The organism is Rhizobium esperanzae (assembly GCF_014197615.1).
GTDB lineage: Bacteria > Pseudomonadota > Alphaproteobacteria > Rhizobiales > Rhizobiaceae > Rhizobium > Rhizobium esperanzae_A.
This window is the reverse complement of record NZ_JACIFY010000017.1, coordinates 115,344-170,548: the sequence shown is the minus strand read 5'-3', so window position 1 is coordinate 170,548 and position 55,205 is coordinate 115,344. Positions and strand designations below refer to the sequence as shown.

Annotated in this window: 52 protein-coding genes and 1 pseudogene; 38 read left to right on the top strand and 15 right to left on the bottom strand. The window is 61.6% G+C overall.

Translation table 11 applies throughout. The annotated features are described in order from the left end of the window. From GGD57_RS21960 to GGD57_RS21945, 4 genes and pseudogenes are all read left to right on the top strand, one after another. A pseudogene (locus GGD57_RS21960) lies at positions 1–534 on the top strand (sugar ABC transporter substrate-binding protein); the annotation flags it as partial. Between the two features lie 96 nt (positions 535–630). After that, complete coding sequence (locus GGD57_RS21955) at positions 631–1,584, top strand: carbohydrate ABC transporter permease (RefSeq protein WP_184472373.1); 954 nt, start codon at positions 631–633, stop codon at positions 1,582–1,584. After that, positions 1,581–2,567, top strand: coding sequence for a carbohydrate ABC transporter permease (locus tag GGD57_RS21950; protein WP_184472372.1), 987 nt, complete (start codon positions 1,581–1,583; stop codon positions 2,565–2,567). The genes GGD57_RS21955 and GGD57_RS21950 overlap by 4 nt, the downstream gene beginning before the upstream one ends. Positions 2,568–2,570: 3 nt before the next feature. Next, a complete protein-coding gene (locus GGD57_RS21945; protein ID WP_184472371.1) occupies positions 2,571–3,686 on the top strand; it encodes an ABC transporter ATP-binding protein in 1,116 nt (371 codons plus the stop codon). 52 nt (positions 3,687–3,738) lie between these two features. Here GGD57_RS21945 and GGD57_RS21940 read toward each other — a convergent pair whose 3' ends face one another. From GGD57_RS21940 to GGD57_RS21925, 4 genes are all read right to left on the bottom strand, one after another. After that, the gene (locus GGD57_RS21940) at positions 3,739–5,991 is read right to left on the bottom strand and encodes a glycoside hydrolase family 2 protein (RefSeq protein ID WP_184472370.1); all 2,253 of its coding nucleotides are present in this window, start codon (positions 5,989–5,991) and stop codon (positions 3,739–3,741) included. Positions 5,992–6,271: 280 nt separating this feature from the next. After that, positions 6,272–7,183, bottom strand: a complete 912-nt coding sequence (locus tag GGD57_RS21935; RefSeq protein WP_184472369.1) for an SMP-30/gluconolactonase/LRE family protein — start codon at positions 7,181–7,183, stop codon at positions 6,272–6,274. Between the two features lie 152 nt (positions 7,184–7,335). Then, entirely contained in the window at positions 7,336–8,157 is an 822-nt protein-coding gene (locus GGD57_RS21930) for an SDR family oxidoreductase (RefSeq protein WP_184472368.1), read from the bottom strand. An 80-nt stretch (positions 8,158–8,237) separates the two neighbouring features. Further along, the gene (locus tag GGD57_RS21925; RefSeq protein WP_184472367.1) at positions 8,238–9,425 is read right to left on the bottom strand and encodes a phytanoyl-CoA dioxygenase family protein; all 1,188 of its coding nucleotides are present in this window, start codon (positions 9,423–9,425) and stop codon (positions 8,238–8,240) included. A 92-nt stretch (positions 9,426–9,517) separates the two neighbouring features. On the opposite strand from GGD57_RS21925, the gene GGD57_RS21920 reads away from it, so the two are divergent. Both GGD57_RS21920 and GGD57_RS21915 read left to right on the top strand, forming a co-directional pair. Beyond that, the gene (locus GGD57_RS21920) at positions 9,518–10,543 is read left to right on the top strand and encodes a LacI family DNA-binding transcriptional regulator (RefSeq protein ID WP_184472366.1); all 1,026 of its coding nucleotides are present in this window, start codon (positions 9,518–9,520) and stop codon (positions 10,541–10,543) included. A 64-nt stretch (positions 10,544–10,607) separates the two neighbouring features. Next, complete coding sequence (locus tag GGD57_RS21915; RefSeq protein ID WP_184472365.1) at positions 10,608–11,825, top strand: adenylate/guanylate cyclase domain-containing protein; 1,218 nt, start codon at positions 10,608–10,610, stop codon at positions 11,823–11,825. An 11-nt stretch (positions 11,826–11,836) separates the two neighbouring features. Here GGD57_RS21915 and GGD57_RS21910 read toward each other — a convergent pair whose 3' ends face one another. The 4 genes from GGD57_RS21910 to GGD57_RS21895 all read right to left on the bottom strand — a co-directional run bounded on the left by GGD57_RS21910 (position 11,837) and on the right by GGD57_RS21895 (position 15,159). Further along, positions 11,837–12,616, bottom strand: coding sequence for an SDR family oxidoreductase (locus tag GGD57_RS21910; protein WP_184472364.1), 780 nt, complete (start codon positions 12,614–12,616; stop codon positions 11,837–11,839). A 77-nt stretch (positions 12,617–12,693) separates the two neighbouring features. Further along, a complete protein-coding gene (locus tag GGD57_RS21905) occupies positions 12,694–13,089 on the bottom strand; it encodes a DoxX family protein (RefSeq protein WP_184472363.1) in 396 nt (131 codons plus the stop codon). Positions 13,090–13,184: 95 nt separating this feature from the next. Then, positions 13,185–14,333: a galactonate dehydratase gene (gene dgoD / locus GGD57_RS21900; RefSeq protein WP_184472362.1), complete on the bottom strand. Its 1,149-nt coding sequence runs from the start codon at positions 14,331–14,333 to the stop codon at positions 13,185–13,187. A gap of 64 nt (positions 14,334–14,397) precedes the next feature. Next, the gene (locus GGD57_RS21895) at positions 14,398–15,159 is read right to left on the bottom strand and encodes an FCD domain-containing protein (RefSeq protein WP_184472361.1); all 762 of its coding nucleotides are present in this window, start codon (positions 15,157–15,159) and stop codon (positions 14,398–14,400) included. A 202-nt stretch (positions 15,160–15,361) separates the two neighbouring features. Between GGD57_RS21895 and GGD57_RS21890 the strand changes: the two genes are divergently transcribed. From GGD57_RS21890 to GGD57_RS21845, 10 genes are all read left to right on the top strand, one after another. Beyond that, a complete protein-coding gene (locus GGD57_RS21890; RefSeq protein WP_184472360.1) occupies positions 15,362–16,345 on the top strand; it encodes an arabinose ABC transporter substrate-binding protein in 984 nt (327 codons plus the stop codon). A gap of 71 nt (positions 16,346–16,416) precedes the next feature. Next, on the top strand, positions 16,417–17,922 hold the full coding sequence (araG, locus tag GGD57_RS21885; protein ID WP_184472359.1) for an L-arabinose ABC transporter ATP-binding protein AraG: 1,506 nt from the start codon (positions 16,417–16,419) through the stop codon (positions 17,920–17,922). A 16-nt stretch (positions 17,923–17,938) separates the two neighbouring features. Further along, the gene (gene araH, locus GGD57_RS21880; RefSeq protein ID WP_184472358.1) at positions 17,939–18,889 is read left to right on the top strand and encodes an L-arabinose ABC transporter permease AraH; all 951 of its coding nucleotides are present in this window, start codon (positions 17,939–17,941) and stop codon (positions 18,887–18,889) included. Next, positions 18,886–19,773 (top strand): aldose 1-epimerase, encoded by an 888-nt coding sequence (locus tag GGD57_RS21875; protein ID WP_184472357.1) that lies wholly within the window; start codon positions 18,886–18,888, stop codon positions 19,771–19,773. Before araH ends, GGD57_RS21875 begins: the two co-directional genes overlap by 4 nt. A gap of 3 nt (positions 19,774–19,776) precedes the next feature. Next, positions 19,777–20,556, top strand: coding sequence for an SDR family oxidoreductase (locus GGD57_RS21870; RefSeq protein ID WP_184472356.1), 780 nt, complete (start codon positions 19,777–19,779; stop codon positions 20,554–20,556). Positions 20,557–20,704: 148 nt separating this feature from the next. Beyond that, positions 20,705–21,136: an OsmC family protein gene (locus GGD57_RS21865; RefSeq protein ID WP_126907627.1), complete on the top strand. Its 432-nt coding sequence runs from the start codon at positions 20,705–20,707 to the stop codon at positions 21,134–21,136. Positions 21,137–21,381: 245 nt separating this feature from the next. Then, entirely contained in the window at positions 21,382–21,990 is a 609-nt protein-coding gene (locus GGD57_RS21860) for a TetR family transcriptional regulator (protein ID WP_184472355.1), read from the top strand. Positions 21,991–22,040: 50 nt separating this feature from the next. Next, positions 22,041–23,180, top strand: a complete 1,140-nt coding sequence (locus GGD57_RS21855; protein WP_184472354.1) for an efflux RND transporter periplasmic adaptor subunit — start codon at positions 22,041–22,043, stop codon at positions 23,178–23,180. A gap of 86 nt (positions 23,181–23,266) precedes the next feature. Further along, entirely contained in the window at positions 23,267–26,413 is a 3,147-nt protein-coding gene (locus GGD57_RS21850) for an efflux RND transporter permease subunit (protein ID WP_184472353.1), read from the top strand. 269 nt (positions 26,414–26,682) lie between these two features. Then, positions 26,683–28,593, top strand: coding sequence for a beta-N-acetylhexosaminidase (locus GGD57_RS21845; protein WP_184472352.1), 1,911 nt, complete (start codon positions 26,683–26,685; stop codon positions 28,591–28,593). Here the strand turns inward: GGD57_RS21845 and GGD57_RS21840 are convergent. Continuing rightward, positions 28,590–29,507 (bottom strand): ROK family protein, encoded by a 918-nt coding sequence (locus GGD57_RS21840; protein WP_184472351.1) that lies wholly within the window; start codon positions 29,505–29,507, stop codon positions 28,590–28,592. The genes GGD57_RS21845 and GGD57_RS21840 overlap by 4 nt on opposite strands. Before the next feature lie 288 nt (positions 29,508–29,795). Between GGD57_RS21840 and GGD57_RS21835 the strand changes: the two genes are divergently transcribed. The 9 genes from GGD57_RS21835 (at position 29,796) to GGD57_RS21795 (ending at position 39,738) form a co-directional block, all read left to right on the top strand. Further along, complete coding sequence (locus tag GGD57_RS21835; protein ID WP_184472381.1) at positions 29,796–30,374, top strand: exopolysaccharide biosynthesis protein; 579 nt, start codon at positions 29,796–29,798, stop codon at positions 30,372–30,374. Positions 30,375–30,536: 162 nt separating this feature from the next. Further along, positions 30,537–31,490 (top strand): sugar-binding transcriptional regulator, encoded by a 954-nt coding sequence (locus GGD57_RS21830; protein WP_085738458.1) that lies wholly within the window; start codon positions 30,537–30,539, stop codon positions 31,488–31,490. A gap of 145 nt (positions 31,491–31,635) precedes the next feature. Then, positions 31,636–32,946 carry an ABC transporter substrate-binding protein gene (locus GGD57_RS21825; RefSeq protein ID WP_184472350.1) on the top strand — a complete coding sequence of 437 codons (1,311 nt, stop codon included), beginning with the start codon at positions 31,636–31,638 and terminating at the stop codon, positions 32,944–32,946. 137 nt (positions 32,947–33,083) lie between these two features. Beyond that, positions 33,084–33,956: a carbohydrate ABC transporter permease gene (locus GGD57_RS21820; protein ID WP_126907619.1), complete on the top strand. Its 873-nt coding sequence runs from the start codon at positions 33,084–33,086 to the stop codon at positions 33,954–33,956. Position 33,957: 1 nt separating this feature from the next. Beyond that, positions 33,958–34,788: a carbohydrate ABC transporter permease gene (locus GGD57_RS21815; RefSeq protein WP_184472349.1), complete on the top strand. Its 831-nt coding sequence runs from the start codon at positions 33,958–33,960 to the stop codon at positions 34,786–34,788. A gap of 17 nt (positions 34,789–34,805) precedes the next feature. After that, entirely contained in the window at positions 34,806–35,804 is a 999-nt protein-coding gene (locus GGD57_RS21810) for an ABC transporter ATP-binding protein (protein WP_184472348.1), read from the top strand. A gap of 82 nt (positions 35,805–35,886) precedes the next feature. After that, positions 35,887–37,368, top strand: coding sequence for a mannitol dehydrogenase family protein (locus tag GGD57_RS21805; RefSeq protein ID WP_184472347.1), 1,482 nt, complete (start codon positions 35,887–35,889; stop codon positions 37,366–37,368). A gap of 97 nt (positions 37,369–37,465) precedes the next feature. Beyond that, a complete protein-coding gene (locus GGD57_RS21800) occupies positions 37,466–38,155 on the top strand; it encodes an HAD family hydrolase (protein ID WP_184472346.1) in 690 nt (229 codons plus the stop codon). After that, entirely contained in the window at positions 38,155–39,738 is a 1,584-nt protein-coding gene (locus tag GGD57_RS21795) for an FGGY-family carbohydrate kinase (protein ID WP_184472345.1), read from the top strand. The genes GGD57_RS21800 and GGD57_RS21795 overlap by 1 nt, the downstream gene beginning before the upstream one ends. A 3-nt stretch (positions 39,739–39,741) precedes the next feature. Here the strand turns inward: GGD57_RS21795 and GGD57_RS21790 are convergent, their stop codons facing one another. Further along, positions 39,742–40,596 carry a MurR/RpiR family transcriptional regulator gene (locus tag GGD57_RS21790; RefSeq protein WP_085738453.1) on the bottom strand — a complete coding sequence of 285 codons (855 nt, stop codon included), beginning with the start codon at positions 40,594–40,596 and terminating at the stop codon, positions 39,742–39,744. A 234-nt stretch (positions 40,597–40,830) separates the two neighbouring features. On the opposite strand from GGD57_RS21790, the gene GGD57_RS21785 reads away from it, so the two are divergent. Continuing rightward, positions 40,831–41,544: a sulfate transporter family protein gene (locus tag GGD57_RS21785; protein ID WP_184472344.1), complete on the top strand. Its 714-nt coding sequence runs from the start codon at positions 40,831–40,833 to the stop codon at positions 41,542–41,544. A 3-nt stretch (positions 41,545–41,547) separates the two neighbouring features. Here the strand turns inward: GGD57_RS21785 and GGD57_RS21780 are convergent, their stop codons facing one another. After that, the gene (locus tag GGD57_RS21780; RefSeq protein WP_184472343.1) at positions 41,548–41,973 is read right to left on the bottom strand and encodes a VOC family protein; all 426 of its coding nucleotides are present in this window, start codon (positions 41,971–41,973) and stop codon (positions 41,548–41,550) included. Positions 41,974–42,056: 83 nt separating this feature from the next. Here GGD57_RS21780 and GGD57_RS21775 point away from each other — a divergent pair, with 83 nt between their 5' ends. Further along, a complete protein-coding gene (locus GGD57_RS21775) occupies positions 42,057–42,635 on the top strand; it encodes a TetR/AcrR family transcriptional regulator (RefSeq protein ID WP_184472342.1) in 579 nt (192 codons plus the stop codon). Here the strand turns inward: GGD57_RS21775 and nth are convergent. Further along, positions 42,600–43,385, bottom strand: a complete 786-nt coding sequence (gene nth / locus GGD57_RS21770; protein WP_184472341.1) for an endonuclease III — start codon at positions 43,383–43,385, stop codon at positions 42,600–42,602. The two genes, GGD57_RS21775 and nth, sit on opposite strands and share 36 nt — an antisense overlap. A gap of 22 nt (positions 43,386–43,407) precedes the next feature. On the opposite strand from nth, the gene GGD57_RS21765 reads away from it, so the two are divergent. Together GGD57_RS21765 and GGD57_RS21760 are read left to right on the top strand one after the other, a co-directional pair. After that, on the top strand, positions 43,408–43,905 hold the full coding sequence (locus GGD57_RS21765; protein ID WP_184472380.1) for a DUF2244 domain-containing protein: 498 nt from the start codon (positions 43,408–43,410) through the stop codon (positions 43,903–43,905). A 70-nt stretch (positions 43,906–43,975) separates the two neighbouring features. Beyond that, on the top strand, positions 43,976–44,848 hold the full coding sequence (locus GGD57_RS21760) for a methylated-DNA--[protein]-cysteine S-methyltransferase (protein ID WP_184472340.1): 873 nt from the start codon (positions 43,976–43,978) through the stop codon (positions 44,846–44,848). A gap of 17 nt (positions 44,849–44,865) precedes the next feature. Here the strand turns inward: GGD57_RS21760 and GGD57_RS21755 are convergent, their stop codons facing one another. After that, the gene (locus tag GGD57_RS21755; protein ID WP_184472339.1) at positions 44,866–45,891 is read right to left on the bottom strand and encodes a sugar-binding domain-containing protein; all 1,026 of its coding nucleotides are present in this window, start codon (positions 45,889–45,891) and stop codon (positions 44,866–44,868) included. 420 nt (positions 45,892–46,311) lie between these two features. On the opposite strand from GGD57_RS21755, the gene tal reads away from it, so the two are divergent. Together tal and GGD57_RS21745 are read left to right on the top strand one after the other, a co-directional pair. Beyond that, positions 46,312–47,277 (top strand): transaldolase, encoded by a 966-nt coding sequence (tal, locus tag GGD57_RS21750; RefSeq protein WP_184472338.1) that lies wholly within the window; start codon positions 46,312–46,314, stop codon positions 47,275–47,277. Between the two features lie 93 nt (positions 47,278–47,370). Further along, entirely contained in the window at positions 47,371–48,039 is a 669-nt protein-coding gene (locus GGD57_RS21745; RefSeq protein WP_184472337.1) for a DUF1345 domain-containing protein, read from the top strand. Here GGD57_RS21745 and GGD57_RS21740 read toward each other — a convergent pair. Next, the gene (locus GGD57_RS21740; protein WP_184472336.1) at positions 48,036–48,833 is read right to left on the bottom strand and encodes an anti-sigma factor family protein; all 798 of its coding nucleotides are present in this window, start codon (positions 48,831–48,833) and stop codon (positions 48,036–48,038) included. The genes GGD57_RS21745 and GGD57_RS21740 overlap by 4 nt on opposite strands. Continuing rightward, the gene (locus GGD57_RS21735) at positions 48,830–49,573 is read right to left on the bottom strand and encodes a sigma-70 family RNA polymerase sigma factor (RefSeq protein WP_184472335.1); all 744 of its coding nucleotides are present in this window, start codon (positions 49,571–49,573) and stop codon (positions 48,830–48,832) included. Before GGD57_RS21735 ends, GGD57_RS21740 begins: the two co-directional genes overlap by 4 nt. Before the next feature lie 300 nt (positions 49,574–49,873). Between GGD57_RS21735 and GGD57_RS21730 the strand changes: the two genes are divergently transcribed. From GGD57_RS21730 to GGD57_RS21700, 7 genes are all read left to right on the top strand, one after another. Continuing rightward, positions 49,874–50,848: an MBL fold metallo-hydrolase gene (locus tag GGD57_RS21730; protein WP_184472334.1), complete on the top strand. Its 975-nt coding sequence runs from the start codon at positions 49,874–49,876 to the stop codon at positions 50,846–50,848. 20 nt (positions 50,849–50,868) lie between these two features. Continuing rightward, the gene (locus tag GGD57_RS21725; protein WP_184472333.1) at positions 50,869–51,333 is read left to right on the top strand and encodes a tetratricopeptide repeat protein; all 465 of its coding nucleotides are present in this window, start codon (positions 50,869–50,871) and stop codon (positions 51,331–51,333) included. Between the two features lie 59 nt (positions 51,334–51,392). Next, positions 51,393–51,842 (top strand): DoxX family protein, encoded by a 450-nt coding sequence (locus GGD57_RS21720; protein ID WP_246713713.1) that lies wholly within the window; start codon positions 51,393–51,395, stop codon positions 51,840–51,842. Between the two features lie 130 nt (positions 51,843–51,972). Further along, positions 51,973–52,458: a hypothetical protein gene (locus GGD57_RS21715; RefSeq protein WP_184472331.1), complete on the top strand. Its 486-nt coding sequence runs from the start codon at positions 51,973–51,975 to the stop codon at positions 52,456–52,458. A gap of 157 nt (positions 52,459–52,615) precedes the next feature. Continuing rightward, positions 52,616–52,894: a hypothetical protein gene (locus GGD57_RS21710; protein WP_184472330.1), complete on the top strand. Its 279-nt coding sequence runs from the start codon at positions 52,616–52,618 to the stop codon at positions 52,892–52,894. 156 nt (positions 52,895–53,050) lie between these two features. Then, complete coding sequence (locus GGD57_RS21705) at positions 53,051–53,773, top strand: response regulator (RefSeq protein ID WP_184472329.1); 723 nt, start codon at positions 53,051–53,053, stop codon at positions 53,771–53,773. After that, positions 53,770–55,143 carry an ATP-binding protein gene (locus GGD57_RS21700; protein WP_184472328.1) on the top strand — a complete coding sequence of 458 codons (1,374 nt, stop codon included), beginning with the start codon at positions 53,770–53,772 and terminating at the stop codon, positions 55,141–55,143. Before GGD57_RS21705 ends, GGD57_RS21700 begins: the two co-directional genes overlap by 4 nt. The last annotated feature ends 62 nt before the right edge of the window (positions 55,144–55,205 follow it).

Below are 55,205 nucleotides of genomic sequence, written 5' to 3'. Positions count from 1 at the left end.
AACTTCTCCGGCCGCGATTGGAATCTGGCGACCGCCATGGTCATCAAGGGTGATGCGCTGGTGCAGGTGATGGGCGACTGGGCCAAGGGCGAATTCGTCGCCGCCAAGAAGAAGCCGGATACCGACTTCCTCTGCTACCGCTTCCCCGGCACCGAAGGCAGCGTCATCTACAACTCCGACATGTTCGGCATGTTCAACGTTCCCGACGACCGCAAGGCAGCGCAGGTGGCGCTGGCGACCGCAACGCTGTCGAAGAGCTTCCAGTCGGCCTTCAACGTCGTCAAGGGTTCGGTTCCCGCCCGCACCGACGTTCCCGACACCGACTTCGACGCCTGCGGCAAGAAGGGCATCGCCGATCTGAAGGCGGCCAATGAGGGCGGCACGCTGTTCGGCTCGCTCGCCCAGGGTTATGGCGCGCCTCCGGCAATCGCCAATGCCTATAAGGACGTCGTTTCGAAGTTCGTCCACGGCCAGATCAAGAGCTCCGACGAAGCCGTCACCCAGCTCGTCCAGGCGATCGACGACGCCCGCTGAGATCTGTCGATGAACACTGCTTCCCCGCGCGCTTTGCGGGGAAGCATCAGACCCGCGACCATGCGGGCCTGACGATGCAGGGGAGGAGATGAGACCATGAGCACAGTTGCGACCACCGATCCGGTTCTGACACCCGGGCGATCGACGAGCGCCTCGCTCCGGGGCCGGCTGCAGGATGCGCTGCCGAAGATCGTGCTGGCGCCGAGCTTCGTCATCACCCTCATCTTCGTCTACGGCTTCATCGTCTGGACGGCCTATCTCTCCTTCACCAATTCCAAGACCTTTCCCTCCTATGAACTGACCGGCGCACGCGCCTATCAGCGGCTGTGGCGCTGGACCTTCGAGAGCGATCCGCCGTCCTCCTGGTACACGTCGATCACCAACATGGCGATCTTCGGTTTCCTCTATGTCGGCATCTGTCTGGCACTCGGCCTGCTGCTCGCCATCCTGCTCGACCAGAAGATCCGCGGCGAGGGGTTGCTGCGGCCGATCTTCCTCTATCCGATGGCGCTCTCCTTCATCGTCACCGGCGTTGCCTGGAAGTGGTTCCTCGATCCCGGCCTCGGGCTCGAGCAGACCCTGCACCACTTCGGCTGGACGAGCTTTCACTTCGACTGGATCAAGAACAAGGACTTCGTCATCTACACCGTCGTCATCGCCGGTGTCTGGCAGGCCTCGGGCTTCGTCATGGCGATGTTCCTGGCCGGTCTTCGCGGCATCGACGGCGAGATCATGAAGGCCGCCCAGATCGACGGCGCTTCGCCCTTCCAGCTCTACCGGCGCATCGTCATTCCGCTGCTGCGGCCGATCTTCCTGTCGGCCTTCATCGTGCTCGCCCATATGGCGATCAAATCCTACGACCTCGTGGTGGCGCTGACCTCGGGCGGGCCGGGCGGCTCGGCCTGGCTGCCGTCGAACTTCATGTATGAATATACCTTCAAGCGCAACGAGATGGCCGTCGGCTCGGCCAGCGCCATCATCATGCTGATGACGATCTCGGCGATCATCGTGCCCTATCTCTATTCCGAACTGAAGGAGAAGGCCCGATGAGCAGCCTCACCTCTCCCATCGGCACGTCCTCATCGGCATCGACGACAGCGGCAGCAGCAGCCGAAGGTGTCGCGCGCGGCAACAGCGCCCGCTGGATCGGCCGCATCGTCATCTACGGCCTGCTTGTCATCTTCGCCATCCTCTACCTGATGCCGCTCTTCGTCATGCTGACGACCTCGTTCAAGACCATGGACGAGATCCAGAGCGGCAACATGCTGGCGCTGCCGCAGGCGCCGACCTTCGATCCCTGGGTCAAGGCCTGGGGCGAGGCCTGCGTCGGGCTGACCTGCGCCGGCATCAAGGGTTACTTCTGGAACTCGATCAAGATGGTGGTGCCGGCCGTGGCAATCTCCACCATCATGGGCGCGCTCAACGGTTATATCCTGACCAAATGGCGCTTTCCCGGCCATACGCTGGTGTTCGGCCTGATGCTGTTTGCCTGCTTCATCCCGTTCCAGTCGGTGCTCCTGCCGATGGCGACGATCCTCGGCTCGCTCGGCCGCTTCGGCATGACGCTGCAAAACGCCACCGGCTGGAACTTCGGCTTCGGCAATTCGACGGTCAATCTGGTCTTCGTTCATGTCGTCTACGGGCTCGGCTTCACCACGCTGTTCTTCCGCAATTTCTACGAGGCCTTTCCGACCGAACTGGTGCGCGCCGCCCAGGTCGACGGCGCCAGCTTCTTCCAGATCTTCCGCCGCATCATGCTGCCGAACTCGCTGCCGATCATCGTCGTCACCGTCATCTACCAGTTCACCAATATCTGGAACGACTTCCTGTTTGCCTCCGCTTACGCCGGCACCGGTGACTCCATGCCGATGACGGTGGCGCTGAACAATGTCGTCAACACCTCGACCGGGGTGGTCGAATACAATGTCAACATGGCGGCGGCGATGATCGCGGCCGTTCCGACGCTCATCGTCTATATCCTCGCCGGCCGCTACTTCGTGCGCGGTCTGATGGCGGGCGCAGTCAAAGGGTAAGTCATGGCCTTCCTGGAAATCTCCGGTCTCAGAAAGCGCTTCGGCGCCGTCGACATCCTCAAGGGCATCGATCTCGAACTCGAAAAGGGCGGCTTTCTCGTGCTGGTCGGCCCGTCCGGCTGCGGCAAGTCGACCCTGCTCAACACCATTGCCGGGCTGGAGACGATCACCTCTGGCGATATCAGGATCGACGGCCGCGACATCAGCGGTCTGCATCCGTCCAAGCGCGACATCGCCATGGTGTTCCAGTCCTATGCGCTCTATCCGAACATGACGGTGGCCGGCAACATTGCCTTCGGCATGGAGATCCGCGGCGTTCCGAAGGAGGAGCGGGCCAAGGCGATCAGCCAAGTCTCCGACATGCTGCAGATCGGCCATCTGCTCGACCGCAAGCCTTCGCAGCTCTCCGGCGGCCAGCGCCAGCGCGTCGCCATGGGCCGGGCCCTGGTGCGCAATCCGCAGGTCTTCCTGTTCGACGAGCCGCTCTCCAATCTCGATGCCAAGCTGCGTGTCGACATGCGCACTGAGATCAAGCGGCTGCATCAGCGCATGGGCACCACCTTCGTCTATGTCACCCACGACCAGATCGAGGCGATGACGCTGGCGACCAAGATCGCCGTGCTGAAGGACGGGGTGCTGCAGCAGTTCGGCACGCCGGCCGAGATTTATAACAGCCCGGCCAATCTCTTCGTCGCCGACTTCATGGGATCGCCGGCGATGAACCTGCTCAACGCCACCGTCGAGAACGGCGCGGGCGGGCTGGAGGTCTCGCTCGAGCGGGCCAATAGCGCTCCCCTCAGATTGCCCGTCATGGCAGGCAATGACGGCCTGACCCGCTATACCGGCAAGCCGGTGATCTTCGGCATTCGCCCCGAGGCCTTGACCGATCCCGACGGTGCCGACCGCAAGGCGCGTTCGCTGACCGAAGGCGACTGCCTGATCGAGGTGGTCGAACCGGCCGGCTCCGACACCTTTGCCGTCACCAAGCTCGGCGGCAAATCCGTCGTCGCCCGACTGCGCGCCGATGCCGGCATCGCGCCCGGACAAAGCACACGCCTTGCCTTCAATCTCGACAAGGCCGTGTTCTTCGATCCTGAAAGCCAGGTGCGGATCGTGTGACGGCCATTAGAGCGCCGCGCGTCCAATAAGACGCGCTAACGACGCTCTAACGCTATGAGTTTGCGGCGGCCGTCACCGTGAGCGTCACCGGCGCGAAGCGCGAGGAGACCGCTTCGACGGTGATTTCGCCGGTAAAGCCTGTCGCCTCCAGCCAGAAGCCCGCTGTGCCGCCCTGCAGCGGCACATTGGTCGGGCCGACGATTCTTGCCGGCCCATGCACCTTCAGCGAAATGCTGTCGTTCATGAAGGGCAGGCGCTGGCCGCACTGGTCGAGGGCGCGGATGATGACACGGGTGCTGTCGCGTTCGCGGGCCTTCAGCGTCTGGCTGTCGGCGACGATTTCAAGCGTCGTCGGCAGGGGATCGGCTGCCAGCGTCAGGCTCGCCACCGGCCGGCCGTCGATATAACCGGTCAAGGTACCGTCGATCCATTCGAGACCCCAGGTGCCGAGTTCGTCGGCGGTGAAGTGGCGATGGTCGAGCACGACGGGCGGATGCGGCAGATGCGGGTAATTCTCGCGGTCCGGACCGACGCGCTTGGAAAGCGCACCATATTGCAGTTCCACCTCGTCGCAATTGGTCAGGACGATCAGCGGCAGCACGCCGCCGATATTGCGCTCGCCGCGCGCCCAGAAGGTTGCCGGCTTCATGACGATCTCCTCGGAAGGATCGCACTGGCTGATATAGGCATGGGCGGCGAATTTCGGCTCGCGGAACATGTCCATGACGCCGTGATAGCAGATGCGGTCGCCGGAGCCGAAATCCTTGTGGGTGTTGTAATCGAACATGCACCAGCCGATGGCGCCCGAAATATCCGGGTCGCCATAGGCGGCGTTCAGCACGTCGAGATGCCGGCGCACATGCTCGGCCTGGCGCTGCTCCTGATCGTAGATCTTCGTCGGGTACATGTGGCCGTTGAACTCGGTGATGAGGTACGGCACCTTGGCGGACAGACCGGTATTTTCCTGCTGGGCGCGAAGGACGGTGCGCGGGCGGTTGGCGCCCGGCAGTTCCTCATTGCCGAGGATGAAGTCGTTCATCGTGTAGACGTCTTCGAGCAGCTCGCTCTCGGTGATATAACGCACGCCGCCGGTCTGGCGGGTGCTGTCGAGTTCGCGGGCCAGGCGGTTGGTCTCGACGTAGAAGTCGTGGCTATCCTGCGACTCGTTGATGCGCACGCCCCAGATGATGATCGAGGGATGATTCCAGTCGCGCTCGATCATGCGGCGGACGTTTTCGATCGATTCCTTCTGCCAGTCGGCATCGCCGATATGCTGCCAGCCGGGGATTTCCTCGAAAACCAGCAGGCCGATCGTATCGCAGCGGTCGAGGAACCATTTCGACTGCGGATAATGCGAGGTGCGGACGATATTGCACTTCAGCACGCTCTTCATGATGTCGGCGTCGCGCTCCTGGGCGGAGCGGCCGGCGGCATAACCGACATAGGGGAAGGCCTGGTGACGGTTGAGGCCGCGCAGCTTCAGCGGCTTGCCGTTCAAGAGGAAACCTTCCGGCGTGAATTCGGCGGTGCGGAAGCCGAAGCGGCTCGAGACACGGTCCGAGCCGTGCTCGGTCCTGAGTTCGACCGTGACCTCGTAGAGCGTGGGATCGGTGATGTCCCAGAGCGCGATGCCGGTCAGGCCGCCGAAGGAAAGCCTGGCACGGTCACCGATCGTTTCGGTTGCCGCGGTGGCGATCACCGTGCCGTCCGCCTGCTTCAGCGTCGCGGTGACCGTCGCCGAGAAGCTGCGGCTCTCCGGGTTGGCGATATCGACACGGACGGTTGCTGACTTCTCCGGGGCAAGAACGTCTGCGGTTTCGATCTTGAGATTGCGGATCGACACAGGGTCGGTGACCTTCAGCCAGACGTCGCGGTAAATGCCGGCATAGGTCAAATAATCGATGCGGCCGCCGAAAGGCGGAATGGCGGGGTTTTCGCTGCCGTCGATCTTGACGGTCACGAGGTTCTCACCCTTGAGCAGCTTGCCGGTGAGGCGGGCCTCGAAGGGGGTGTAGCCGTCCTTATGGGCGATGATTTCTTCGCCGTTCAAATAGACGACGCTGTCGGCCATGGCGGCATCGAAGACGAGCGAGATTTCGCGGCCCTCGAATTCCGGCAGCCAGCGCAGCACTTTCTGATAGGTGAAGGCGCGCTGATAGCTTGTCTCGTCGAAATAGTTAAAGGGCAGTTCGACGGCGGTATGGGGCAGGCTGACCGACCTGGCGGCATCGAAGCTTTCGAGCAGACGCTGGCCGAAGCCCTCGTGAAAACTCCAGCCTTCGTTGAAGGAAACGACGGACCGCATCTCAGGCTCTCCCGGTGATGGCATCAGCAGCGGTGCGGTGCCTCTCGGCGCGTGAAGATCGGGTCATCTGTATTTCTCCTTGAGGCGATAAGGTGCGAGGCAGCGCAAGCGCGTCACATCGAATTTGATTCCTGCGATGCGCTTTAGCTTTTTTCATGCATGCCGTCATCCGCAACCGCTTCACAGTGTTTCGGGTGACATGTGTTCGAGCAATGCCGTCTTGGCCGACGATTCGATGTCGTCAGGTGTCTGTCCTGCATGGGGTGCGGTGTTCCAGTGTTTACGGATATTGAGCGCCGTTGGTCTTGGTATAGATCGAATAGACCGAACGCGTCGCGGTGATGAAGAGCCGGTTTTTCTTGGGGCCGCCGAAGGTAAGATTGGACACCGTCTGCGGCACCCTGATCTTGCCGAGCAGGGTGCCGTCTGGCGAAAAGCAGTGCACGCCGTCACCGGCACTCGTCCAGAGATTGCCCTGGACATCGAAGCGGAAGCCATCGGGATTGCCAACGTCGAGGCTGCAGAAATAGCGGCTGTTCGTCAGCCTCCGGCCGTCGATGACATCGAAAACTCTTATGTGACGCGGCACTTCATGTTTTGCCGAGCCGGAATCGGCGATATAGAGCTTCGTCTCGTCGGGCGAGAAGGCAAGGCCGTTCGGCTGGATGAAATCCTCGACGACGGCCTCGATTGCGCCGCTTGCCGGGTCGATCCGATAGACGTTGCGGGTGGGCTGCTCGGGCTCGGCCCTGTGGCCCTCGTAATCCGACAGGATGCCGTAGGTCGGATCGGTGAACCAGATCCCGCCGTCGGAATGCACGACGAGATCGTTCGGCGAATTCAGCCGCTTGCCCTTGTAGCTGTCGGCGAGAATGGTGATCGTGCCGTCCGGTTCGGTGCGGGTGACGCGGCGGCCGCCATGTTCGCAGGAGATGAGCCGGCCCTGCCGGTCGCGGCTATTGCCGTTGACATAATTGGAGGGCGCGCGGAAGACGGAGACCGTACCGTCGGGCGTCCAGCGCATCATGCGTTCGTTCGGGATATCGCTCCAGAGAAGGCAGTTCAGGTCGGAAAACCAGACCGGACCTTCCGTCCAGCGGCAGCCGGAATAGAGCTCTTCAAGTGCGGCACTGCCGATGACCAGAGCGGCGAAACGTTCATCGCGGATGTCATAAAGCGGATTGTCGGCCAAGCCAGTTCCTCCCTGAATGCTGCCGCCCTCTTCCTACTGCATAATCCTTTCGACCGGAATCGATTTGAGGATGAAATTATGCCGCAGTTCAAAGTGTGGCGTCTGAAAAGACGCCGGAGCCCGGCAATGGGAAAAGCCGGGCTCGGGACTTGTCAGAGGGCTGCGACCGGATGCGGCGAGCCGTCATAGGCGCCCCAGATCGATTGGTCGAAGCAGATAACCGAGCCGGTCATCAGGCCGGATTCGGAAGACGACAGATAGGCGCAGGCGCGCGCCACCTCGTGCGGATCGACGAGGCGGCCGAAAGGCTGGCCTGCCGCCGCCTTCTCCAGCCAGTCGGACGGCGCGCCATGATATTCGCGCTGGATACGATCTTCGCCTTCGGAGGCCATCCAGCCGATATTGAGGCCGTTGACGCGGATGCGGTTGCGCAGCAGCGCATAGGCGGTGTTCTTCGTCAGCGTTTCCAGCGCGCCCTTGGAGGCGCAATAGGCGGCGATGAAGGGCTGGCCCGCTTTGGCCGACATCGAGCCGATATTGACGATGGTGCCTTCGGTCTGTTCGCGGCGCATGACCTTTACCGCCTCCTGCATCAGGAAAAACGGTGCGCGCACATTGACGGCGAACATGGTGTCGAAGAGTTCCGGGCTGGTGTCGAGGATGGTGCCGCGATCGGTGATGGCGGCGGCATTGACCAGCGCATCGACCCGGCCGAAGGCCTCGTCGCAGGTGTGGACGACGTGGCTCGCATCTTCGACTTTGGTGAGGTCGGCCTTGACGTAAACGACCTTCACGCCGGTCGCGGCCGAAATCTCTTCGGCCTTCGCCTTGCCCTTGGCTTCGTTACGGCCGCAGATGACGATGCCTTCAGCGCCGCGTTCGGCGAAGAGGCGTGCAATGGTGGCGCCCAATCCTTGCGTGCCGCCGGTGACGATGGCGATCTTGCCGTCGAGACGGCCGTGGTCTGTGCTCATGTGGTTCCTCCTTGGTGATGATATGCAAATGGCCTCCCGCGGGGCGCGGGAGGCTCGTATGGTGCCGTGTGGCCTCCAAGTCAGCTCAATTTCTTCTGCGCCTGTTCGGCAAGTGCCGCCGTAAAGGCTTCGTCGCTCCAGCCTTCGTTCAACGCCTCGTGCATCAGCCGCGCCTGCGTCTTCGGCGCCAGGCCGCCGAGCGGCGGGTCGCGGTCGAGGTTGGTCGGGAAGGAATAACCTTCGGCGCAGGCAGCGACGGCGTTGGCGATTTCGTCGGGAGAGAGCTTGCCCTGCAATGTTTTCAAGGCGGGAAAGAGCCTGGCGCTCATCCTCTCGCGGTTGACGGTTTCCATGGCGCGGCCGAAGGCGGAGGAGACCTGCAGGAGATTGGCGACGCGCTTGATATCGGCCGAGCGGTTGGTGCCGGCGGCGTGGAAAAGCGCGGGATTGAAGAAGACGACGTCGCCTTTTTCGAGCGGCAGCTGGATATGGTTGGCCTCGAAATAATCGCGGAACTCCGGGCGCTTCAGCGCGAGATAACCCGGCACATAGGTCTGGCTGTGCGGCAGGAAGAGCGTCGGGCCGCTTTCGAGTGGCATGTCGCAATGGGCGACCGCGCCCTGCAGCGTCAGCACCGGCGAGAGCCGGTGCACATGCGCCGGAAACTGCTCGATCACCGCAGACGACTGGAAGCCGAGATGGTAATCGCGATGGGCGGACTGCGCCGCGCCGCCCGGATTGACGCGGTTGACTTGCGCCGTCATCTGGTAGCTCGGGCCGAGCCAGGCCTGGCTTGCGAGTGCAACGATGGCGTTGCCGTAATATTCGGCGAAATTCGCCGGATCGGCGAGGCAATGTTTTTCCAGCGAATTCCAGATGCGGTCGTTGGCGCCTGGTTTGGCGAAGTGATCGCCGCCACCGGTGGCGGTGCGGTGCTGTTCCTCGATAATCTCATCGAAAATCGCGCTGGCGCGGTCGATGATGCCGGTATCCTCGTAAGCGTGCTTGAAAACGGCGACGCCCGGACCTTCGCCGAAGGCCTCACAGATCTCGGCCAGGACGGCACGCCGGCCCTGCGTGGTTGCAACTGCCGCCGCCACCTTGCGGCTGTCATAGATCAATACGTTTTTTTCGACTGCAGACGCGGTGGGGTAATCGGCAAGCGCGGTGGCCTTTTCCGCAAGGCGGCGAAAATCCTCGAGATCGCAGCCATCTTCGCTGAGCCAGACACGGTCGGCGCGCAGTTTCTGCTGATTGTCGGTCTTCATGATGGCTCCTCCTCTTTCGATGAAGGCACTATACGCCGCGATACCGGGTGATATAGATCAGGAATCCATCAAAAAACCATCAAACAGCTTCCATGGCCCATCTCTTCCTCGTCAAGGACATCGCCTTCCAGGCCGGCTTGAGCACCGCCACCGTCGACCGGGTGCTGAACGGCCGGCCGGGTGTGCGTCAGCAGACGGAAATGCGGGTGAAGGCGGCGATCGCCGAGCTGGACAGGCAGCAGGCAGGCGCGATCGGCAGCGGCCGCATGCTGGCGATCGATATCGTCATGGAGACGCCGCAGCGGTTCAGCGATGCGGTGCGCGCCGCCTTCGAGGCCGAGATGGCGGCCTTCCTGCCCGGCATCTTCCGCTGCCGGTTCCATTTCGCCGAAGTGATGAAGCCGGCCGAGATGGTGCAGCTTCTCGACCGCATCCGCCTGCGCGGCACTGCTGGCATCGTGCTCAAGGGGCCCGATGTCGCCGAGGTGGCTGCCGCCGTCGCCCGGTTGGATACGGCCGGCATTCCTGTGGTGACGCTGGTGACCGACCTGCCGAATTCGGCGCGGATCGCCTATGCCGGCGCCGATAATCGGGCGGCGGGCGAGACGGCGGCCTATCTCATCGGCGAAATACTCGGGAGCCGTGGCGGCAAGGTGCTGGTGACGCTGTCGAGCGGGCGGTTTCGCGGCGAGGAGGAGCGCGAAATCGGCTTTCGCCGCATCATTCGCGCTCATTATCCCGAGATCGGCATCAGCGAAATCAGCGAGGGGCACGGCGCCGATGCGGCGACGGGAGCGCTGGCGGCCGCCGCTCTTGCGGCCGATCCCACGATCAACGCCGTCTATTCGATCGGCGGCGGCAACCGGGCGGTGCTGGCGGCCTTCGATGCGGCCAGGCGCCCGGTCAGCGTCTTTGTCGCCCATGACTTGGACGCCGACAACCGCGCCTTGCTTGCCGCGCGGCAGATCGGCTTCGTGCTGCATCACGATCTCAGAACAGATGCGCGTTCGGCTTTCAGGGCGATCATGGGCCGGGCGACGTCGCCGGGTCGGGCGGTTTCGGCCTCGCTGTCATCGGTCGAAATCATCACGCCCTATAATATGCCGGCGGGCGATTGAGCCAATCGGCTTCCTTCGATGCCGACTTCGGGCTACAGCTTCAACAGGAGTAGAGGTGATCGATATGGATTACAGCGACGTCAGCACGATTGCGGCCTGGATTACCGAGCAGGGACTGAAGGGCGCTTCGGAATCCGAACTCATGACCGGTTTCTGCGCGGCCTGCCGGAAGGCCGGCCTGCGGATCGACCGCGGCCTGGCGTTGATGGATACGCTGCATCCGGTGCATGAAGGCCGCGCCTTCCGCTGGGACAGCGAGGAACTGGTCGAGACGGAATTCGAATATGGCCCGTCGGGTACGGGCGAGGCGGCTGCGAGCTGGCAGCGTTCGTCCTTCTATCATCTCTGGTCGGGCAATGAGCGGGAGGTGCGCCGCCGCATCGGCTTCGGCGATCCGATCGATTTCAGCCAGCTCGACAAGATCGTCGAGGCCGGCCATACCGATTATATCGCGATGATGCATCGTTTCGCCGAGGCCGGCACGATCGGCGAGATGGATTGCTTCTTCTCGAATTTCTCGACGAAGCACCCCGAAGGCTTTTCCGACCACGACCTCGCCATCCTGCGCAAGCTGGTGCCGGTGCTGGGGCTGGCGATCAAGTGCATCGCGCTCGGGCGCATTGCCCGTACCATCGCCGAGGTCTATCTCGGCGAGGATGCGGCGCGCCAGGTGATGGAAGGCAAGATCAGCCGCGGCAAATCGGAGCGGATTTCAGCGGCGCTGTGGTTTTCCGATCTGTTGAACTACACCAAGATTTCCGATCGCGTGCCGCCGGAGGAAATCATCCCGCTGCTCAACGATTACAGCGAGGTGGCGATCTCGGCGATCCATGAAGCCGGCGGCAATGTGCTGAAGCTGATCGGCGACGGGGTGCTTGCCATCTTCAAGGGCGAGGCGACGCAGGAAACCTGCCGCGCGGCACTGAAGGCCGAAGCGCTTCTGCGGGAGAAGCTCCGCAAGCTGAACGACGAACGCAAGGCGGACGACAGGCCGACGACGGATGTCTATATCGGCCTGCATATCGGTGACGTTTTCTATGGTAATATCGGCAGCCAGGACCGGTTGGACTTCACCGTTATCGGCCCTGCCGTCAATGAGGTCAGCCGCATTGCTTCGATGTGCCGCTCGGTCGATCTCAACCTGTTGATCTCCTCCGATTTCGCCGCCGCGATCCCGGAGAACCAGCGCGCGGCACTCGCCTGTGTCGGGCGCTATGCATTGCGTGGCGTGCAGCGCGCCCAGGAGCTCTATACGCTCGACAGCGCCCGGCTGAATGCCTGATTTTCACTCACCTATCGCAGCAGTCCCTGGCCGCCGTCGATCCAGATCGGCGTGCCGGTGATGTGCCGGGCGCGCTCGGAGGCGAGGAAGAGGATGGTCTCGGCGACATCCTCGCTCTTGCCTGCCTTGCCGCCAGCAATCGGGATGTCGCCTTCCGGCCAGATGACCGGAACCTCCGTCTCTTCACGATGGCGGCTATCGGTATTGGCGTCGATACTGGTCTCGATCTCACCCGGGCAGACGGCGTTGACGCGAATGCCATGCCGGCCGAGCTCGAGGGCGAGCTGCTGAACCATGGCGACCTGGCCGGCCTTGGTGGCGGTATAGGCGGTGGCGCCCGGCGTGGTGAAGGTGCGGGTGCCGTTGATCGAGGAGACGACGACGATCGAACCGCCGCGGCACTTCAGATGCGGAACCGTCAGATGCAGGGTCAAATAGGTGCCGCGCAGATTGACAGCGATCGTCTTGTCCCATTCATCCGGCTTCAGATCGTCGATCGGCGCCCAGACGCCGTTGATCCCGGCATTGGCGACAACGATATCGAGGCCGCCGAAGGTCTCCGTCAGTGCCTTCACCGCGGCTCGCATTTGCGCTTCGTCGCTGGTATCGGCCGTCAAGGCGATCGACCGGCCGCCGGCGGCGTCGATTTCTTCGCAGGTCTTTTCGACCTCCTCGGCGGTGCGGCTCAGGGCTGCGACCTTTGCTCCCTCGGCAGCGAGCTTCAACGCGGCCGCTTTGCCGATGCCGGAACCAGCGCCGGTCACCAATGCGATCTTTCCCTTCAGCTCCATAGCCGAACCTCCTTGACCTTCTGCCGATAGCCAATGTTCGGCGCAGCTCTTGGTTCCGGCGGCGGCGTGTCGTCAGCCTATCTGAGGAGCGACTTCCTCAAGGCCCATTTCTCCGGCCCGTGAACGGCGGCAAAGAGCAGCCCGGCGAGGAAGGTGAAGTGATCGATGAAGAAGCCGATCTCGGACTGGTTCTGCTGCCAATGGGACGGGCCGTGGAAGGCAAAGGCGAGGAAGATCACATAGATGCCGGCGAGCAGGCTCGCCTCGGTGAAGAAGGCGCCGGATATGAAGGCGAGCGCCAGGGCGATCTCGAAGAAGGCGGCGACCCAGGTGAGCAGTGTCGCCATCGGAAAACCGGCGGCGGCGATATAGTCCGCCGTCGTACCGATGCCGGCGAACTTGAAGCCGGCCGCCATGAAAAAGATAAAACTGAAAATGACGCGGGCAATGATGATTGCGATCGCTCTGGCCATATGGAAACCTCCTCTTGAGCTTCTACTATGACGGATGAGAGGCTCGATGTCCGACACCATGAATGAAAAAGGGCCGCTTGCGCGACCCTTTCCTCTTACCACTCGGCAAAACTGCCATCGGCATGCCGCCAAATCGGGTTGCGCCAGCGATGTCCCTCCTTGGCGCGCTCGATGACATAGGCCTCGTCGACCTCGATGCCGAGGCCCGGCCCTTGCGGGATCGAGACGAAACCATCGGCATAGTGGAACACCTCCTTGTTGGAGATGTAATCGAGGATGTCGTTGCCGGTGTTGTAGTGGATGCCGAGGCTCTGTTCCTGGATGAAGGCGTTATAGCTGACGGCATCGACCTGCAGGCAGGCGGCTAGCGCGATCGGGCCGAGCGGGCAATGCGGCGCGAGCGCCACATCATAGGCTTCGGCCATCGCCGCGATCTTGCGGCATTCGGTGATGCCGCCGGCGTGGGAAAGATCCGGCTGGATGATGTCGACATAGCCGTCGGCGAGCACCTGCTTGAAGTCCCAGCGCGAAAAAAGCCGCTCGCCGAGCGCGATCGGGGTCGAGGTGTGGTTGACGATCTCGCGCAGCGCTTCCTTGTTTTCAGACAGCACCGGCTCTTCGATGAACATCAGCTTGTAGGGGTCGAGCTCCCTGGCGAGAACTTTCGCCATCGGCTTATGGACGCGGCCGTGGAAATCGACGCCGATACCGATATGCGGGCCGATCGCCTCGCGAATGGCGGCGATGGTTTCGACGGCCTTCTCCACCTTCTCGTTGGTGTCGACGATCTGCATTTCCTCGCAGCCGTTGAGCTTGATCGCCTTGAAGCCGCGGGCGACCACGTCTTTGGCGTTGTTGGCGACATCAGAAGGGCGGTCGCCGCCGATCCAGGAATAGACCTTGATGCGGTCGCGCAGCTGCCCGCCGAGCAGGGAATGGATCGGCTGGCCCAGCGCCTTGCCCTTGATATCCCAGAGCGCCTGATCGATGCCGGAAATCGCGCTCATATGGACGGCGCCACCGCGATAGAAGCCGCCGCGATACATCACCGTCCAATGGTCTTCGATCAGGAAGGGATCCTTGCCGATCAGATAGTCTTCCAGTTCGTGGACGGCGGCCTGGACGGTCAGGGCACGGCCTTCGACAACCGGTTCGCCCCAGCCAACGATGCCTTCATCGGTCTCGATCTTCAGAAACAGCCAGCGCGGCGGAACGATATAGGTGGTGAGTTTGGTGATCTTCATCTCAGGTCTCAATCTCTTCTCGGATTTGCGATGGGACAGCGCGTCCACAGCCTCTCGTGATTGATCATTTCGTCCTGCCGATCGCCTTCTCGGCGGCGGCAAGGTCGCGAACCGCAAGGTCGAGCATGCGATTGGCGCATTCCCTGGCGCCCGCCTTGTCGCGCATGCGCAAGGCTTCGACGAGTTCACCGTGAACGAGCACCGCATCCTCCCGGTTTTCGACGGCGATATTGGAGGCATGCAGCGCATATTTCAGGGCAGCATGGATGGCGCTGGACAGACGGCGGAACACCTGGTTGTGGCTGGCGGTGAGCAGCACCGTATGAAACATAACGTCGGCGTCGGTGAAACTTTCCGGATCGCCTGCGCTGTCGCGCATCTGCCGCCAGGCCTTGTCGAGATCGGCGATCTCCTGGGCGCTGGCGCGCTCTGCGGCATATTCGGCGGCGGCCGGTTCGATGGTGCGCCGGGCTTCGAGAATGCATCCGAGCAGATCGAAGTCCTTGATGTAAGGTCCCATCCAGTCGAGCACCTCGGCGTCCAGGATGTTCCAGTCGTCCCTGTCGCAGACAGTCGTTCCGACCCGCGGTTTGCCGCGCACGAGGCCTTTGGATTCCAGCACTTTCAGCGATTCACGAATGACGGTGCGGCTGACACCATAGAGGTCGCAAAGATCGTTCTCGCGGGGCAACGGCGAGCCCGAGGGATAGCGGTCTGCGCAGATATCCTGAGCGATTGCCGCCGTGACGTTGCGGCGGACACGCGGCCGGCGTTCGCTGCCGGAGCTTTCCGCTCGGGCCTGTTCCTCAGTCGATTCCAACTTCACCTCTCCGTGCTCTCTCCCGGGCAGCAACCGAACCTGATTATCCGAATTCGATCCGCTTTGCGACGGGTCCATCCGGCTCTCATGACTATCCTATTATCTAAATCATCATACTTTGGCAATTGACTGGTATGATGATTTATCATAATTCATTGGACGCTGCCTGGGAGGCAGCTGCTCGATTTCAGAGTTTAGGGAGAGAGACATGCGCTTGTTCAAAGCAGCCATCCTGGCTGGCACATTCGCCCTTCTGGCGGCCGGCTCGGCATTTTCCGCAGACGTCAAGATAGGGTTCATCGTCAAGCAGCCTGAAGAGCCCTGGTTCCAGGACGAATGGAAATTCGCCGATCAGGCCGCCAAGGAGAAAGGCTTCACCGTCGTCAAGATCGGCGCCGAAGACGGCGAGAAGGTTCAGTCGGCGATCGACAATCTCGGCGCCCAGGGTGCGCAGGGCTTCATCATCTGCACGCCCGACGTCAAACTCGGCCCCGGCATTGTCGCCAAGGCGGAAGCCAATCAGCTGAAGCTGATGACGGTCGACGACCGTCTCGTCAGCGCTGACGGCAAGCCGCTGGAAGACGTGCCGCATATGGGTATCTCGGCCACCAAGATCGGCGAAACCGTTGGGCAGGCAATCGTCGACGAGATCAAGAAGCGCGGCTGGGACATGAAGAATGTCGGCGCGGTCCGTATCTCCTACGACCAGCTGCCGACTGCCGTCGACCGCGTCGAAGGCGCGATCTCGGTGCTGAAGTCGGCCGGCTTCCCGGCCGAAAACATCTACGACGCGCCGCAGGCAAAGACGGATACGGAAGCAGCCCTCAACGCGGCAACCACCGTGCTCAACAAACATGCCGACGTGAAATACTGGGTCGCCTTCGGCCTTAACGACGAAGCCGTCCTCGGCGCCGTCCGCGCTTCGGAATCGGTCGGTATTCCGGCAACCAACGTTATCGGTGTCGGCATCGGCGGCGCGGAATCGGCGATCAATGAGTTCAAGAAGCCGGCTGCGACGGGCTTCTTCGGCACCGTCATCATCTCTCCGAAGCGTCATGGCTATGAAACGGCGCTTGATATGTACGACTGGATCGCCAACAACAAGGAGCCGGCAAAACTGACGTTGACCTCCGGTTCGCTGGCGCTGCGCGGCGATTACGAAAAGGTCCGCAAGGATCTTGGCATCGAATGATCATCCTTCCAGGATGACGAACGTCCGGCGGCGACTTCACCTGCCGCCGGGTCCTTCTCGATGGAGCGACGATGGCCTTCCTCGAATTCAACGATATTTCCAAGGGTTATCCCGGCGTGCAGGCGCTGGCGGGTGTTTCCTTCTCGGTCGAGAAGGGCGCCGTTCACGGACTGATGGGCGAAAACGGCGCCGGAAAATCGACGCTGATCCGGGTGCTGTCGGGCGATCAGGCCGCCGATGCCGGCCGCATCCTGATCGACGGCGAGGAGCAGAACTACGGATCGGTTCGCGACGCCTTCCATGCCGGCGTCATCGTCATCCACCAGGAACTGCAGCTGGTTCCGGAGCTGACGGTCGCCGAAAATCTCTGGCTCGGGCGCTTTCCGGCCAAGGGCGGCGTGATCCATGCCAAAACCCTGATCGAGACGGTGCGCTCGAAGCTCGAAGAGATCGGCATCGATGTCGATCCGTCGGCCAAGGTCGCTTCGCTTTCGATCGGTGCGCGGCAGATGGTCGAGATTGCCAAGGCCGTGATGCTCGATGCACGGGTGATCGCGCTGGATGAACCGACCTCCTCGCTTTCCTCGCGCGAAAGCGAAATCCTGTTTTCGCTCATCGACAGGCTGAAGGCGAAGGGAACGGTCATTCTCTATGTTTCGCATCGTCTCGACGAGATCTTTCGGCTTTGCGACAGCCTGACGGTGCTGCGCGACGGCAAGCTTGCTGCCCACCATCCTCGGATCGCCGAGACGACACGCGAGCAGATCATCTCGGAAATGGTCGGGCGTGAAATCAGCAATGTCTGGGGATGGCGCGAACGTGCGCTCGGCGGCGTCAGGCTGGAGGTCAAGGGCCTGTCCGGGCCGAAGCTGCGCAATCCGATCAGTTTTTCCGTCCGCCAGGGCGAGATCCTCGGTTTTTTCGGCCTGATCGGCGCTGGCCGCAGCGAAATGGCGCGGCTGCTCTACGGCGCCGACATCCGGCATCAGGGTCAGGTCACGATCGATGGCGTCGCCGTTTCGCCGAACAATCCGAAGGCGGCGATCAATGCCGGCCTGGTGCTCTGCCCCGAGGACCGCAAGTTCGACGGCATCGTCCAGGGCCGGTCGATCGAGGAGAATATCGCGATCTCCTCGCGGCGGCATTTCTCGCCCTTCGGCATTTTGAGCCTGAAACAGGAGGCGGCGCTGGCGGATCGGTTCATCGCCCGGCTCCGGGTGCGCACGCCATCGCGCAAGCAGGACATCATCAATCTCTCGGGCGGCAACCAGCAGAAGGTCATTCTCGGCCGCTGGCTCTCCGAGCAGGGTATCAAGGTTCTGGTGATCGACGAGCCGACGCGCGGCATCGATGTCGGAGCGAAATCGGAAATTTACGAAATTCTCTACGAGCTGGCGGCCGGCGGTATGGCGATCGTGGTGATCTCAAGCGAGCTGCCGGAGGTCATGGGTATTTCCGATCGCATCATGGTGATGTGCCAGGGCAGGGTGGCCGCCAATGTCGCCCGCCAGGATTTCGACGAGCGCAGCATCCTGACGGCAGCGCTTCCCGACAAGAATGCCGCAGGCACCATTTAAGACTGGAACACCGACGATGAATTCGTTGAAAAAAATCCTTCTCGGCGAACAGGGGCTGGTGGTGATCTTCACTGCTGCCTTCGTGATCGTCTCGCTCTTCGTTCCGAATTTTCTGACCGAGCGCAACATGCTGGGGCTGCTGCAATCGGTCGTCACGATCGGCATTGTCGCCTGCACGATGATGTTCTGCCTGGCCTCGCGCGATTTCGACCTTTCTGTGGGATCGATCGTCGCCTTCTCCGGCATGGCCGCGGTGATGGTGTCGAACGCCACCGGCTCCATCCCCCTCGGCCTGCTGGCCGCCCTGCTCTGCGGCGCCGTCGTCGGCTTCGTCAACGGCATCGTCATTGCCCGCTTTCGGATCAACGCGCTGATCACGACGCTCGCGACCATGCAGATCGTGCGCGGGCTGGCGCTGATCGCTTCGGATGGCCGCGCCGTCGGCATCAACGATCCTGCTTTCTATCAGCTTGCCCTGTCGCGCTTCCTGACCGTGCCGATGCCGATCTGGATCATGCTGATCCTTTTCCTCCTCTTCGGTTTCGTGCTCAACCGCACCGTCTTCGGCAAGAACACGCTGGCAATCGGCGGCAATCCCGAAGCGTCGCGGCTGGCGGGGGTCAACGTCGTCAACATGCGCATCTGGATCTTTGCGCTGCAGGGCCTCGTCTGCGGTATTGCCGGTATTCTGCTCGCCTCGCGCATCACCTCCGGCCAGCCGAATGCGGCGACAGGGCTCGAGCTTTCGGTGATTTCGGCCTGCGTCCTCGGCGGCGTTTCGCTGGCCGGCGGCCGGGCGGCGATGAGCGGCGTCATCGTTGGCGTACTGATCATGGGCATTGCCGAAAACGTTATGAATCTGCTGAACATCCAGGCATTCTATCAGTATGTCGTGCGCGGGCTGATCCTGCTGGTCGCGGTGCTGCTCGACAATTTGAGATCTTCGGCTGCGGGACGACGTGGATGAACCAGGGACGAGTTGCGGACCAAATCGAGCTGCGGCATGGCGATCTCGCCGTCCGGGTCAGCCGTCGGGGTGCTGCGGTTACCGCCGCCACCTATCGGGGGACACCTTTTCTCGTTGGGGCCGGTGGGCCGAATGGTGCGATGGCGAATTTCGCGATGGTGCCGTTCGGCAATCGTGTGGAAGGCAACGCCATGTCCTTTGCCGGACGCGACTATGCCTTCCAGCCGAATACCTCCGATGCGCTCTATCGGCATGGCGACGGCTGGCTCGGCCTCTGGCAGCTGGAAGAGGCCAGCGCGGAGCATGCACAGTTCTGCTTTTCCCGCAGCGCCGACAGTGTTTCACCCTATGCCTACCTGACCCGGCAGGAGATCCGTCTTGCCGGCGACGCTCTGGTGCTGACGCTTTCGGTGGAAAACCGGGGCGAAACCGCGCTTCCCTTCGGGCTCGGTCAACATCCCTTCTTGGCGCGGACGCCAATGACGAGGCTGACGATTGCGGCCGATCGCTACTGGAGCGAGCGGCCGGACAATCTCCTCGACGTGCCTGGTCCTGTGCCTGACCACTTCGATTTCAGATCCGAAAAGCTGTTGCCGCAGATGTGGATGAACAACGCGTTTGAGGGATGGGATGGGCGGGCTGTCATCGCCTGGCCGGAACTTGGAATTCAGGCGGCGCTGGAAGCCGATGGCGCGCTCGATCGCTTCATGCTGTATATGCCCGTTGATCGCAGCGACTTCTTCTGCCTCGAACCGATGAGCCACCTGCCGAACGGGCATCACCTGCCTGGTTTCGGGGGCTTGAAGCCGCTGGCGCCGGGGGAGGTTCTTGCCGGAAAGGTGACGATCCTGATGTCGGCGCTGCCGGTTCAACCGGAGGGCTGAAAGATGGGCGGCCGCCTGCAGGGCAAGAACATTCTGATCACAGGTGCGGCGCAGGGTATCGGCCTGGCGATCACGACGGCGTTCCTCCGGGAAAATGCCGCTGTCTTTCTCATCGACCGCGACGCTGCGCTGTTGGCGGAGACGGCGAAGGAACTCCAGAGCAATGGCGGACAACTCGGTTACCTGCCGGCCGATATTACCGATGCCGGAACAATCGCGACGGCGGTCGCGCGGGCGAGCAAAGAGATCGGACCGCTGAACGCGCTCGTCAACAATGCCGGGGTCAATGTCTTCGCCGAACCGCTCGAGACGACGGATGCCGAATGGGACCGCTGCTTCGACATCAATCTCAAGGGTGCATGGAACTGCTGCAAGGCGGTGTTGCCCGGCTTGATCGAACAAGGGGGCGGCGTCATTCTCAACATCGCCTCGACGCATGCTTTCACCATCATCCCGCACACATTTCCCTATCCGCTGGCAAAACACGCGCTGCTCGGGATGACGAAATCGCTGGGGCTCGAATATGCGGCCCGCAATATCCGGGTGAACGCGCTGGCGCCGGGTTATGTCTCGACGCAGAAGGTGATCGATTACTGGAACAGCTTCCCCGATCCGGAGGCAGCCAAGGCCGAGACGATGCGGCTGCATCCCGGTGGCCGCATCGCAACGCCGGAAGAGATCGCCATGGCGGCGGTGTTCATGATCTCCGACGAATGCCCGTTCATGAACGCCACCTGCCTGACGATCGATGGCGGTCTCAGCGTGCAGCAGCATTCCGTCTGAGAGGCATCGCCGACGCTGATTTTTACACGCCTGTCGTCTTCTGCAGATAGAGCGTTATATTGCCTGTCGGGAAGGCTAACCTGATCTTCCGCAGGCTTGGAGCGGCGGCGCCGCTGCCTGAAAGCTCAATCGAAAACAGGAGGACGGCATGCAGATCAATCGTACGGCTTCGGCTCATTGGAGCGGTGGCCTCAAGGACGGCAAGGGCCTGATCTCGACGCAGAGCGGCGCCCTGAAGGATTATCCCTACGGCTTTGCCAGCCGCTTCGAAGGCATTGCCGGCACCAATCCGGAAGAGCTGATCGGTGCAGCCCATGCCGGTTGCTTCACCATGGCGCTGTCGCTGATCCTCGGCGAGGCCGGCTTCACCGCCGAACACATGGAAACCTCGGCAAAGGTGACGCTCGAAAGCGTCGAGGGCGGTTTTGCCGTCACCGCCATCCATCTTTCCCTCTCCGGCCGTATTCCCGGCGCCGATGAGGCGACCTTCACCGAGCTTGCCAACAAGGCGAAGGCCGGCTGCCCGATTTCCAAGGCGCTCGCCGCCGTTCCGATCACGCTCGACGTCAAGCTCGGCTGATCTGCTGCTGCCGAGGGCGATGTGCCGCGCGCATTTTGCGTCGCGGCACTTTTCGTTTGCTTTCGATATCGTTCGATCGCTTGACGCAATCCCCACTTATATCTACCAAATAGACACGCATAGGATGCGCTGCCCGTCCTTTGAGATCGCTGCGTTGCGCCGCTGGGTATTGACAAGTGACGCCTGATATTTTACGACTGACGAAATTCAAAATTCGTCAGTCGTAAATCGAGGCATCGAAACTCATGGACGACATCGCGGAAAATACGCTCGACGTCACGCGACAGGAGAATGTCACGCGCATTCTCGATGCGGCCGAGCGGCTGTTTCGTCACTACGGTTACAGCAAGACGACGGTGGCCGACATTGCCCGCGATCTCGGCATGTCACCGGCCAATATCTATCGTTTTTTCGCCTCCAAGGTGGAAATCCACCAGGCGCTCTGCGGGCGCATGCTCGCCACCGCCTATCAGATCGCCTACGACATCCGCCATCAGCCGATCAGCGCCAGTGAGCGGCTGCGCCGCTATGTCGAGACCCAGCATCAATTGACGCTCGATCTGATGCTCGACGAGATGAAGGTGCACGAGATGATCATCGTCGCGATCGAGCGCGACTGGCACGTCATCGAAAAACATATCGACCGCGTCCATGATCTCATCGCCGAAATCATTGCCGAAGGCATTGCCGCCGGCGAGTTCGCCGAGCAGGACGCGGTCGTTGCCTCGCGCTGTTTCGGCGCCGCGACGATCAATCTCTGCCATCCGCAGATGGTGGCGCAATGTCTTGCCAAAACCAACCGCGCAAGCGTCGACGAGCTGATCGATTATGTGATCAGGGCGCTGAAGAAATAACAGGCGGCAGCCGCCGTCGAAAACCCCGAAACGATCCAGGAGTGCGGACGATGTTTTCGCTCAAGACCCTCAGCCACCGCATGCCGTCCGCCGCCAGCCTCCTGCTCGTCGGCGCCATCGGCATCGGTGCTTCCGCCTGCTCGGAAGAGAAGGCCGAGGTCAAGCAAGTCATCCGGCCCGTGAAGGTCGTCGAAATCGCCAAGGCCGGCGACACGCGCAAGCTCGATTATTCGGGCTCGGTCAAGGCGCGCACCGAGATGAACCTCGGCTTTCGCGTTGCCGGCAAGATCACCGAACGCCTCGTCGATATCGGCGACAAGGTGAAGCCGGGCGACGTTCTCGCCCGGATGGACTCCACCGACTACCAGCTGGCGGTCAAGACCGCGGAAGCCAATCTCGCGGCCGCCGAAAAAGGCGTTGAAACCGCCGATCTCGTCAACAAGCGCAATCAGCAGCTCTTCGACAAGAATGTTTCGCCGAAATCCCAGCTCGAGCAGGCTTCGCTCAGTTACGATCAGGCCGTTTCAAACCGCGATGCCGCCGCCTCGGCGCTCGACCAGGCGAAGAACCAGGTGAGTTATGCGGAGCTGAAGGCCGACTACAACGGGATTGTCACGACGATCAATGCCGATGTCGGCCAGGTCGTTGCCTCGGGCACTCCCGTCGTCACCGTTGCCGTCGACGGTGAGAAGGAAGTGCAGATTGCCGTTCCGGAAAACGACATTGCCGAATTCAAGCCCGGCAAGACAGTCAAGGCAAGCTTCTGGGCCGACGACCGGCTGGTGCTTGACGGCAAGGTGCGTGAGGTTTCCGGCAGTGCCGACCAGCAGTCGCGCACATTTGCAGTCCGGGTGAGCCTGCCGAACGATCCTCAGGTATTGCTCGGCATGACGGCGACCATCGAGGCCGACGTCAGCAATGGCAACAGCTATGTCTCGATCCCGCTCAGCGCGCTTGCTGTGAAGGACGGCAAGCAGATGGTCTGGACCGTCGATCGCGCGACGGCGACTGTGCATGGCCGCGACATCAAGGTCGCCGATTTCACCGGCGACGGCGTGCATGTGACCGAGGGCCTCGACACCGGCGATCTTGTCGTTTCGGCCGGCACACAGTTCATGAGCGAAAACCTGAAGGTGAAGGTGCCGGAACAGCAGTCGGCTCTGGCCGATACCGATCAGACCGTGCGTTGATCGCGCAAATCAAAGTCATTTGAGCATGATGTTCGCTCGAGAACCGCTGAGACTTTTCGGCATCATGTTCCAAAGGGATTAAGACCATGGACGCCAACACCACCGAAAAGCGGCCCTTCAATCTTTCGCGCTGGGCGATCGGACATCCGAGCATCGCGCGCTTCCTCTTCGGGCTGATCATCATTACCGGCGTGCTCGGCCTGATGCGCATGGGCCAGCGCGAGGACCCGGAATTCACTTTCCGCGTCATGGTCGTGCAGGCGATCTGGCCGGGCGCTTCCATCCAGGAAATGGAAGACCAGGTCGTCAACAAGATCGAGCGCAAGCTGCAGGAAACGCCGCATATCGACTGGGTCAAGTCCTATACCCGGGCCGGCAGCGCGATCATCACCCTGCAGGTCAAGGGCGATACCAATTCGCAGGAGGTTGCGGACGCCTTTTACCAGGTGCGCAAGAAGGTCGGCGACATTGCGAGCGAGCTGCCGCAGGGCCTGCTCGGCCCTTATTTCAACGACGAGTTCGGCGATACTTTCATCACGCTGCATTCGATCAGCGGCGACGGCTATTCCTATCCGGAACTGAAGAAATTCGCGATCCAGGCGCGCGACATGCTGCTGACGACACCGGGTGTCGAGAAGGCCGTCATCATCGGCGACCAGCCTGAGAAGATCTATATCGACGTTTCGTCCAAGGCGCTCGCCGAGCGCGGCCTGACGATCCTCGATCTGCAAAACGCCATCAAGGGCCAGAACAATATTGATCCGGCCGGTTCCGTCGATACCGGCCTGCGCTCGGTGCGAATTTCCGTCGAAGGCGACGTCAAGAAGGCGGCCGATATCCGCGAGCTCAGCCTTCGCGCCGGCGGCCAGGTGACGCGCCTCGGCGATATTGCCACCGTCAGTTCCGGGCTCGAAGATCCCTATCAGCGCAAGTACCGTTTCAACGGTCATGACAGCGTGCAGGTCGGCGTCGTCATGGCCAAGGGCTTCAACGTCACCGACGTCGGCAAGGGTGTGGAGGCGACCTATCAGCGCTTCGAGGAGGCTCTGCCTTACGGCGTCGCCGTCGATCAGATCGCCAACCAGCCCGACGTGGTGACGGATGCGGTCAGCGAATTCATGCATGCGCTCGGCGAAGCGCTTGTCATCGTGCTCGTCGTCTCGTTCCTGTCGATCGGCTGGCGCTCGGGTCTCGTCATCGCCATCGCCATTCCGCTGGTGCTCGCTGCCACCTTCGCATTGATGTACGAACTCGGCATCGACCTGCAGCGTATTTCGCTCGGTGCGCTTATCATCGCGCTCGGACTGCTGGTCGACGATGCGATGATCGTCGTCGAGATGATGGAGCGGAAGCTGGAAGAGGGGCTGGTCAAGATCGAGGCGGCAAGTTTCGCCTATTCCTCGACCGCCTTCCCGATGCTGACCGGCACGCTGATCACCACGGCCGGCTTCATTCCCGTCGGTTTCGCCGCATCGACGGCCGGCGAATATGTTCGTTCGCTGTTTTACGTCGTCGGCATCGCGCTGGTGACCTCGTGGTTCGTCGCGGTCTATTTCACGCCATGGCTCGGCTACATGATCCTCAAGCAGCGCCATCACGCCGGCGAGCATCACGGTGCTTTCGACACCGGCTTCTATCGCCGTCTGCGCGGCACGGTCGGCTGGGCGGTGCGCCACCGGGTGATTGTGCTGCTCTTGACGCTTGGCACCTTCGTCACCAGCCTCTGGGCGTTCCAGTTCATTCCGCAGAATTTCTTCCCGCAATCCTCGCGGCCCGAGATTCTCGTCGATCTCTGGCTGCCCGAGGGCACCAGCATTCGGGAAGTCGAGGTGCAGGCAAAGGCGCTCGAAGCGAAGATGATGGATGATCCCGACAAGCGGTTCATCGCCACCTATATCGGCGAAGGCGCGCCGCGCTTCTTCCTGCCGCTCGACCAGCAGCTGCGTAACCCGAACTTCGCCCAGCTTCTCGTCATGGCCAAGGACGAGCCGGCGCGCGAGCGGCTGATCGTCAAGCTGCGCACTATCCTGGCGGAAGATTTCCCATCGATCCGCGGCAAGGTCGACCGGCTCTTCCTCGGCCCGCCCACAGGCTGGCCGGTGCAGATGCGCATCATGGGGCCTGACCGCCAGGAAGTGCGAGCGATCGCCGATCAGGTAAAGGCGCGCTTTGTGGCCAATCCGATGCTCGGCGCCATCCATGACGACTGGCTGGAACCGGTGCCGGCAATGAAGCTGGTGATCGACCAGGACCGTGCCCGGGCGCTCGGCGTCACCTCGCAGCGCGTGCGCCAGATGTTGCAGACCGCCATGTCAGGTGCTGCGCTCGACGATTTCCGCGACGGCGAGGAGACGGTCTCGATCGTCGCCCGCGAGCCGGATGCCAGCCGCTCGCTGCTGTCGGCAGTCAATTCGGTCTACGTGCCGACGGATTTCGGCGGCTTCGTGCCGGTCTCGCAGGTCGCCAAGGTCGTGCCCGTCATGGAGCAGGGCATCGAATGGCGGCGGGACCGGCTGCCGACGATCACGGTGCGCGCGACGCTGCCGGATGGTGTGCAGCCGAACGACGTCGTCATGAAGATGTATGCCGACATGAAGGACCTGCGCGACAGCCTGCCGGCCGGCTATAACGTCGAGATCCAGGGCGGCGCCGAGGATGCGGCGGAAAGCCAGATGTCGATCGCCGCCAAGGCGCCGATCATGCTGGCCGTCATCATCGTGCTGCTGATGGTGCAGTTGCAGCATTTCGGCAAGGCGATGCTGGTGCTTGCCACCGGGCCGCTCGGCATCATCGGGGCTGCGGCCGCTTTGCTGATCAGCGGCGCGCCTTTCGGCTTCGTCGCGATCCTCGGCGTCATCGCGCTGCTCGGCATCATCATGCGCAACTCGATCATCCTGGTCGATCAGATCGATCAGGATATCAAGGCCGGCATGCACCGGCAGGAGGCGATCGTCGGTGCTGCCGTGCGGCGTTTCCGGCCGATCATGCTGACGGCGCTGACCGCCGTGCTAGCGCTGATCCCGATCTCGCGCGGCGTCTTCTGGGGTCCGCTCGCCTACGCGATGATGGGCGGCATCCTGGTTGCGACAGTGCTTACCATTCTGGTTCTGCCCGCCGGTTACGCCCTTTTCTTCGGCCGCGAGCCGAAGGCGAAGGACGAGCCAGGCCGGGATGCCGACGCCATCCAGGAAGAGGCGGATGACAGACATCCGCCGGCGTTGGCAGCCGAGTGAAGGCGGCGCGGCGAAAGCCGCGCCGTTTTCCTTTGCAAGGTGCGAGCCAGTCAAAGCGCGCATTTTGGGCGGTTCACGGAAACGCGAACCGCCCCCACTCGTTATTCCATCGTCATTCCACGAGGCCGCGCTGCTTCGCTCCGCTTTGAATTCGAGCGGCCGATTCCATTGCCGCCTTAAAGAAGTTAAGTTTGCGAAAGCATGCCGGGAGACCAGCCGCGATCTCGGCGATGCATTGCCGCCAGTCAGTTTGCGGTGGAGGCACGACCATGGCCGACTACCATCTGGAAGCAAGCTGGAGCCCGGTCGAGGGCAGTCCGGGACGTTTGACCTTGACGCTCTTCAATCTTTCACCCGAGCCGCTTTCCGGATTTTCGCTCGCCTATACGTCGCCGACGCGGGTTGCCGACACATATGTTTGCCACGGCGCCAGCCTGACGCGACAGGTTGCGAATTTCCACGAATTCCAGCCGCCCGAGGGGCTGAGCATTGCCCCGGGCGGCCACTGGCGATTCACCGTCGAGGGGCTGGCCGACGAACCCAAACATAGGACGGACGGCATCCGATCGGCCCGTCTGACGCTCGATGACGGCCGTCGCGTTGCGATCGGTTTCGGCGATCTCATGCTTGAAAGCCGGGATGGCGGTGTGTCGCCGCCGCTTCTGCCGCCGGGCCGGGTCGACGAACCCTATGCGCTGCTGCCCTGGCCGCTGTCGCTCGCTCTGAAAGCGGGAAATCTGCCGGTCGTCCTCTATCCCGCCGAAAGAACCCGGCCCGATACGATCAAGGCGCTCTCTCTGGTTCTTGCACTTTACCAGCGGCTTTATCCGGCCGATGACGCGCCATTCTCGCTTGTTGCCGTCAAAGGCGGGCGGGCCATTCGTTTCGTCACCGAATCGTCGATCGCCGCCTTCGCTTACGAACTGCGTTTCTCCGCCCATGAGGTCGTGCTTTCGAGTGCGGATGCAGCCGGGCGGCAATACGGGCTGATCAGCCTGGCGCAATTGCTGCACGGCGCCCGCGCCGATCGCGAGCGCTTCCAATTTCCCAATTTCGGCACGATCGCCGACCAGCCGCGCCATGAGTGGCGCGGCTGCCATCTCGATGTGTCGGGGCGGTTCTATCCGGTGGCGGACGTCATGCGGCTGATCGATATCCTCGCCTGGAACAAGCTCAATATTTTCCACTGGCACCTGACCGACGACGAAGCCTGGCGACTGGAGATCAAGGCCTATCCCCAGCTGACGGAAACCGGCGCACAGCGCGGCCCGGACGGGGCGCTTATGCCGGAGTTCAGCGATGGGTCGGAGGCGTCTGCCGGCCACTATACGCAGGATGACGTCAGGCGCATCGTTGCGCATGCTGGCTTTCTGCATGTCGAGGTGCTGCCGGAAATCGATATTCCCGGCCACAGCGCCGCGGCGCTGTCAGCGCTGCCCGATCTCGCCGACCGGCAGGAGCCGCCGGGCAGTTATCGTTCGCCGCAGGGCTATGCCAACAACGCGCTCAATCCGGCGGTCGAATTCACCTACGAATTCCTCGGCAAGGTGTTCGACGAAATGGCGGCGCTGTTTCCCAGCGCTTATGTCCATATCGGCGGCGACGAGGTGGCGCATGAAGCCTGGCGTTCCTCGCCGGCCTGCAAGGTACTGATGAAGCGGGAAAAACTTGCCGGCACCGCCGAGCTGCAATCCTATTTCCTGAAACGCATCAGGACCATGCTGTCGAAACGCGGCAGGAAGCTCGCCGGCTGGAACGAGGTCTCGCATGGCGGCGGCGTCGACCGCGACGGCACGCTGCTGATGGCTTGGGAAAGGCCCGAACTCGGCATCGAGTTGGCTGAGGATGGTTACGACGTGGTGATGACGCCGGGGCAAGCCTATTATCTCGACATGGCGCAGGCGCAAGCCTGGTCCGAGCCCGGCGCTAGCTGGGCGGGTTTTACGCCGCCCGAGCGCACTTATGCTTATGAGGCCGAGGCCGAGCTGCCGGAGGCGCTGAAGGGGAAGATGCGCGGCATCCAGGCCTGTATCTGGAGCGGCAACATCGCCTCGCGCGCCCAATTCAACCGACTGGTCTTCCCGCGTCTTCCGGCCATCGCCGAAGCGGCGTGGACGCCTTTGGCGCGCAAGGACTGGGATCGGTTCGCGGCGATCGTGCGAATGTGGCCGATGCTTTAAGACGCGACCGCTTCGGCCTTCAGCCCCAGCAGGGCTGCGCCGATCAAGCCGGGTTCGATGCGGCATTGGCTGGGCACCACCAGCGGGCGCTCGAACTTGCGCAGGATGCGGGCGCGCACTGCCTGGTCGAGTTCGGCAAGCAGCGGCTCGACATTGGAAAGCCCGCCGCCGACCGGCACGATGGTCGCGCCTGTTATGTTGATCGTCAGCGCCAAGGGCGAGGCGACGAGATCGACATAGACGTCGATGGTGCGCGTCGCCTTCTCCTCCCCATGCCGCCACTGACCGATGATCTCCTCGCTGGAAAGGTCGAGATCGTGCAGCGTTCGGTGCAGCCGCTCCAGGCCACGGGCGCCGCCGATGGTGTCGACGCAGCCCTTCTGGCCGCAGCCGCAGGCATAGGCGGGGATGGCCACAGGCGGATTGCCGGCTGCGGATGCGATGATCGGGCCGTGACCCCATTCGCCGGCAAAGCCGCCGGCCTCGTTGACGAGGCGCCCGTCGGCAACCAGGCCGCCGCCGACGCCGGTGCCGAGGATGGCGCCGAAGACGATGCGGTGGCCGCGGCCGGCGCCGAGACCGGCTTCGGCCATGGCGAAACAGTCGGCGTCGTTGGCGATCAGGACGGGCAAGCCGAGTTCAGCTTCGAGATCGACCGCGAGCGTGCGGTCGTGGATGCAGGGAATATTGGCGCAGATCAGGCGCTGCGTATCGGGATCGACGACACCGGCGATGGACAGCGCGATGCGGCTCGGCTCTTCGCCGGTCTCGGCGATGATGGAGCGCAGGGTCTCGACGAAAGCGGCGAAATCATCCCGAGGCGTGGGGCGGCGGCCGAGGGGAGCGATATCCGTCTCGGAGCGGGCGATGCCGCCCTTGATGGCGGAGCCGCCGATGTCGAATGAAATGATCATTGCCACTCTGCCGTTTCTCAGGGTCCTGCAGAGCGTCTGCTCGCACTGTTGGGTCGGAATTACAAGCTTTTCATTTGGCGTCGGGTTCAGGGTTGTGCCGTGTATCGCCCCTCTGCCCGGCGGGGCCGAAATTTCTCACCCCGCAAGTCATTCAATTGGCATATTGCGCCGCCAGAATTCGGCTCTACACTTCCATCATTTCCCGGATCCATGACAATCGAAAACGCCGATACCGACAGACGCAGAAGCCGAAGACCACGTCCCAAAGGCCGCCGCCTTTCATCCATCCTGCGGCAGATGGCCGCCGATCGGAGCCGGGAGCGGATTTCCATCGGCGATTTGTTCCAAACCATGGGCGACAGGGCGATCAGCGCGTTGATGCTGATTTTCGCGCTGCCGAACGCCTTCCCCACGCCGCCGGGCACCTCGGCCCTGCTCGGCGCCCCGCTGGTGTTCCTGGCAGTCCAATTGACCTTCGGTCTGAAACCCTGGCTGCCGAGGGCGATCGCCGACCGGTCGATGCGGCGGGAGGATTTCGAGACGATCGTCGGGCGCATCCATCGCTGGCTCGCCTGGGCGGAGCGCATGCTCAAGCCGAGGCTTGCGATCTTCGCCGAGCCGCCGGCGGAATATCTGGCCGGTCTCGCCTGCCTGCTGCTGTCGATCGTGCTGGTGCTGCCGGTTCCGCTCGGCAACATTCTGCCGGCGATCACCATTTCGGTCTTTGCCTTCGGTATCATGGGCCGTGACGGGCTCTTTGCGCTCGGCGGTTTCGTGATGACGGCGGTGTCGCTGGTCATCGCCGGGGGCGTGATCTACGGTCTGGTGAAGGCCGGCGTCTATCTCGTCATGCAATGGTTAGCCTGAATGGGATTTGCCTGAGCGGGGTTGGCCTGGCGGCCAGGGTTATTTGGCGGCGGCCTTTTCAACGGGCTCGACATTTGCCGGAATTTTGTTTTGATCTGGTGCGATAGATTCACATCATGGTCGGCGGCGGCAAGCCGGCTCACTTTGCGCGGTAGGCATTCAATGGCAAAAAGATCCGAGACTCCTGCACGGCTCGACGATGCGGCGCGGGCCGGCTGGCTTTATTACGTCGCCGGGCGCACCCAGGACGAAATTGCCGCCTCGATGGGAATCTCGCGGCAATCGGCGCAGCGGCTGGTGTCGCTTGCTGTGGCCGAACGTCTGATCAAGGTGCGGCTCGACCATCCGATCGCTGCCTGTCTTGAACTCGCCGATCAGTTGCGGCGAAAGTTCGGGTTGAAACATGTCGAGGTGGTGCCGAGCGATCCGGCTTCCTCGTCGACCACCGTCGGAATCGCCGAGGCGGCGGCGGCCGAAATCGAGCGCTGGCTGAAGCGGGCGGAGCCGATCGTGCTTGCGGTCGGCACCGGCCGCACGCTGAAGGCGGCCGTCGACCAGCTGCCGGCGATCGAATGTCCCAACCACCGCATCGTTTCGCTGACCGGCAATATCGCGCCAGACGGATCGGCGGCCTATTACAACGTCATCTTCAGCATGGCGGATGCGGTGAAGGCGCGGCATTTTCCGATGCCGCTGCCGGTGCTCGTCACCTCGGCCGAGGAGCGGGAGCTGCTGCACGGCCAGCAACTCGTGCGCTCAACGCTCGACATCAGCGCCCAGGCCGACGTCACCTTCGTCGGTATCGGCGAGCTCGGCATCGACGGTCCGCTCTGCGTCGACGGCTTTCTCGAGAAGGACGAGATGATGGGGCTGATGCGTGGGGGCGCCGTCGGCGAGATCTGCGGCTGGATCTTCGATGTCGACGGCAGGTTGCTCGACAACCCGATCAACGAGCGCGTCGCATCGGCGCCGATCCCGTCGCGCGATGCGTCGATGGTCATCGGGCTGGCCAAGGGCAAGCGCAAGTTCAAGGCGATCAGGGCAGCCGTTGTCGGTCATCAAATCAACGGACTGATCACCGACGAAGATACGGCTGAGTTTTTGCTCAGGAATTGAGCAAAAAATTTATATTTTAAATCAATAATATAGATCCGGCCTTCGGCGTTGCAGCAACGATTGCCGATTGACATTTTTTGCCGTCTGGTGAGTAATTGCCCATGAGCGAAGCGAATGCTCACACCCCATCTTCTGGGAGGAAGATATGACATTGAGAACTTTTCTGCTGGGCGCCTGCTCAGCGCTGGCGTTTGCCGGCATGGCTTCGGCCGAGACGCTGACAATCGCAACCGTGAACAACGGCGACATGATCCGGATGCAGAAGCTGACGGATGATTTCAAGGCGAAGAACCCCGGCATCGACCTTGAATGGGTCACCCTCGAAGAGAACGTGCTGCGCCAGAAGGTCACGACCGACATCGCGACCAAGGGCGGCCAGTACGACGTTCTGACGATCGGCACCTATGAAGTTCCGATCTGGGCAAAGCAGGGCTGGCTGCTGCCGCTCGACAATCTCGGCGCCAATTACGACGTCGATGACCTGCTGCCGGCAATCCGCAGCGGCCTGACCACGGATGGCAAGCTCTATGCGGCGCCGTTCTACGGCGAAAGCTCCATGGTCATGTACCGCAAGGACCTGTTCGATGCCGCCGGGCTGAAGATGCCCGACGCGCCGACCTGGGACTTCATCGCAGACGCTGCGAAGAAGGTCACCAACAAGGACAAGGAAATCTACGGCATCTGCCTGCGCGGCAAGGCCGGCTGGGGCGAAAACATGGCCTTCCTGACGGCCATGTCGAACTCCTTCGGCGCGCGCTGGTTCGATGAGAAGTGGAAGCCGCAGTTCGATCAGCCCGAGTGGAAGGACACGCTGAACTTCTACGTCAACCTGATGAAGGAAGCCGGCCCTCCGGGCGCTTCCTCCAACGGCTTCAACGAAAATCTGGCGCTCTTCCAGACCGGCAAGTGCGGCATGTGGATCGACGCAACGGTTGCCGCTTCCTTCGTCTCCGACCCGAAGCAGTCGCAGGTCGCCGACAAGGTCGGCTTCGCGCTCGCCCCGGACAAGGGCCTCGGCAAGCGCGGCAACTGGCTCTGGGCCTGGAGCCTCGCCATTCCGGCAGGCTCGCAGAAGGTCGAAGCGGCCGAGAAGTTCGTCGCCTGGGCCACGAGCAAGGACTACACCAACCTCGTTGCCGAGAAGGAAGGCTGGCTGAATGCACCTCCCGGAACCCGCAGCTCGCTCTATGCGAATGCGGAGTATCAGAAGGCGGCTCCCTTCGCCAAGACGACGCTCGACTCGATCAACTCGGCTGATCCGAGCAAGCCGACCGTCAAGCCGGTCCCCTATGTCGGCGTCCAGTTCGTGGCGATCCCGGAATTCCAGGGCATCGGCACGGCGGTGGGCCAGCAGTTCTCGGCAGCCCTTGCCGGCCAGATTTCGGTCGACCAGGCCCTGCAGAGCGCACAGCAGCTGGCAACTCGCGAAATGACCAAAGCCGGCTACATCAAATAGCACCTCCCGAGCCGAGGGGCGGATCCTTGACAATCCGCCCCTCCCGGCCGCCGATCGCCGAACTGCATCGGCGGCCTCTTTTTCAGACAAAGCTTTCCTGCGACCGCTCCCCGCGTCAGATCAGATCGGTGATTGCCATGGCGACCTTACACACCCGCTCCGCAGCACGCATGATGATTGCACCCTCCGTGCTGTTGCTCTTTGCGTGGATGATCGTTCCGCTTGCGATGACGATCTATTTCTCACTGCTGAATTACAATCTGCTCAGCCCCGGCATGGAGAGCTTCGTCGGTTTCCTGAACTACGAATATTTCCTGTCCGATCCGGCCTTCTTCGCGGCGCTGATCAATACACTGCTGCTCGTCGCCGGCGTGTTGCTGATCACCGTCATCGGCGGCATCGCCTTCGCGCTGCTGCTCGACCAGCCGATGTACGGCCAGGGCATCGTGCGCATCCTGGTGATCGCGCCTTTCTTCGTCATGCCGACGGTGGCAGCCCTCGTCTGGAAGAACATGTTCATGAACCCGGTCAACGGCCTGTTTGCGCATCTCGCAAAGGCGCTCGGCCTGCAGCCGATTGACTGGCTTGCGAATGCGCCGCTGTTTTCCGTCATTCTCATCGTCGCCTGGCAGTGGCTGCCCTTTGCCACCCTTATCATGCTGACGGCGCTGCAGTCGCTCGACGAGGAGCAGAAGGAGGCCTCCGAAATGGACGGCGCCGGGCCGATCTCGAGATTCATCTATATCATCCTGCCGCACATGGCGCGTGCCATCACCGTGGTGATCCTGATCCAGACGATCTTCCTGCTTTCGGTTTTCGCCGAAATCCTGGTCACCACCAATGGCGGGCCGGGCACCGACAGCACCAACCTCACCTATCTCGTCTATGCCCAGGCACTGCTGCAATTCGATATCGGCGGCGCTTCGGCCGGCGGCATCGTCGCGGTCGTACTCGCCAATATCGTTGCGATCTTCCTCGTGCGCCTCGTCGGCAAGAATCTGGAGGCTTGAGATGGCCAGAAAAGTCACAACCCGGCGCAAGCTCATCGTCACCGCGATCGCCTGGACGCTTGGCATCCTGATCTTCTTCCCGATCCTCTGGACCTTCCTGACCAGTTTCAAGTCGGAAGCCGACGCCATCGCCTCGCCGCCGCAGTTCCTGTTCTTCCATTGGACGACGGAAAATTACGCGGAGGTGCAGAGCCGGTCGAATTATCTCAGCCACTTCATGAACTCGGTGATCATTTCCTTCGGCTCGACGCTGATCGGCCTGATCATCGCGATCCCGGCCGCCTGGGCGATGGCGTTTGCGCCGACCAAGCGGACCAAGGACGTGCTGATGTGGATGCTGTCGACCAAGATGATGCCGCCAGTCGGCGCGCTGATCCCGATCTATCTGATGTTCCGCAATTCTGGTCTGCTCGACACGCGCATCGGCCTGGTGATCGTGCTGACGCTGATCAACCTGCCGATCATCGTCTGGATGCTCTACACCTATTTCAAGGAAATCCCCGGCGAGATCCTCGAGGCGGCCCGTATGGACGGGGCGTCGCTGATGAAGGAAATCGTTTACGTGCTGACGCCGATGGCGGTGCCGGGCATTGCCTCGACGCTGCTTCTGAACATCATCCTTGCCTGGAACGAGGCTTTCTGGACGCTCAACCTCACCGCCTCCAAGGCGGCGCCGCTGACGGCCTTCATCGCCTCTTATTCCAGCCCGGAGGGCCTGTTCTATGCCAAGCTCTCGGCGGCCTCGACCATGGCGATCGCGCCGATCCTGATCCTCGGCTGGTTCAGCCAGAAACAACTTGTCCGCGGCCTGACCTTCGGCGCTGTGAAATAAGATAAAGGGAGACAAACATGGGCAGCATTACCCTTCAGAAGGTTTCCAAGGTCTTCGGCGAAGCCAAGGTCATCCCTTCGATCGATCTCGACATCAAGGACGGCGAGTTCGTCGTCTTCGTCGGCCCGTCGGGCTGCGGCAAGTCCACGCTGCTCAGGCTGATCGCCGGGCTCGAGGACGTCTCCGGCGGCAAGATCGTCATCGACGGCAGGGACGCCACCGAAAAAGCGCCGTCGGAGCGCGGCCTTGCCATGGTGTTCCAGTCCTATGCGCTCTACCCGCATATGAGCGTGCGCAACAACATCGCCTTCCCGCTGAAGATGGCGGGTGTCGACAAGGCGGAAATCGACCGCAAGGTGACGGATGCCGCCCGCGTGCTGAACCTCACCGATTATCTGGAGCGCAAGCCGCGCCAGCTTTCCGGCGGTCAGCGCCAGCGTGTCGCGATCGGCCGCGCCATCGTGCGCCAGCCTTCGGCTTTCCTCTTCGACGAGCCGCTGTCGAACCTCGATGCCGCGCTGCGCGTCAATATGCGTCTCGAAATCAGCGAGCTGCATCAGCAGCTGAAGACGACGATGGTCTATGTCACCCACGACCAGGTCGAGGCGATGACCATGGCCGACAAGATCGTCGTGCTGAACAGGGGCAATATCGAGCAGGTCGGCTCACCGCTCGAGCTTTACAGCCGTCCGCGCAACCTCTTCGTCGCTGGCTTCATCGGCTCGCCGAAGATGAATTTCATCAAGGGCCAGAACGCGGCTCAGCTCGGCGCCCATACGATCGGCATCCGTCCCGAACATATGCTGCTGTCGACGGAGAGCGGTGACTTGAAGGGCAGGGTCGTGGTCGCCGAGCATCTCGGTTCCGACACTTTCCTGCATATCGATGCGGAGGATATCGGCATGGTGACGGCACGCGGCAGCGGCGATTTTGCCGCCAAGGCGGGCGATATCGTCTACCTGACGCCGGACCGTTCGCGCATCCACAAATTCAACGAGGGCGGTCTTGCCATCTGAGACAGGCCACCGGGCTGGGGGCAGATGCGAGCCGGGCGATGGCGCCCGGCCGTCTCGGCAAGACCTTCAAGAGGACTGAAACATGACGTGCAAACTATCGCTGGCAACGCTTTCGGACGCAGCGCGCACTGCCGCCATCCCCGGATATGACCGGGCGTCGCTGACAGCCGGCATCGTGCATTTCGGCGTCGGCAATTTCCACCGCGCCCACCAGGCGATCTATCTCGACGATCTCTTCAATGCGGGCACGGATCACGACTGGGCAATCGTCGGCGCCGGCGTGCTGCCGTCGGATGCCGCCATGCGCGAAAAGCTTGCGGCCCAGGATTTTCTGACGACGGTGGTCGAGCAGGACAACAACAAGACGGCGGCGCGCGTCACCGCGCCGATGATCGACATCCTGCCGGTCGGAGATCCCGCCGCGATCATCGCCAGGCTCGCCGATCCCGAGATCCGCATCGTCTCGCTGACGATCACCGAGGGCGGTTATTTCATCGATGCCTCGGGCACCTTCAATCCGGCCCATCCGGCGATTGCCGCCGACGGGAAGAGCCCCGACGCGCCGCAGACGGTCTTCGGACTGATCGTTGCCGGCCTGAAGGTCCGCAAGGCGAGGGGCGTCGGCCCCTTCACCGTCATGTCCTGCGACAATATTCCCCATAACGGCATCGTCACTGCCAATGCGGTGGTCGGCACGGCGGCCCTTTCAGATCCCGGTTTTGCCGACTGGATCCGGGAAAACGTCGCCTTCCCGAATGCCATGGTCGACCGCATCACGCCGGCGACCGGCCAGCGCGAGATCGATTTCCTCAAGGACAATTTCGAGATCGAAGATAACTGGCCTGTTTATTGCGAGGAATTCAAGCAGTGGGTGCTCGAAGACAAGTTCACCGCCGGCCGGCCGGCGCTGGAAAAGGTCGGCGTGACCTTCGTGCCCGACGTCACGCCCTACGAGCACATGAAGATCCGCATCCTCAACGGCGGTCATGCGGCGATCGCCTATCCGGCGGCGCTGATGGACATTCATTTCGTTCATGATTCCATGGAAGACCCGCTCATCCGTGCCTTCCTCGCCAAGCTCGAGAAAGACGAGATCATCCCGATCGTGCCGCCGGTGCCGAACACGTCGCTGACGGAATATTTCGCGCTGATCGAACATCGCCTGCTCAATCCGAAAATTGCCGACACCATTCCGCGTCTGGCGCAGGACGGTTCGAACCGCCAGCCGAAGTTCATCCTGCCGTCGACGCTCGACAATCTCCGCCAGGGCAAGGATGTCGTCGGCCTGGCGCTGGTCTCGGCGCTGTGGTGCCGCTATTTCGCCGGCAAGACCGATAGCGGCAAGGATATCGTCTTCAACGACGCCAGCGCCGATCGCCTGCATGCGGCGGCGCTGAAGGCAAAGGACGATCCGTCGGCCTTCCTCGCCTTCGACGATATTTTCGGCGAGGTGGCGAAATCCGAACTTTTCCGCAAGCGTTTTGCCCATGCCCTCAAAACCCTGTGGGAAAAGGGCACGCGGGAAACCCTGCAACTCTATCTCGACGGCAAGCTCGCAGTGTAAGGAGACCGGATGGCGGCATTGCCTGCCGTCATCCGTCCAGCCTTGCGAGGCAAGCGGGATGGCGCTGCGTCCGAATTGAACTCAGGTTGGGTCTTTCATGGCTGATGCTGAAACACGGCTGGTCATTTTCGATTGCGACGGCGTGCTCGTCGACAGCGAGCCGATCTCGATCAGCGTGCTCGTCGAAGCGATGAACGATCTCGGCGTCTCGATCACCGAGGACCAGGCCTATGAACGGTTTCTCGGCCGCAGCCTCTCGACCCTCATCGATACGCTGGAAACCGAATTCAACGTCCACGCCGGCGAGGAATTCCTCGAGCGCATCCGCACCGATCTCTACGCCCGTTTTCGCACGGAACTGAAGCCGATCGACGGTATCGCCGCGACGATTGACGGGCTTGGCGTTCGCTGCTGCGTCGCCTCGTCCAGCCAGATGGAGCGAATCCGGCTGTCGCTGTCGGTGACCGGACTTATCGACAAGCTGCCCGACATCTTCAGCGCGACGATGGTCAAGCGCGGCAAGCCGGCGCCCGATCTCTTCCTGCATGCCGCGCGCGAAATGCAGGTCGAGCCGGCTCATTGCCTCGTCGTCGAGGACAGCCCGGCCGGCATTGCCGCCGCCAAGGCGGCCGGCATGACGGTCTTTGCCTTCACCGGCGGATCGCACGCCAACTTCGCCGGATATCGCGCCGAACTCGACCGCCTTTCGCCTGATGTGGTGTTTGACGTCATGCCGGATTTGATACACCTTGTCCGCGACCATAGACTGGATGGGACCAAGATTTGATGCGTGATCATGTGGTTGCGGTGGATATCGGCACGGGCAGTGCGCGTGCCGGGGTCTTCGATGCGCGTGGTCGCCTGCTCGCCAAGGCCGAACATCCGATCGTGATGAACCGGCCCCGTGAAAACCATGCCGAGCACGATTCCGAAGACATCTGGGCTGCCGCCTGTACGGCGGTGCGCAGGGCGATGGAGCAATCCGGCGTTGATCCCGCCTCGGTCGGCGCGATCGGCTTCGACGCCACCTGCTCGCTCGTCGTGCGCGACGTCGAGGGTCGGCAGATCAGCGTTTCCAGAGGTGGTGAGATACGCTTCGACACGATCGTCTGGCTCGATCACCGGGCGCTGAAGGAAGCCGATTTCTGTACGGCGACCGAGCATCGGGTGCTCGAACATTCCGGGCACGTGATGTCGCCCGAGATGGAAATGCCGAAGCTGATGTGGCTGAAGAAAAAGCTGCCCGCGACATGGGAAAAGGCCGGTTATTTCTTCGATCTCGCCGACTTCATGACCTGGAAATCGACCGGGTCGCTTGCCCGTTCGCGCTGCACGCTGACGGCGAAATGGAACTATCTCGCCCATCTCGAAAAGGGTTGGCAGCAGGATTTCCTGGAGCGGATCGGCCTCGAAGACCTTCAGGCGCGCGGCCACCTGCCGGATGAGACGATCGCTGTCGGAGACAGTGTCGGCCAGTTGACAGCGGATGCGGCGCAAGCCCTCGGCTTGACCACGGACTGCCATGTCTCAGCCGGGATGATCGACGCCTATGCGGGGGCGCTCGGCTCACTCGGCGGTTATGCCGCCGATCCTGTCAAACGCGAACACCAGCTGGCGCTGATCGCCGGCACGTCGAGCTGCATCGTCGCCTTTTCGCAGGAGCGCAAGCCGAGCCACGGCATGTGGGGCCCCTATTATGAGGCGGTCTTCCCGCAATGCTGGCTTGTTGAGGCCGGGCAATCGGCAACGGGTGCGCTGCTCGATCACATCGTGCGCATGCATGCGGCCGGCGACGAGCCGACCTCGGCGCTGCATCAAAAGATCGTCGCACGCATCGCCGAATTGCGGGCCGAGGAGGGCGATGCCTTCGGCTCGCGGATTTTCGTGCTGCCGGATTTTCACGGCAACCGCTCGCCGCTTGCCGATCCGCATGCCGTCGGCGTCGTCAGCGGGCTGACGCTCGATGCTTCCTTCGATGGGCTTTGCGCGCTCTATTGGCGCACGGCGGTGGCGATCGCGCTCGGCATCCGCCACATCCTGGAGAAAATGAAGGAATACGGCTACGTGCCCGATACGCTGCATATTGCCGGCGGGCATGTGAAAAACCCTGTGCTGATGGAGCTTTATAGCGACGCAACCGGCTGCAAGGTCGTGGTGCCGAAGATGAACGAGGCGGTGCTGCTCGGCACGGCCATTGCCGCATCCGTCGCCTGCGGCCTGCACAGGGATTTGGCCGCCGCCGGCGAGGCGATGTATCCCGGCGGTGAGGAACGGCTTCCCGACACGGCGAAGCAGGCGCTCTACGACCGCGACTACCGGCGTCTCCTCGCCATGCACCGGCACCGCGCCGAGCTGGAGGCGATGGCGTAGTTTTCAGTGATTGGCCGTCTCGCCGAGGACGGTCGCGAATTCCATCATGCGGCGACGGCGAAGTCCTGCCTCTTCTCCGACTTCGAGGATGACGGATTCCGACAGGCAATCGAGCAGCGCGATCAGCGGCGGAAGATTGTCGAGATCGGGCGCGCGCGCCGGCGGCAGGGGCAGCATGACATTCGACTGGTCGGCCATCCAATCTGCTTGCTGCGGTGAAATGAGCACGACCTTATAGCCGTAGCGCCGTGCGGTTCGGGCAAGCAGGCGCGCCTTGGCGAAGCGGCGACAATCGATGATGACGAGCAACGCGTCGTCGACCGCCAGCCGGGCGAAGAGTTCGGCAAAACGGTTGTCGGCGCCGTCGAGCGTGCGCACGCCGTCACGGGCTTGCGTCAGCCGCTGGCAGAAATGATGAGCAAGGCTGGCAAGCCGGGCATGCGTGGCGATCGACACTTCGCGGGCCGTGCTGATCAGGCTGACGGCTTCCGACCAGTGCGGCTGCGCCGTCAGATGATAGATATGGTGGAGCGCCTGGATCTGTTCGGCAACCAGAACGGCAAGCGGTTTGCCCTCCGCGGCGTCCTGATGCAGCTCGCTCATGGCGCTTTGCAATTGCGCCGGCGATGTCGTCACCGTCTCGCGAATTTCCACTTTGACACTGTCCAATCCCTGATAGCCGAGCGCGCGCAGGAAGCGCCCGACGGTCATCGGCGACAAATCCAGCCGGTCGGCGACGGACGCCGCTGTCTCGAATGGCAGGTCATTCAAATGTTCGGTAAAATATTTCGCGATACGGCGTTCGGCCGGCGTGCCGGTTTTTACGTATTGCCTGAGCTTTTGCACAAAATCTTCCACATCAGCCTCCCCCGTTTTTCCTCAGAGGCGTTCCGTGGACGCGCTGTTGCGACCCCTCGTCTTTGCAACTATTTCGGAAGCTGCTTCTCAGGCTCATGCATATTTGATACGCGACAATACTATATTAGCATTTAATTTTCGACAAGTTTTCTATTACCACATGCAATTTTATTCTCTCTTGTGGGTAGTCTCCATCTTTCCTACATCTTCCGCGCAACCGGAGACGCATGAGACATGATCCTTGACGCCGCTCGACTTTCGCTCGCCAATTTGTTCGCGCCGGAAACACGCGCAGTCTTCTGGAAGGTGCTCGGCCTGACAGTCCTCGTGCTGGTCGGTCTGTGGTTTGCGCTGCGTGGGGCCTTCATGGCTTTCCTCTTTCCCTGGCTCGCGAGCTTCTTTCCCGACATGCCGGATTGGGCGGGGTGGCTCGCTCTGGTTTTTGCCATTCTCGCCGGCATCGGCCTCGCGCTGATGCTGGCGCTGCTGCTTTCGCCGGTGACGGCGCTGATCGCCGGCCTGTTTCTCGACGATGTCGCCGACGTCATCGAAAAACGCGACTATCCCGCGGATGCGCCGGGCACTGCCATGCCGATCGGGCCGGCGATGGCCAGTTCGATCAAGTTCCTCGGCGTGGTGATCCTCGGCAATATCGTCGCTTTGCTGCTGCTGTTCATCCCCGGCGTCAATCTGATCGCGTTCTTTCTGGTGAACGGCTATCTGCTCGGACGTGAATTTTTCGAATTCGCCGCCATGCGCTTCCGCCCGCCGGAGGAGGCGCGGCTCTTCCGCGCCAAACACGCCTCCACCGTCTTTCTTGGCGGGCTGGTGATTGCGCTGTTTCTGGCGATCCCGTTCGTTAATCTTCTCACGCCGCTGTTTGCCGCCGGCATGATGGTGCATCTCCACAAGCTGATTTCCGCCCGCGAAACCGGCGTGCGCGCCTGAGGCTCAGCCGGGCAGGGCGGAGGCGTCGTACATCGCTGCGAATTCCGCGCTCGGCGGTATCGGCTTGATGATGTCGATCAGCACGCCGTTCGGATCGGCTGTGATGAAATGGCGCTGGCCGAAATCCTCATCGCGGATCTCCCGCAAAATCGGCAGACCGGCGGTCCGGCAGGCATCATAGACATGGTCGACATTCTCGACCTCGAAATTGAGCAGCAGGCCGGAGATCCTGCCGCGGGCTATGGCAGGAATGGTCTCGTGGCTGCCGTCGAGGATGGCGAGCGCGACATGCTCCGTCTCTGTCGATTGCAGGTGAACGTACCAGTCGTTTTCGAAGAGGGCTCGAAAGCCGAAGTGGCTGTTGTAGAAGGCGGCAGTGCCCGGAACATCGTCCGTCATGATCACCGGATAATAGCTGGTCGATTTCATGTCGTGCTCCCTTTCCAATTTACATACAGTCTGTATGTTTTTTAGCTATTAACATACATTCAGTTTGTATGTAAATAGATCCCATGAGCCGCAGCAATCGCGAGAGAACGGAACAGACAAGGCAGGCGCTGATCGACGCCGGACGGCGCATCTTCGTCGAGAAAGGTTATGCCGACACGGCAACGCCGGAGATCGTCACGGCGGCAGGGGTGACGCGTGGTGCGCTCTACCACCATTTCGAGGACAAGAAGGCGCTCTTCCGGGCGGTCATCGAGTGCGAGATGCAAGGGGTGGCCGAGGCGATCGCGGCGTCTTCGGCTCCCGGGGAAGGGCCGCGCGCTGCGCTGATCGCCGGCGCTTCGGCCTATTTCAGCGCAATGGCGCAGCCCGGGCGAACGCGGCTGTTGCTGATGGAAGCGCCTGCCGTTCTTGGCTTGCCGGCGACTGCGGCAATGGATGCCGAGAATGCGGAGGCGACTTTACGTGCGGGACTGGCAGCGCTCATGCCTCAGGCCGGAGCCCTGCTCGGTCCGCTGACATCGCTATTGTCGGCGGCTTTCGACCGTGCGGCGATCGCGATCGACGCCGGCGGAGAGAGGCGGGATTACGAACAGGCGATAACAGCCTTACTCGACGGCCTCGCCGATCATCTGCGGCGGTAGCTCGACGAGCGGCGCCGCCAGATCCCAACTCTTTTCCGGCGATTTGCAGATATCGGCGATGACGCAGCGTTCGCATTCCGGGCGGCGTGCCTTGCAGGTATAGCGCCCGTGCAGGATCAGCCAGTGATGGGCGTGGTAGAGATAGTGTTTCGGGATCACCTTCATCAATCGCGCCTCGACCTCGTCGGGCGTTTTGCCGGGCGCAAGCCGGATGCGGTTGGCAATGCGGAAGATGTGGGTATCGACGGCCATCGTCGCCTGGCCGAAGGCCATGGACAGCACGACATTGGCGGTTTTGCGGCCGACACCCGGCAATCTCACAAGTTCGTCGCGCGTCTCCGGCACCTTCCCGGCGAATTCGTCGACCAGCATCTGCGACAGTGCAATGACGTTTTTCGCCTTGTTGCGATAAAGCCCGATCGTTTTGATGTAGTCCCGAACCTTCTCCTCGCCGAGTTCCAGCATCTTTTCCGGCGTATCGGCAACCTTGAAAAGGGCGCGCGTCGCCTTGTTGACGCCGACATCGGTCGCCTGCGCCGACAGAGCGACGGCGACGACGAGGGTGAAGGGGTTGCTATGCTCGAGTTCGCCCTTCGGTTCCGGCCGCTGCACCGAGAAGCGGCGGAAGATCTCCTCGCGCTCGGCCGGCGAATAGGCGGTCTTCACCGTCGCCGCCGCCGGTTTGCTGCGGGCGATCACATTCGAGTTTTGCGACGGTTTGCCAACGGATTTGAGTTTCGGATTCGCCATGGGGAATCTATACTCATCGGCTATGATGGAAAGCAACGCCAACCGCTTCAACGAGCAACCTGTTTTCACCGCCGCGCTTTTCCCCCACCGGTCGCTCGGCCGCCGGGGCTTCAAGGTGCTGCTCGGCTTATCGGGTTCCGTCTGCTTCCTCTACGGCATGTTCTTCATCGCCACAGGCGCCTGGCCGATCGGTTTCTTCTTCGGTCTGGACTTCCTGCTTCTCTATGGCGCCTTCTGGCTGAGCTACCGTTCCGGACGGGCGCGCGAGGAGGTCACGGTGTCGCGCACGGATGTTTCGGTGCGCAAGTTTGCGCCATCCGGACGGATGGTGGAGCATCATTTCAATCCGTTCTGGGCGCGTTTCCTCGTTCGCCGGCACCAGGAGATCGGCATCCTCTCCATGCATATTTTCGGCGAGGGCCGGCGCACGGACATCGGCTCTTTCCTCAATCCCGACGATCGCGAAAGCTTCGCCAGGGCCTTCAAAGGAGCGCTTGCGACGGTCAAGCAGCGTATCTGACGCATTGCGCAAGAATCGGGTGGTTTACCCCAAGCCTATTGATTATCTCCTTGTGGCAAGGAGAAAGACCATGGATATGATTGCGAACCTGCAGACAGACATCACGCCTGATGGCCCTGATTATGATATCGTCCGTCGGGTCATCGAACTCATCACCGAGGATTACCGCGACCAGCCTTCGCTGGAAGCGATCGCCGCGCGGCTCAATCAGTCGCCGACGCAGCTGCAGAAAACTTTCACCCGCTGGGCGGGCCTCTCGCCCAAGGGTTTCCTGCAGGCGGTGACGCTCGACCACGCCAAGCGGCTGCTGCGCAAGGAAGACATGCCGTTGCTCGAGACGTCGATCGAGGTCGGCCTCTCCGGGCCGAGCCGACTGCACGATCTCTTCGTCACGCATGAGGCAATGTCGCCCGGCGAATGGAAAGCCAAGGGCGGCGGCCTCACCATCCGCTACGGCTTCCATATCTGCCCCTTCGGCATGGCGCTAATCATGGTGACCGATCGCGGTCTTGCCGGCCTTGCCTTCAGCGATTCCGGCGACGAGCGCGCCTGCCTCGAGGATATGACCTGCCGCTGGCCGAATGCCTGTTATGTCGAAGACCTCCAGGCGACGGTTCCCTATGCCGCCCGCATCTTCGAACCCGGCAGATGGTCCTCCGAGCAGCCGTTGCGCGTCGTGCTGATCGGCACCGATTTCCAGGTGCGTGTCTGGCAGAGCCTGCTGAAGATCCCGTTCGGCAAGGCGGTCACCTATTCCGATATCGCCAACGATATCGGCCGGCCGACGGCGCAGCGCGCCGTGGGGGCCGCAGTTGGGGCAAATCCGATCTCTTTCGTCGTGCCCTGCCACCGGGCGCTCGGCAAGAACGGTGCGTTGACCGGCTACCATTGGGGTCTCACCCGCAAGCGGGCGATGCTCGGCTGGGAATCGGCGCAAGCCTGAGCGGCATCGTCCGTCGCTTATCGCTCCGGCACTTCTCCCCGCTGGGGAGAAGAGGCCGGCGGCGATGTTTCGGCCAAATCCAGCAATGCCCGGGCCGCGCTTTCATCGGTGATCAGCGTGTTGCAGCCGATGCGCTTGATCGTGGCGCGGATGGCGATGGCGCGATGGGCGCCGCCGGAGGAGAGCACGATGTGCTTGGCCTCCTTCAGCGTATCGAGATCGACGGACATGACGCGCCGATTGATCGAGTGATCGACCGAATTGCCGTCCTTGTCGAGAAAGTTGAACATCGTATCGCAGACGCAGCCGGCATCGATCAGCTGCTGCAGCTCGGCCTTCGAGATCCAGCCCTCCGACAGCGAGGTCGAATGCGGGCCGATATCGCCGCAGCTGACGATGGCGAGATCGAGGTTCTCGGCCAGACGGTAGATCGTGTCCAGCCCGCATTTTTCGATCAAATTGCGCTTGGTCTCGATGGAATCGACGAGAAGCGGCGCCAGGAACATATAACATTCGGCGCCGAGCTGATTGGCCAGCCGCCATGTGTAATCGATCGGGTTCGTCTGATGCACGGCGACGATGCCGCCGAGCAGCGAAACGACCTTGCAATTGGCGCGGCGCGGCGGCCGGAAGCTCGACAGGGAGGCGGTCATGGTGCGACCCCAGCCGACGCCGATGGTATAGTCGTCGGGGATGGCTTCGGAGAGGAACTGGCCAAGCGCCAGGCCGACATTCCTCGCCAGAGAATTGACGTCGCCATGGATCGATGCCGGCACCACGATCGCCTCGTCGAGGCCGTAGGCGCGCTCCAGCTTCACCGCCAGTTCGACGCAGTCGCCGATCGAATCGTTGATCCAGATCTGTACTTCGCTGCGTTTCATCGCCTCGTCGAGCAGGCGGATGACGGTGGTGCGGCTGATGCCGAGCTGTTCGGCGACGTCCTTCTGGGTCAGTCCCTCATTGTAATAGAGCCATGCCGCCCTCAGCCGCAGCGAGGATGCCTCGGAATAGGCCGTGTGCGTGCCGCGTTTGAGTTTGACCACATTTCCTCCAGCCGAATTCCCGCCCTCAATCCCTTTTGGGATCAACGGCTGTCACGGCGCGTTTGTTGAGGGGGATAATGACGGGTGTGACACTTATGTCAATTGAAATGCACAAATGTCCTTGACTTTCCCTCAGACGAACGGCGATAGTCCTGGCGACACGAAGTCGTTCTGTCCGTCCGAGGAGGACATAGTGCGGGCATGCCGAAAGTCACGACCGGCCTTCCAGCCGCAGGCGTTGCCTGCGTTCGAGCGGGCGTTTGTCCGCGGGAACACCGCCACTGTCCTTTACGTTTATGAATCAGCCGTGACGGATGCGCGGATTTTCGCCTGCAGCATGCAAACTACCTGTCGGTAGATCACCTTCGCCGGGCGGAACTCGCACCGGTCGCAGCCCAAGTTCAACAAGGATTATTGACCATGACATCCAAGCTTGACCAACTCCGCGAGATTACCACCGTCGTCGCCGATACCGGTGACATCGAAGCCGTCGCCCGCCTGAAGCCTGTGGATTGCACGACCAACCCGAGCATCGTGCTGAAGGCATTGGGCACACCGATGTTTGCCGACGCCATCAAGGAAGCCGTCGCCTGGGGCAAGAAGCAGGGCGGCAATCCCGAAGCCGTTTCTTCGGCCGTTGCCGACCGTCTCGCCATCTCCGTCGGCGCTGCGCTTGTGAAGCTCGTCCCGGGCCGTGTTTCGACCGAAGTCGATGCCGATCTTTCCTTCGATACCGAAGCTTCGCTTGCCAAGGCGCGCGCGATCATCGCCGCCTACAAGGATCGCGGTATCGATCAGGACCGCATCCTCATCAAGCTTGCCTCCACCTGGGAAGGCATCCGCGCTGCGGAAGTGCTGCAGAAGGAAGGAATCGACTGCAACCTGACGCTTCTCTTCAGCAAGGCCCAGGCAATCGCCTGCGCCGACGCCAAAGTGTTCCTGATCTCGCCATTCGTCGGCCGTATCCTCGACTGGTACAAGAAATCGACAGGCAAGGACTTCACCGCCGAGGAAGATCCGGGCGTCATCTCCGTCCGTGATATCTACAATTACTACAAGGCAAACGACATCAAGACGATCGTCATGGGCGCCTCCTTCCGCAGCGCCGGCGAAATCGAAGCCCTTGCCGGCTGCGACCGCCTGACCATCAGCCCGAACCTGCTCGACGAGCTCGCCAAGGATGAAGGCAAGCTGGAGCGCAAGCTCTCGCCGAACAGCAGCAAGCCGGATCCGAAGGTCTCGGTCGATGAGAAGACCTTCCGCTGGATGATGAACGAAGACGCGATGGCGACGGAAAAACTCGCCGAAGGCATTCGCGCCTTCGCCAAGGACCTGACGACGCTGCGCACCATGGTGCAGAAGGAATTGCAGCTCGCCGCCGCCTGACACGGCGCTGCAAACAATAGGAGGCGCGGCTGCCGGCTGGCAGGCGCGCCTTTTTCGTGCTGTTATCAAGGGCATATGCTGTCGGAGACCGATATGGCAGGTGAAGAACGGGCAAATTCGCTTGCGGCATTTGCCTATAAGCATGCGAGCTTCATCATCGCCGTTGTTGCCGGGCTGGTGGTCTTCCTGGCCGCGACCTCGCGGGAGGTCAGCGCCGGCAACATCCTGTTCGGCTGGAATGTCAGCGCCGGCATGTTTGTCGTGCTCAGCTGGCGCAAGATGCTGCGGGCGACCGTTGAAGGCATCCGGAAACGCTCCGCGGATCTCGATTTTTCCGACACCGTCTTGCTGGCTCTTTCGATCGGCGCTGCAATTGCCAGCATTGCCGGCATCGGCATCGAGCTTCATTCGATCAAGGAAGCCGCACCTGATGTCGCGCTGGCGCGGGCGGGTGCGGCGGTACTGACGATCCTGATCTCCTGGATCTTCCTGCATACGCTTTTCACCATCCATTATGCCCATTATTTCTATGGCGGGGCAGACGAGGAGGGCGGTCTCAAATTTCCGGACGGGATCGAGGAGCCGGGCTACTGGGACTTCCTCTATTTCTCCTTCACCATCGGCGTCGCCGCCCAGACGGCCGATGTCGCGGTCAGTTCGACCAGCATGCGCAAGCTGACGCTGCTGCATGCCGTGCTGTCGTTCCTGTTCAACACGACGATCCTGGCGCTGGCGATCAATGTCGGGGCAAGCCTGCTTTAACCCCTTGCCGCCTTCCTGAAAAGCACCTCGAACTCGGCCAGGTCGCCGCGGGCGACATCCGAAATCGCCGAGAAAACAAGCCCGCCATCCGACCATTGCTCAATATTGTAGCCGTCATGCACGGCTGTCGTCTCGGCGGCCGATCCTGCGGGCCAAACGAACAGGTTGATGACATGGCCGTGGCGCCGGTAGACGAGGGCCGCAACGGCGCGACCGCCGAGATAGTCGACACGTCCGCCGATCAGCGGAAAGCCGTCCTTGGAGAGGTCGCTGACCGGCGGCGAAAAATCGACCTTGCCGTTGAACCACGGTTTTACCGTATGCTGATCCGAGGTCAGCACGTCGGTCAGATGGTCGGCCATCATGGACCTGATATGGCTTGAAAGGATCTGTTCCTGCAGAAGCGCGGTCTGAGACGGCACGTTGACGAACAGGAAGGCGCCGGCCGCAAGCGCCGCGAGTGAAGGAACCAAGCTCCATTGCCGGATGAAAACCAGGGCGCGGCGCCAGCCGGGCACCTGGCGTGGCAACGGCCGGCCGGATGTCGTCGTCTGTTCAAACGACAGCATTGACAGGACATGGGAACGCAGCGCTTCGGACGGTCGCCATTTGACGCCATCTTGATCGATGATCTCTCTCACGGCCTGAACCCTTTCCATCTCCGCCCTGCAATCCGTACAGGTAGCAAGATGATCCTCGAATTGTGCCGCGTGGACCGAATCGAGTTCGCCATCGACAAAGCCATGCAGCATGACACGCCATTCCGGGCAGCCTTTTTGGTGTGCGTCGCTCATCCTGCAGTCTCGCCTTTGTCGCATGCGTGCCAGGCTTCACCAAAATCACGCCGCGCCCTTGCAAGCCTCGACATGACGGTACCAATCGGCGCGTCGATGATTTCGGCGATCTGCCGGTAGGAGAGATCCTCAAGCTCCCGCAAGACGAGGATTTCCCGCATTGCCTCGGGGAGCCGGCTGATAACAGCGCGCACGCGCTGCTGTTCGCTTCGCCGGATCGTCGCCGCCTCTGGCGAATCCTCCTCCGAGGCGATCTCGTTCTCACCTGTTTCGTCGTCATCGCCATCACTCAGATGCCGTTCGAACCGCGCCTTGCGGCGATCCTGCTGGCGCCAGGCGTGGCAGCAGTTCCTCACGATGGCAAAGAGCCAGGCGCGCGGATCGCCACCGCGATAGCTATCGAAGTTGCGGAAAGCACGCAGGAATGCATCCTGGACGATATCTTGTGCCGCATCCGCGTCGCGGCTGAGGAACCGGGCAAAATTATAGGCAGCGTCAAGGTGCGGAACGATCATGTTCTGAAAGCGCTGCATGAGTTCATGCTGCGCGGTCGCATCGGCGGCCGAAGCAACCCGCTCGCCGCTCGACTTTGCCGAGACCATGGGGTGGAACAACCGCGCTGCGCTGTCGAGAAGTACGGCGAGCGGCGAAGGTCGAAGACGGTCCTTCCAATGTCGCCACGCCAGCGGCAACCACGCGTTTGATCCGATGGGATAGGTGATCTGAGCGTTTGTCATCATCCTCCCTGCCTCAATAGTCGCCGAATTTAACAGCGAGATCCGCAGGCATGGAGTGCGGTCCCTTGCCGTCTAGACCGACCGGCACGCAGTTTTATTCCAACCGAAGCCAATTTATTTGCACGCGGCCGGATAGCCGGCCGCGAACGATAGAAATGAGGATGTCTTTTCAAGCGCTTGAATAAATGACGCTCGAGATCGGGAATAAGCGCGTCCGGCTGGCGATCTAGTTCGTCAGCGAGGGCATCCGAACAATTGCGGTCCTCGCCAGCTGAAATCTCATCGACAAGAGGAGGCATATCCATGTTTACCATGTCACGTCGCGCCGTCCTTGGATCGGCTGCCGCGGCAGCTGCATTCGGGCTGTCGTCGAAGCTCGAATTCGTCGGGCCGGCGCTCGCCGCAACAACGCTGGAGCCGACCGTCGGCTTCTACAAATATCAGGTCGGCGATGTCGAAGTCACGGCGGTCTACGATGGAATCTGGAAAAAACCGCATGACCCGACCTTCATCAAGAATGCCTCGATCGAGGATACCAAGGAAGCGCTTTCCAAGGCAGGGCTTACGACCGAATTCATGCCGATCCCGCTGACGGTGGTCGTTCTGAAACTCGGCAACCGGCTGATCATGATGGATGCCGGCTCCGGCGTCGGTCAATGGCAGGCAAATGCCACACATCTGCCGGCGAATATGGCAGCCGCCGGCATCGATTATAAGAGGATCGACACGATCATGCTCTCGCATTTCCACCCGGATCACGTCTGGGGATTGATGGAAAAGGGAACGAACGATCCCGTCTTTCCGAACGCCGAACTCATCGTCAATGCCATCGAATATAACTGGTGGACGGAGCCCGGCCGGGTCGAGAAGCTTGCTGAAGGCCGTAAGCCGGCCGGCAAGCGCATCGCCGACGTCTTCCCGAAATGGAAGAACTGGAAACTGGTGGACGATGGTGCCGAGGTTGCGCCAGGCGTTCGGCTTCTTGCAGCGCCAGGCCATACACCGGGTCATTCGACCTATCTTGTGGCCTCCGGCAGCAAGCAACTGCTTGTCTCGGCCGATATCATGTACGTGCCGGCGCTGCTTGCGCCGCACCCCGACTGGCAGGGCAGTTATGATCAGGATGGGCCGGCGGCCATCGACACGCGCCGCCGTCTCATCGACCGCATCATTGCCGACAATATCGCCATCTGCGGCTCGCATTTCCCCTTCCCCGGCTCGGGCACCTTCGTCAAGGACGGAAGCGTCTACGGCTTTACGCCGACAGTCCAGGCCTGAAAGGCCGAATGGAGATCATCATGAAGAAATATCTCATTCTCGGATTCATCTGGCTCTGCGCCATATCCGCCGGTTTCTCCGCGGTGACGGCGCTTCCTGCTTTTGCCGTCGACAATATGGAATCGACGGACGCTCCCGATTTGACGTCGGTGCGCGCGAAGATCGATGCCAAGGATTATGCCGGCGCCCTGGCGGAGCTTCGCGGTCTTGCCGAAGACAACCAACAGGCAGATGTCTATAATCTCATGGGGTATACGCTGCGCAAGACCGGCGACTACAGAACGTCGCTGACCTACTACACCAAAGCGCTTGAGCTTCAACCCGATCACAAGGCTGCGCGTGAATATCTCGGCGAGCTCTATGTCGAAACGGGCGAGATGGCGAAGGCGGAGGAGCAGGTCTCATCGCTGAAGCAACTTTGCCCAAGCGGCTGCGAAGAACTCGAAGATCTGCAGAAGGCCATCGCTGCCAAAGGTGGCAACTGACGAGTCCATGAACGCGTGAACGGGCGGCCAAGCCGCCTGTTCTCTGCAAATCGGAGGGTATGATGGATAGCGCCTCAAGCCGGTCTCGACTGGCCGATTTCATTCTTCTCCCGGGCAGGCTGCTGCTGTCGCTGATCTTCCTGCATGAAGGTTCGGTGCTCGCATCAGATATCAGCGCGACCGTCGACACTTTCGCAAAACTGGGGCTTTCCGCGCCGGTTGCATTTGCTGTCATAGCACTTCAGCTCGGCGCCGGTCTTTCCGTTGCGGCGGGTTTTCTCGGCCGGCTTGGCGCATTGGCGCTGGCCTTCTTCTGCCTGGCGACCGCCTTCCTCTTTCACACGAATTTCGACAGCCAGAACGAGCTTCTGCATTTCGAGAAGGATCTGGCGATTGCCGGCGGCATGTTCGTCCTGGCGGCTTGCGGTGCAGGATCGATATCGATCGATAGGCTGCTGAGAAAGCGGGCAGAGCGAATGCATCCCTGGCTGAGGGCGGTGTTGTCGTGATGCGGGCGAGTTTTATCGCCTTCGAGGGCGAGCGCCGGTGAACGCGCCGGCGCAATAAAATCGAATAAAACCGAACAAACCGAAGCGTCGATGCGCGCTAGACTTCCGGCGACAGGTCAGGAGTGCAGCCATGACGTCTTATGTGCAAAGCAAACAACAAAAACCGATTCTCGTCTTTCTCGCAAAAGGCGCCGCCGGCGACATCGTCGCGCAATTGACTGAGAACGGACATGTCGCAACGGCCGTATCCTCGGTGCCGGAGCTCTTCGACGCGCTGCGGTCGGATCGATATTTCGTGGCGGTAACGATGCGATCGGATATCGATATGATCCGAAAGATCAAGACCATACCGGTCGTCAATATCGAGGTGTTTTTCCATTCCGTCCAATCGACTGCAAAGTCCGTTTCCTCTTCGAAGGAATTCGACAGCGACGCGTTTCTGAGAAGGGTCGGTGTGCTGACCGAAGCAAGGACGAACAGGATTTCTGCGGTGCAGACGACCCCGGCGGTCGGTGAGGCAGCAATGGCAGGCGCGGCGAAGGCATCCCGCTGGCGCGCTGCCACATCGCTTCTTCTCAGCCGCCGTGCCGCGCCCAGTGCGGAAAGGGCCGATTAGCGTGGCGGCATCCCCATCGCCGGCGGACCGGTCTTCGCCGGGCCCGGATGATCCGGCTTGGTCTCTTCGCCCGCACGCCTCGCGTCTTTCTCGATTGCGTCGGCTTGAAAGCATTGTTCCGAAGCCGGAAATTTTTACGTGGTGCGGGTGTCTTTTCATGTTCCAGCTGCTCGGGGCGGCCGCGGCAAGCGGGTATATCATCACCGCATTGTTTCTGTTCGTGGCGATCGGCCGGCTGATCAGAAACGCTCTCCATACGCTCACCGCATGGCTCCCCAACCGCTCGGCTTTGAAACATTATACGATGGCGGCCGTCTCTTTGATGTTCTTTTGCCTGCTGGTCATTCGGATGTGTTTCATCACCACGGTCATCATCGATAGCGCGATCGGAGGTCATGATATGAAAATCAGCGGCGATCCCGAAAGCCAGTTTTGACCGGACGGTTGCCCGCAATATATCGCAACATTATGAAATGTAGCATTGCACGATCGTTGATATCCTGAAGGCGGAGCCGTGTCGGCGCGGTGAAATGTGATAGTTGCGCGCCGAAGAGATATCTTCCGGCACGAGTGAACGACGATGGCGTATGAAATGGCAGTTCCCAATCAGGCTCATATTCTCATCGTCGAAGACGATCCCGCAATCGCCGACATGCTGGTCGACCTTGTTCGAACCGGCGGCTTCGCGGCCTCATCGGTGGAGACCGGCGCGGCGATGGATCGGATGATGGCGCGGCAGCAATTCGATCTCATCGTTCTCGATGCGATGTTGCCGGGTGAGGACGGTTTCAGCATCTGCAGGCGGCTGCGTGCCTCGGGTTCGGTGCCGATCCTGATGTTGACGGCGCTCCACGAGGATATCGATCGCATTCTGGGACTGGAGCTCGGAGCCGACGACTATGTCACAAAACCATTCAACTCCCGCGAGTTGCTCGCTCGGATCAAAACCATTCTCCGGAGAGCATCATATGCTCATCATCACGAGGAGGCGCTTGGGCCCATGACCTTCTCGGGATGGCGCATCGATCCCAAAAGCCGTCAACTCCTCGATGCGGACGGAGCCCAGGTTTCGATGACCACCGCGGAGTTCGATCTCCTCCTGGCATTCTGCTGCAATCCGAACAAGGTCTTGACGCGCGAACAACTCCTGTCGATGACACATGCCGGATCGGCGGGGCCGGTGGAGCGCAGCATCGACGCCCACATCAGCCGGGTCAGGCAAAAGATAGAGCCAAATCTGAAAGACCCGACATTCATCAAGACGGTGCGGCTGGGGGGCTATCTTTTCGCATCCAAGGTAGAGCGCCTCTCGTGAGAAATTTTCGGCGAGCTTCGATCCAAAACCAGATCCTCATTCTGGCGACCCTCCTTGTCGTCCTCGTTTCCGCCGTGGCGACGGCCATGGAGCCATTCATCTACGGCCGCCATGATCGCGGGTTTCAAAATGGCCTGTTTGCCGCGAGAGCGGCGATGATTGCGGAGCAATTTGCGCAGGCAGGTTCCATGCAGGATGAAGACGTCGTCCTGAAGAGAGCTGCGGCGCTCGGCATTGTGGTCGAAAGAGCGTCCCCGGATCGGCTTCACGCAGGAGAACAACTGGTATCTCCCGGCGACCTCGTGGTGCGCATCGACGCGATGCTCGCCGACAATGCTTTCACGGCATTTCATCGCTTCGTCATGGGGCAATCGCACCCCGACCTTCTGACTGTCGGAATTGACGATATGCGTGCCCTCATCTTTCAACTGCCGATTTTTCCCGGCTATTTGTGGTTTGCTCCGGCAGCGGCAAGCGGATTTTTGAAGATCGTCGTTCCTTTGGTGCTGCTTGCCTATTTCAGCAGCTGGCTGATCACCAAACCTCTGAGGCGTTTTGCTGCCGCTGCAAAGCAAGCGAGCGCGGAAGGCAGTTTGGAAAAGCCTTTCGAAGCTGACGGCGCAGCCGAGATCCGCAGCCTGGCGGAATCACTCAATGTCATGAGCGATCGGATCCAGAGCATGTCGGAGGATCGCACAAGAATGCTGAGTGGCGTGGGCCATGATCTGAGAACCCCCTTGACGCGGTTGCGGATGCGGGCGGAGCGTTCCGCAGAGCCGGAACTTCGCAGCCTGATGCTGGCCGATATCGCCACCTTGAATTTCATGATCGACGACTGTCTGGCCTATTTCAAGGACCCATCGGTGAGGGCGGTCGATCGGAAGGTCGATATCTCAAGCCTGCTGCAGACGATCGCGACCGATTTTTCCGACACCGGCATCGATGTGCGGTTCACCGGGCCGCGACGGCTGGCCTTTATCTGCAAACCTCAGGCATTGAGCCGCGCGATTACGAATTTGGTGGAGAATGCGTCCCGCTACGCTACGCAAGTCGAAATCGGCTTGGAGCGTCACGATGACGGTGGGATCGAAATAAGGGTCAGCGACAATGGTCCCGGCTTGACGGATGAACTCAAGGCGAAGGTTTTGGAGCCATTCTTCAAGGCGGATAAATCCCGACAGTTCGGCGCCGAAGGCGGTTCCGGGCTTGGGCTTGGTCTTCCGATCGCCAAAGGGATCATCACCAAAGCACACAACGGACAATTGACATTGTTGGACGGGAAGCCGAGCGGTTTGGTCGTCATGATCGACCTTCCCGCCGTTCAGGCGGCGCAGGCCGACGGACCGCCGACGGTTCCGTCATCGCATTGACGGCCTGACGGCGCGAACATTTCCGCATATGATAACAAACACAGCAATATTCGAATTCCATA

Excerpts from the sequence above, each read along its gene's own strand:
- GGD57_RS21915 (WP_184472365.1), top strand. The coding sequence starts at position 10,608 with ATGGATTACAGCGACGTCAGCACGATTGCGGCCTGGATTACCGAGCAG.
- dgoD (WP_184472362.1), bottom strand. The coding sequence starts at position 14,333 with ATGAAGATCACCAAACTCACCACCTATATCGTTCCGCCGCGCTGGCTG.
- GGD57_RS21890 (WP_184472360.1), top strand. The coding sequence starts at position 15,362 with ATGCGCTTGTTCAAAGCAGCCATCCTGGCTGGCACATTCGCCCTTCTG.
- GGD57_RS21775 (WP_184472342.1), top strand. The coding sequence starts at position 42,057 with ATGAGCCGCAGCAATCGCGAGAGAACGGAACAGACAAGGCAGGCGCTG.
- tal (WP_184472338.1), top strand. The coding sequence starts at position 46,312 with ATGACATCCAAGCTTGACCAACTCCGCGAGATTACCACCGTCGTCGCC.
- GGD57_RS21925 (WP_184472367.1), bottom strand. The coding sequence starts at position 9,425 with ATGAAGACCGACAATCAGCAGAAACTGCGCGCCGACCGTGTCTGGCTC.
- GGD57_RS21730 (WP_184472334.1), top strand. The coding sequence starts at position 49,874 with ATGTTTACCATGTCACGTCGCGCCGTCCTTGGATCGGCTGCCGCGGCA.
- GGD57_RS21845 (WP_184472352.1), top strand. The coding sequence starts at position 26,683 with ATGGCCGACTACCATCTGGAAGCAAGCTGGAGCCCGGTCGAGGGCAGT.
- GGD57_RS21865 (WP_126907627.1), top strand. The coding sequence starts at position 20,705 with ATGCAGATCAATCGTACGGCTTCGGCTCATTGGAGCGGTGGCCTCAAG.
- GGD57_RS21850 (WP_184472353.1), top strand. The coding sequence starts at position 23,267 with ATGGACGCCAACACCACCGAAAAGCGGCCCTTCAATCTTTCGCGCTGG.
- GGD57_RS21860 (WP_184472355.1), top strand. The coding sequence starts at position 21,382 with ATGGACGACATCGCGGAAAATACGCTCGACGTCACGCGACAGGAGAAT.
- GGD57_RS21905 (WP_184472363.1), bottom strand. The coding sequence starts at position 13,089 with ATGGCCAGAGCGATCGCAATCATCATTGCCCGCGTCATTTTCAGTTTT.
- GGD57_RS21745 (WP_184472337.1), top strand. The coding sequence starts at position 47,371 with ATGGCAGGTGAAGAACGGGCAAATTCGCTTGCGGCATTTGCCTATAAG.
- GGD57_RS21710 (WP_184472330.1), top strand. The coding sequence starts at position 52,616 with ATGTTCCAGCTGCTCGGGGCGGCCGCGGCAAGCGGGTATATCATCACC.
- GGD57_RS21715 (WP_184472331.1), top strand. The coding sequence starts at position 51,973 with ATGACGTCTTATGTGCAAAGCAAACAACAAAAACCGATTCTCGTCTTT.
- GGD57_RS21930 (WP_184472368.1), bottom strand. The coding sequence starts at position 8,157 with ATGAGCACAGACCACGGCCGTCTCGACGGCAAGATCGCCATCGTCACC.
- GGD57_RS21725 (WP_184472333.1), top strand. The coding sequence starts at position 50,869 with ATGAAGAAATATCTCATTCTCGGATTCATCTGGCTCTGCGCCATATCC.
- GGD57_RS21815 (WP_184472349.1), top strand. The coding sequence starts at position 33,958 with ATGGCCAGAAAAGTCACAACCCGGCGCAAGCTCATCGTCACCGCGATC.
- GGD57_RS21740 (WP_184472336.1), bottom strand. The coding sequence starts at position 48,833 with ATGAGCGACGCACACCAAAAAGGCTGCCCGGAATGGCGTGTCATGCTG.
- GGD57_RS21870 (WP_184472356.1), top strand. The coding sequence starts at position 19,777 with ATGGGCGGCCGCCTGCAGGGCAAGAACATTCTGATCACAGGTGCGGCG.
- GGD57_RS21840 (WP_184472351.1), bottom strand. The coding sequence starts at position 29,507 with ATGATCATTTCATTCGACATCGGCGGCTCCGCCATCAAGGGCGGCATC.
- GGD57_RS21705 (WP_184472329.1), top strand. The coding sequence starts at position 53,051 with ATGGCAGTTCCCAATCAGGCTCATATTCTCATCGTCGAAGACGATCCC.
- GGD57_RS21735 (WP_184472335.1), bottom strand. The coding sequence starts at position 49,573 with ATGATGACAAACGCTCAGATCACCTATCCCATCGGATCAAACGCGTGG.
- GGD57_RS21720 (WP_246713713.1), top strand. The coding sequence starts at position 51,393 with ATGATGGATAGCGCCTCAAGCCGGTCTCGACTGGCCGATTTCATTCTT.
- GGD57_RS21795 (WP_184472345.1), top strand. The coding sequence starts at position 38,155 with ATGCGTGATCATGTGGTTGCGGTGGATATCGGCACGGGCAGTGCGCGT.
- GGD57_RS21830 (WP_085738458.1), top strand. The coding sequence starts at position 30,537 with ATGGCAAAAAGATCCGAGACTCCTGCACGGCTCGACGATGCGGCGCGG.
- GGD57_RS21785 (WP_184472344.1), top strand. The coding sequence starts at position 40,831 with ATGATCCTTGACGCCGCTCGACTTTCGCTCGCCAATTTGTTCGCGCCG.
- GGD57_RS21780 (WP_184472343.1), bottom strand. The coding sequence starts at position 41,973 with ATGAAATCGACCAGCTATTATCCGGTGATCATGACGGACGATGTTCCG.
- GGD57_RS21810 (WP_184472348.1), top strand. The coding sequence starts at position 34,806 with ATGGGCAGCATTACCCTTCAGAAGGTTTCCAAGGTCTTCGGCGAAGCC.
- araG (WP_184472359.1), top strand. The coding sequence starts at position 16,417 with ATGGCCTTCCTCGAATTCAACGATATTTCCAAGGGTTATCCCGGCGTG.
- GGD57_RS21910 (WP_184472364.1), bottom strand. The coding sequence starts at position 12,616 with ATGGAGCTGAAGGGAAAGATCGCATTGGTGACCGGCGCTGGTTCCGGC.
- GGD57_RS21765 (WP_184472380.1), top strand. The coding sequence starts at position 43,408 with ATGATGGAAAGCAACGCCAACCGCTTCAACGAGCAACCTGTTTTCACC.
- GGD57_RS21955 (WP_184472373.1), top strand. The coding sequence starts at position 631 with ATGAGCACAGTTGCGACCACCGATCCGGTTCTGACACCCGGGCGATCG.
- GGD57_RS21800 (WP_184472346.1), top strand. The coding sequence starts at position 37,466 with ATGGCTGATGCTGAAACACGGCTGGTCATTTTCGATTGCGACGGCGTG.
- GGD57_RS21945 (WP_184472371.1), top strand. The coding sequence starts at position 2,571 with ATGGCCTTCCTGGAAATCTCCGGTCTCAGAAAGCGCTTCGGCGCCGTC.
- GGD57_RS21825 (WP_184472350.1), top strand. The coding sequence starts at position 31,636 with ATGACATTGAGAACTTTTCTGCTGGGCGCCTGCTCAGCGCTGGCGTTT.
- GGD57_RS21875 (WP_184472357.1), top strand. The coding sequence starts at position 18,886 with ATGAACCAGGGACGAGTTGCGGACCAAATCGAGCTGCGGCATGGCGAT.
- GGD57_RS21950 (WP_184472372.1), top strand. The coding sequence starts at position 1,581 with ATGAGCAGCCTCACCTCTCCCATCGGCACGTCCTCATCGGCATCGACG.
- araH (WP_184472358.1), top strand. The coding sequence starts at position 17,939 with ATGAATTCGTTGAAAAAAATCCTTCTCGGCGAACAGGGGCTGGTGGTG.
- GGD57_RS21805 (WP_184472347.1), top strand. The coding sequence starts at position 35,887 with ATGACGTGCAAACTATCGCTGGCAACGCTTTCGGACGCAGCGCGCACT.
- GGD57_RS21920 (WP_184472366.1), top strand. The coding sequence starts at position 9,518 with ATGGCCCATCTCTTCCTCGTCAAGGACATCGCCTTCCAGGCCGGCTTG.
- GGD57_RS21820 (WP_126907619.1), top strand. The coding sequence starts at position 33,084 with ATGGCGACCTTACACACCCGCTCCGCAGCACGCATGATGATTGCACCC.
- GGD57_RS21855 (WP_184472354.1), top strand. The coding sequence starts at position 22,041 with ATGTTTTCGCTCAAGACCCTCAGCCACCGCATGCCGTCCGCCGCCAGC.
- nth (WP_184472341.1), bottom strand. The coding sequence starts at position 43,385 with ATGGCGAATCCGAAACTCAAATCCGTTGGCAAACCGTCGCAAAACTCG.
- GGD57_RS21940 (WP_184472370.1), bottom strand. The coding sequence starts at position 5,991 with ATGCGGTCCGTCGTTTCCTTCAACGAAGGCTGGAGTTTTCACGAGGGC.
- GGD57_RS21760 (WP_184472340.1), top strand. The coding sequence starts at position 43,976 with ATGGATATGATTGCGAACCTGCAGACAGACATCACGCCTGATGGCCCT.